We start from the raw sequence: 50,672 nt of genomic DNA on the forward strand, positions 1-50,672 counted from the left end.
CTGGCCAAGGGCGAGGCAATCACGCAGGACACCTCGACGCTGGAGAACCCGGCGATCCTCACGCAACTCGGCCAGTCCAGTTAGCGGTGCGCATTGCCCGCCACGCAGCTAAGATAGGAGCCTGCCCCAACCACAGCCCCCCGACCCATGAGAATCCGCATCGGCGAAGAGATCACCTTCCGCAAACTCGAAGCCCTGCTGGCGTTCATGGAATCGGGCAACCTGGCCAAGGCGGCCGAGATCCTGGATACCAGCACGGTCAGCGTGCACCGCGCGCTGCACTCGCTGGAAGAGGGCACCAGCTGCGCGCTGTTCCGCCACGAGGGCCGCAACCTGATCCCGACCGACGCCGCCCATGTGCTGGCGGATACGGCAAGGGAAGTGCTCAAGGCCATGGCCGACGGCATCCGCGCCACGCGCGAGGCCGCCGGCTTTTCGGCCGACCACCTCAAGATCGGCTCGCTCTATTCGCTCACGGTCCAGACCGTGCCCAGGATCGTGATCGGCCTGAAGCTGCGGCGCCCGGAGCTGCAGACCGAGCTGATGCTGGGATCGAACGCGGACCTGCTGCAGAAGCTCAAGCAGGGCTCGATCGACGCCGCGCTGATGGCCGTGCCCGAGCCCGATCCGGAGATCGAGTCGATCCCGCTGTTCGAGGACGATATCTTCTTTGCCGCGCCGGCCGGTTCGCCCTATGCCTCGATGCCCGCGGTGGACCTGCGTGCCTGCCGCGACGAGCCCTTCGTCAGCCTGAGCGAGGGCTTCGTCACCTACAGCGGCTTTGTCGAGGCGTTCCGTATTGCCGAATTCACGCCTAATGTGGTGATGAAGGTCGGCGACATCTTTTCGCTGATGAACCTGGTGGGCGGCGGCATCGGATACACGCTGCTGCCGGGCCGGGTGAAGGGCGTGTATTCGCGCAATGTGGCGTTCGTGCCGCTGGCCGGCGAGTACGACATCAAGCAGACCATCGCGCTGAACTTCCTGCGCCGCCGCGAGCGCGATCCCAACCTGCTGGCGCTGGCAGCGGCGTGCCGGATGGCGATGCGCGAAGCCGACCAGTAGGGGGCGCGGGCGGCTTTTCGCCCACTCCCTGGTCTCGCTTCCGGCCAGCGTAACGGTTCATTTGCTGGCGTGATTGTTTGCCGGACGCCGCCTGTTTAAGGTGGAGCCATCAGACAGACACCAGCCGGAGACGCGATGACCAACACCAGCACGGGCCGCCAGTGGAATACCCGCAGGCAAGCCAAGGCGCGCCGCAAGCAGAATGGCGCAGCCATTGCCGACGGCAAGGTGGTGCCGACCAGCGACATCGTCGCGTTCCTGGAAGCCGTGCTGGCGTCCGGCGACCGCGTGGTGCTGGAGGGCAACAACCAGAAGCAGGCCGACTTCCTGTCGCGCTCGCTGGCGCAGGTCGATCCGGCGCGCGTGAATGCGCTCCACATGATCATTCCCAGCGTCAGCCGGGTCGAGCACCTTGACCTGTTCGAACGCGGCATCGCGCGCAAGCTGGATTTTTCGTACGCGGGGGCGCAAAGCATCCGCATCTCGCAGTTCCTGGAGGACGGTCAGCTCGAAGTCGGCGCGATCCATACCTATATCGAGCTGTATTCGCGGCTGTACGTGGACCTGGTGCCCAATGTGGTGCTGATCGCCGGCTACAAGGCCGATCGCCAGGGCAACCTCTACACCGGTCCGAGCACTGAGGACACGCCGGCGCTGGTCGAGGCCGCGGCCTTTCGCGACGGGCTCGTGATCGCGCAGGTCAACGAGATCGTCGACGATCCCGCGGGCCTGCCGCGCGTCGACGTGCCGGGCTCCTGGATCGACTACGTGGTGCAGGCGGACAAGCCATTCTTCTGCGAACCGCTGTTCACGCGCGACCCGCGGCTGATCAAGCCGGTCCACGTGCTGATGGCGATGATGGCGATCCGCGGCATCTACGAGCGCCACCAGGTGCAGTCGCTCAACCACGGCATCGGCTTCAACACCGCGGCGATCGAGCTGATCCTGCCGACGTACGGCGAGTCGCTCGGGCTGAAGGGCAAGATCTGCAAGTACTGGACGCTCAACCCGCACCCGACGCTGATTCCGGCGATCGAGACCGGCTGGGTCGAGAGCGTGCACAGCTTCGGCAGCGAGCTGGGCATGGAAGCCTACGTCGCCGCGCGGCCGGACGTCTTCTTTACCGGCGCGGACGGCTCGATGCGCTCGAACCGGGCCTTCTGCCAGCTTGCCGGCCAGTATGCGGTGGACCTGTTCATCGGCTCGACGCTGCAGATCGACGGCGACGGCCATTCGTCCACGGTGACGCGCGGGCGGCTGTCCGGCTTTGGCGGCGCGCCCAACATGGGCCACCAGCCGGGCGGGCGCCGCCACCCGACGCCGGCGTGGCTCGACCTGATCGAAACCGACGACCCGCTCGCGCGCGGCCGCAAGCTGGTGGTGCAGATGGTCGAGACCTTCCAGGCCGGCGGTAAGCCGACCTTTGTCGAATCGATGGATGCGGTCGAGGTCGCGCGCGAAAGCGGCATGCCGCTGGCGCCGGTGATGATCTACGGCGACGACGTCACGCACGTGCTGACCGAAGAGGGCATCGCCTACCTCTACAAGGCGCAATCGCTGGAGGAGCGGCGCCGGATGATTGCCGCCGTGGCCGGCGTCACGCCCATCGGCCTGAAGCACGATCCCGCCACCACGCGCCGGATGCGCAGCGACGGCCTGATCGCGCTGCCGGAAGACCTGGGCGTGCAGCGCAGCCAGGCCACGCGCAGCCTGCTGGCGGCCAAGAGCATGGCCGACCTGGTCGACTGGTCCGGCGGGCTGTACGAGCCGCCGGCACGCTTCCGGAGCTGGTGATGGCAGCCGCCACCGCAAGGATCCTGCAAGCGCAGGCCGCGTACGCGCCCGCGCAGCGCCCGGCGGCCTCGGCCCATGCCGAGGCGCTGGCGGGACTCGCCGTCGGCGCCATTGCCGAAGAAGCGCGGCTCTCGCCCAAGCCCGGCCTGGTCGACAGCCGCGGCAGCGGGGCCCATGCCGACCTGACCTTGCCGCTGATGCTGCGCTCGGCGCACGCGCTGGGGCCGTCGTTCGCGGCCATGGCCGATGCCGGGCTGCGGGCGCCGCGTGTGGGCTATGGCCTGCGCGAACAACTGGGCGCGCTCGGCCGCGAGGCCGAGGCCGTGATGCTGGCCGCCACCGGCGGTGTCAACACGCACCGTGGAGCGATCTGGTGCATCGGCCTGCTGGTCGGCGCCGCGGCGCACGCGAGCGCGGCAGGGCTGGCCGCCAGTGCCGGGACGATCAGCGCCACGGCCGGCGCCATCGCCGCGCTGGCGGACCGGCACCGGCCAAGGCTCACCGGCAACAAGGGCGAACTCGCCTGTCTGGCCTACGGTGTCGGCGGCGCGCGCGCCCAGGCGCGCGCGGGCTTCCCGCACGTGACGCGGCTGGCGCTGCCGGCGCTGCAGCGCAGCCGCGCGCGCGGCGATACCGAGTCGACGGCCCGCCTGAACGCGCTGCTCGCGCTGATGAGCGAACTGGACGATACCTGCGTGCTGGCCCGGTCAGGACGGCAAGGGCTGGATTACATGCAGGCCGGCGCGAAGGCGGTGTTGTCGGCAGGCGGCGCGGGCACGGTCGCCGGGCGGCGCCATCTGCGCAGCCTCGATGCCGGCATGCTGGCCCGCAGGGCCTCGCCGGGCGGCGCGGCGGACCTGCTGGCCGCGACGATCTTCCTCGACCGGCTGTCACTGGACGGGACGGCCAACGTGACGGCAGCGAAAAACGACTTCAGGGGACTGTGATGGAACAACTGCGATTTGAATTCCCGGCGGGGCAACCCGCTACCGGACGCGTCCTGGTCGGCGTGGTGGGGTCGGGCGACCTCGAGGTAGTGGTCGAGCCGGGCCAGGGCGGCAGGACCACGGTGGAGGTCACCACCTCGGTCAATGGCTACGGCCGCGTCTGGGATGCGCAGCTCTCGCGCGTCTTCGCCGCCGAGCCGCGCGCATCGATGCAGATCCGCATCCACGACTTTGGCGCGACGCCCGGCGTGGTCGGCATGCGCCTGGCGGAAGCGTTCGAGGCGCTGGGCGGCCCGCAGCAAGGAGACAGCGCATGAACACCGCGGAACTGCTGGCGCGCAACAGTTTTATCGAACTCGGCGCACGCGAGCGCGCGCGTGCATTGCTCGACCCGGGCACCTTCCGCGAACTGGCGGGGCCGTTCGACGGCCTGCAGTCGCCGTGGCTGCCGCCGCAAGGCGTGGTGCCGCAGAGCGATGACGGCGTGGTGGTGGCCAAGGGGCGCATCGACGGGATGCCGGTGGTGGTGCTGGCCATCGAGGGGGCCTTCCAGGGCGGCAGCATGGGCGAGGTCGGTGGCGCCAAGATCGCCGGGGCGCTGGAACTGGCGGCCGAAGACAACCGCCGCGGCGAACCGACGCGCGCGGTGCTGCTGCTGGAAACCGGTGGCGTGCGCCTGCAGGAGGCCAATCTTGGCCTGGCGGCGATTGCCGAGATCCACGCGGCGATCGTCGACCTGCGCCGCTACCAGCCGGTGGTCGGCGTGATCGCGGGGCAGGTGGGCTGCTTTGGCGGCATGTCGATCGCAGCCGGCCTGTGCAGCGCGCTGGTGATGACGCAGGAGGGCCGGCTGGGGCTGAACGGCCCGGCCGTGATCGAGCAGGAGGCGGGCATCGCCGAGTACGACTCGCGCGACCGGCCTTTTATCTGGAGCTTCACCGGCGGCGCGCAGCGCGTCGCCACCGGTTTCGCCGATGCGTATGTCGACGACGACTGCGACGCAATGCGCGCGCAGGTTGCCGCGCTGCTGCGCGGGCCGGTCGCCGCCAGCCATCGCAGCGAGCAAGTCGCGCGATACCTGGCCGCGCTGCAGGCGTACGACGCCAGCGCCCAACCCACGCCCGCCCAGGTGCAGGCACTGTTTCAACGGGGGACCGACGCATGAACGCACCACTTCATCCCGCTGCCGCGCGCGAAGCCAGCCGCGGCGAACGCTGGCTGCAGGCGCTGGCGCCGGCGGCGTCGCGCCAGCCGGGCTATCCGGATTCCGTGCAGGTGGCCGACGGCGAACTGGCCGGCGCCGCGGTGCGCTGGATTGCGCTGGTGCCCGATGCCGCCAGCCGCTTCCCGCGCGCGCGCAACGGCGAAGCCGGACTGCTCGAGGGCTGGTCGCTGGCGCGCGCGGTGCGCGAGGCGATCGAGGCGGACCGCGCCGCGCCGGTCAAGCGCGCCATCGTGGCGATCGTCGATACGCCCAGCCAGGCCTACGGCCGGCGCGAGGAGGCACTGGGCATCCACCAGTCGCTGGCCGGCGCGGTGGCCGCGTATGCCGAGGCACGCCTGGCCGGGCATCCGGTGGTGGCGCTGATTGTCGGGCGCGCCATGTCGGGCGCCTTCCTCGCGCACGGCTACCAGGCCAACCGGATCATCGCGCTCAATGACCCGGGCGTGCTGGTGCATGCGATGGGCAAGGAAGCCGCGGCCCGCATCACCATGCGCACGGTCGAGGACCTGGAGGCGCTGGCGTCGACAGTACCGCCGATGGCCTACGACATCGAGAACTTCGCCACGCTGGGCATCGTGTGGCGGCTGATCGAGGTCGAGTCGGCCAGTGCGCCGGTGGCGGCCGATGCGCTCCTCGCGCGCGACACCATCCTGTCCGCGCTGGCCGACATCCGCCGCGACCCGACGCCGGGCCTGCAAGGCCGCCTCGGCGGGGCCAACCGGAAGGCGTCGGCAGAGGTACGCGCGTGCCTGTCCCGGCAATGGCAAGCGTGAATTTCGCGCCGCCCGCGCCGCACGACCTGGTCTGGCTGGACGACCCGGCCAGCGCGCTGGAGGGCGCGGCGCTGCCGGCGTGGGTCTCGCTGCCGGCGCTGCACGACACGCCGGTGGTCGTGCGTCGCGACGGCCGCCGGCCGGGGGAGATCCCCGTTGGCTTGCGCGGCCGCTCGCGTGCAGAGCGCTTCGGCACGTGGATTGCGCCGTCGGCGATGCGCAAGCTCGTCACGCCGATGGAGCTGGCCGCCCAGCGCGCCTGGCGCCTGCGCCCGGACCTGGCGGCATTGCCGGCAATCCGCGCGCTCGAGGCCATCGCCGGCCGGCTCGACGCCGCCGGCATCCGCTGGGGCGTGACCGGCAGCGCCGGCTTCTCGCTGGCCTGCGCGCAGAACGTGCTGCATGCCGACAGCGACCTGGATCTGGTCGTGACGGCAGACCAGCCGCTGGCGGCGGGCCATCTCGAGTTGCTTGGCGAACTGCAGCGCAACGCGCCGGTCCGCGTCGACATCCAGATCGCGACACCGTACGGCGGCTTTTCGCTGCTGGAACGCCTGCGCAGCGGGGGCAGGGTGCTGCTGAAGACGGACCACGGACCGTGCCTGTGCGACGATCCGTGGCAGCCATCGCCATGCAAGTCCTGATCACGTTCCCCGGGCAGGGGACACAGCGCCCCGGCATGCTGAAGGACCTGCCAGCCGACCCGGCAGTGGCGGCGGTGCTGGCCGAAGCGGAGGAGGTCCTGCAAGTACCGGCGGCAGGGATGGATACGCCCGAGCGCCTGCAATCGACGGTCTGGACGCAGCTGTGCCTGCTGACGTCGGGCGTGGCGATGGCACGATGCCTGGCCGCTTACGACGCCCGCGCCGACGCCGTGGCCGGACTTTCAATCGGCGCGTATGCCGCCGCGGTGACTGCCGGCGTGCTCTCCTTTGCCGATGCCTTGCGCCTGGTGCGCCTGCGCGGGGAACTGATGGCGCAGGCCTATCCCGCCGGCTACGGCATGACCGCCATCCTGGGGCTCGACCGCAACCGGCTCGCACCGTTGGTGGCGCAGGTGTGCTCGCCGCAACGGCCGGTATACCCGGCTAACTTCAACGCCCCGACGCAGATCGTGATCGCCGGCAGCGAGGCGGCGATGGCCGAGGTATCAGCGCTGGCGCTTGCCGCCGGCGCGCAGGCCGCAAAGCCGGTCGCCATCCATGTGCCATCGCATTGCCCGCTGCTCGATGCCGCGGCGCAGGCGCTGCAACAGGCCATGCAGGGCGTGGCGCTGTGCGCGCCCTCGCTGCGTTATTTCAGCGCCAGCAAGGCGCGCGAGCTGCGCGACCCGCGCAGGATCGCCGACGACCTGGCGCTGAACATGGCCACGCCGGTGCGCTGGCATGAAACCATGCTGCTGGCACATGCCAATGGCGCACGGCTGGTGGTGGAAGCGCCGCCGGGCGACGTGCTGACGCGCCTGGCCCAGCCAATGTTCGCCGACGGCATGCCGCTGGCGTGCGACCGGACGCGGCTGGATTCGATCGTGGCGCTGATGCGGCGCACGCGGGCGAGTCCCTGAAGCAGGTCCAAACCAGAGCGGACAGAGGCGTTCGCACCGGCTCCCGCTAGCCTCTCCCGCCTCTCCCGCCTCTCCCGCCTCTCCCGCCGCCAGATCCGCCGGCCCCATTCATGGATTGCGATCGGTCCATTGAACGTAGCGCCAAGTAGGCCAGGAGCGCGCCAAGGCATTGGATCGACAGCATGCCAAGTGCCATTCGCGTAAGGGAGACAGCAAGGAGCGGCATGACCAGCGCGGACAACAACGCATTCCCGACCTGTTGAAACGTCAGGTAGCAACTGGCCGCCAGGCCTCGGCGCGCCGGGGCGCAATCCAGAGCCAGCAATTGCAGGCTCGGCTGGGTCAGCATCATGCCGAAGGCAAAGCAGGGAAGAGCCGTCACGATCCACGGCAGCGCGGATGCATGGAACACGCCGAGGGAAAGATTGACCAATGCCGCGGCGAACATGACGATGTGCCCCCCCGCGATGGTCTTCCATGGGCTCACCCTGCCAGCAAGACGAAATAGCGCGAGCGAGCCTAGCAGCAATCCCGCAACAATCGGCACGAACAGCCATGCGAAGGATTGCGCATTCAATCCGAGGTGCTGCGTAACGAAACTGGGAGCACCGAGTACATAGACGTAGATGGCCATGTTGACGCTAGCATTGGCCAGCGCCAACAACACAAAGCTGCGATGCGAAAGAACGTTGCCATACGCCTGAGCAAGCCGGATGGGATGCAGCACATGCCGTTCAGGTGGCGGCAGGGTTTCAGGCAGCCAAAGCCAGCAGGCCCCGAGCAAGCCTGCGGACAGCAGAGCAAGGAAGAGAAAGATGCTGCGCCAGCCCGCCCAGGCCAGCAGCCAGCCACCGCAGACTGGTGCCAGCGCAGGGGCCAGCGCGAACAGCATGCCGACCAGTGCCAGTTGCCTTTGAGCGGTTGCCCCGCTGGCAACGTCCCGGACCATGGCCCGGCCAACGACGGCCCCAACTCCCGCACTCAGCCCCTGCATGATGCGGCCGGCGTACAGGGTCCCTATTTGCGAAGCCGCTGCACAGACCAGCGACCCCAGGGCGAACAGCGCGAGTCCGGCGAGGACGGATCTGCGACGCCCGATTGCGTCGGAGATTGCTCCATGCCACAGCATCATCAGCCCGAAAGGAAGCATGTATGCCGTCAGAGACTGCTGTACTTGTGCCGGACTGGCCGACAAAGACGTGCTGAGCGAGCCGAAGGCTGGTAGATAGGTCCCGATGGCGAATTGGCCCAGCATCACAAGGCCGCCCACGAGTATCGTAAAGCGAGGGCCGGTGCTGGTTGTGGCCGACACCTGCGCGCGTGTCTCCGGATACTGCAGGCTCATGGAATCTTCGCGTGACATCGTGCTATCCATACATGAATACCCGGCTGGATATAACGAGGCGACTGTCTTCCCCAGCAGGTGGAGCGCGCCGGGTGCGGGCGCTTCACATGCTAGACGCGATCAGGGCAGGTACAGGGACGGAGGATCTCTGTACCTCCACGCGGCCTGATCCTTTCAGATCAACGGCGTGCGTGCTGGGTGAACCCGACCTGGCCAGGCTTGCGGTTCGGCGCGAAACCATTCTGCGCCAGCGTCTCGTCGGCGCCGTCGTAGAACGTGCCGATCTTGTAGATCTCACGCGCTTCCTTCGCACTGGCAACGTCCCGGCCGAACTCCCGCGAGATGCGCACGAGTTGCTCGATCTGTTCGACCGTGCCCGTCTTGCGGTCCCGCCGCTGCGTCCAGATGTTGTCCTCGATACCACAACGCACGTGCAGCCCCATGGCGATAGCCATCATGTTGAGCGGAAGCACGTTGAGCATCGAGGTTTCCAGGGTCAGCACCGAGCCGTTGGGGCAGGCCCTCACGAAGTTCGCCAGGTTGTAGAGGTTGGGCGCTTCGAAGCCGCCGCCGATTGCCACCCAGGTCAGGATCAGTGGCACGTTGCAGGTGCCCCGGCGCATCATCCGCTCTACCGTTTCCAGTTGCGCGATGTTGGCAAGCTGGAAGTGGGTCTGGATGCCGTTGCTGCTGAGCCGGCGGATATGCTCTTCCACCCATTCCGGTCCGGCGGGGATGGTCATCTCGCGATAGGCGCGATAATTAGCCGGCTCGGCCAGGGACGTTCCGGCCACATCTGCCGCGCACATCTGCTCGACCACATTCATCTGGTTGGTGTTGATCGCGATCGTCACCTGGTCCGGCGTCGGCTTCAGTTCCGCAAGCATATGGCGGGTATCGTCCGACAGCCACCTGGCCACATCCCCCTCGCTCTCCGGCGCAAACGAGATCGATCCGCCCACTTGCAGGATCATGTCCGGCACGCGTGCCCGGATGCCGGCAAGCAACTCATTGAACTTGGACAGGCGCTTCGAGCCTTTCCCATCGGCTTCGCGTACGTGAACGTGCAGCACGGTAGCGCCGGCGTTGTAGCAGTCCACTGCCTTCTGGATCTGTTCCTCCATCGTCACCGGAATATCTTGCGGAAAATCCGAAGGCATCCATTCCGGGCCATAAGGGGCTGCGGTGATGACCAGCTTCTGCTGGTTCTCCGGGAACAGCGAACCGTCGATGAAATCCATGTCTCTCTCCTTGGGATAAATAGTTCAGGCCTGGGCCGGCTGTGCGGCGTGTCGCTTGACGTCGCCCTCGCCGATTCCGAATGGCTTCTCGCCAATGCCGAACGGCTTGTCGCCGACAATGCCGGCGCGCTCCATCTTGCGATGGCAGGGCGCGTAGTCCATTACCGCGTAGTGCTGGGTGCTGCGGTTATCCCAGATCGCCATGCTGTTGGCCTTCCAGCGCCAGCGCACCTGGTATTCGGGAATGAAGGCCTGGCTCACCAGGTAACGCAGCAGGTCGGCCGCACCGGGGTTGTAATCCTGGCCATAGCGCACGTACGCAGGCGTATGGAAGTTGGTGAGATGCGTGGTAAAGGCATTGACGAAGAGGATCCGCTCGCCGGTTTCCGGGTGCATTCGTACCACCGGATGCTCGGGATCCGGGTACTGCGCCTTCAGCGCCAGGCGCTTCTCGATTTGCATGGCCGCGCCGAAACTCGCCTCGATGCTGTGACGTGCTCTCAGGCCGGCAATTTGCGCCTTGACGTGACCGGGCAGGTTCTCGTACGCGAGAACCATGTTCGTCCACATCGTGTCGCCGCCGACCGGAGGGGTTTCTACACAGCGAAGGACACAGCCCATCGGAGGTGCCTCGCGCCACGTGGCATCGGTATGCCAGGCGTTTTCGTAGCGGTCCATCGGCTGGTCCGGCCGCTTGTAGATCTGGACGAGACCCGGATGCTCCGGATGGCTGCCGGCAACGGGATGGTCTTCGAGCTTGCCAAAGCGCTCGGCAAACGCGACATGCTCGGCGCGAGCAATATCCTGGTCTCGCAGGAACAGAACCTTGTGCCGCAGCAACGCGGCGCGGATCTCATTGAACAAGCCATCGTCATGAATGGCATCGGAGAGTTTCACGCCAACGAGTTCGGCGCCGATGCTGGCGGTCAGTTGTTCTACGCGCATCATTCGGCCTCCGAACGCACCATGACTGAATCGGAATGTGCTAATTCAGCAAGGCAGACTTCGGCAACAAGATGCGCAATGCAATAACCGGGTGTAGCCATTCTGTGTCTCCTCTTGATATGGGTCCAACGCATATTGCGTTGTCATCAAGGTAAGCGTGGGGGCTACGTCCGGACTTTGCTTTCCATGCCAGAAGCTTTGCGTTCGGCGCCAGGAAACGGCGCCGGATGACTCGGACTTGATCGTGGTCAAATCAGGGCGGCTAGCCGGCAAGAATAAGGAGCTCTCGGCTGACGCGACTGGCGCCGGCGTCATTCCAGCGCGCGAAGGAGGGGGCGCGAGGATGGATATTCTGCGTCTTTGTGCCGATGGATTTCCCTTGCGCTTCGGGAATCCGGTCATGTCGGGAGCCAGGTGCCAGTGCACCACTCCAAACGGGCATTGGTTCCCTAACGTCGTCCACCGCCACCACGCCCGCCGCCAAAGCCTCCGCCGCGTCCGCCGCCAAATCCGCCGGCCCGGCCGCCGCCCGAGTGCAGGCTCTGGTTTCCGCGGCTGACATCACGCTGCACGGCACTGCCGCCGCGGCCCACGCCCTGGAAGCCGTTGTCCCGGCCGCCGGTGGCGTCGCGCCCGCGGAAGCCGGCGCGGCCCGACGCATCGGCGGTGCTCCTGCCAAATCTTTCGCGCGTGGCGCTGTCGCGGTAGGCCACCCCCTGGCGGTGCCGCGCGTCGTGCTGCCAGCGGCCTTTATCCAGCTTGCTGGCGTCGAAGTTGCGGTCGATGTTGCGCGCCTTGTGGTGCTCCACATGGACGCCGCCGTTGTTCCAGTCGCAGTCGCCGAAGATGGCGACGGCCGCGGCCAGGCCGACGCCCCATGCGATGCCGCCAAGGAAGGCGTCGCCAGGATAGTAGGGTCCGTAGGGCGGCCAATAGTAGTACGGGTATCCTGCATAGCCCCAGCCGCCATAGACAATGGCGGGGTCATACACCGGCACGTAGATCAAGTCGGGCTGCGCGGGTTCGATGCGCACGATGGTCTGCTGCGTGGATTCGGCCGCGGTCGCGGGTTCCACGATCACAGTTTGCTGCGGCCCCGACTTGAGGTGGCCGGCCTGCTGGGCGCGCACGCGCAGGCGTTGCACCGCAGCCATCACGTCCTTCTGCTGGGCCAGGAAGGCATCGCCCAGCTTCTGGGTCCAGTCCAGCTTGTCGCCCATGGGTCCAAGGATCTGCGGAAACGCCACCAGCGATTTCACGCTGACGTCCCAGGTTTCGTTCTGCACCGCCTTGACCGCGGCATCGCCCTTCAGGTCAGGGCGCTCCTTGAGCCAGCGCGCGGCGAGGGCGACCTCCAGCGGATAGGTGGACGCCATCAGCACCTGCGACAGCAGCGGATCGGGGTAGAGCGCGATCGGGGCGACCAGGGCCTCGATTTCTTCTGCCTTGTACGGGGCGGGTTCGCGCTGGGCCTGGGTCGGGCCGCCGCCAGGCAGCGCGGACGCCGGCGTTGCGGCCGGCGGCCCGGCGCCCTGGCATCCGGCCAGTGCCAGTACGCCGCAGCAGGCCATGGTGAGGATGCGATGGCTCATGGCGACACCTTCCTCCAGCCCGGGGCTGGGTCAAAGGTTTTCGTTGCAGCGGCCTTGGCCACGCTGTTGGGCCCCAGGTCGCGTTCGTACACTTGCCCCTTGTGGCTGACGATGAAGCTCATCACGCCGGTGTCGCCGTAGCGCACCGGCCAGGCCATGACCGCGAAGCCGCCGAACAGCTTGCCGTCGACGACATAATTGAGCGCACCGCCGTCGCCATGCGGCCCTTGCGCGGTCAGTAGCTTGTAGTGGTAGCCGTGGTAACCGTCCTTGCTTGCATTGCGCGTGCCGGCGTCGCGGAAAGCCGGGCCGAGCGGGCTCGGTGACTCGCTCGAGGTGGTCGGCCAATAGAGCCCGTCATGCTTGTCCGGGGTGCTGGACAGCCTGCTGGCGTAGACCAGCCGCTTCTCGCCATCGTGCATCGTCTGGGCGTATTCCGCTTGCGCATCGCAGATCGCCTGCATGGTCTGGATCACCGCAAGCTCGTTGCGGCCGATGCGGCGCACGCGCATTTCCTCGACACCCGCCCGCGTGTCGAATTGCCAGCCGCCTGGCGCCTTGACCAGCGGCACCGGCAGGGTCCAGCCATCGTCGCCGACCGCGATGAGGGCATGTTTGTCCGCCTGCTGCAAGCGATGCGATTGCGCCCAGGCGGTGTTGAACCGTTTCCGTACTTCGGCGCCGGCCGGCGGAATGATGTCGCGGAATTTCGGCCCCAGCATGCGGCGCATGGCGGCCTCGTCGTCGGCGCGCACCGCCTGGCCGAAAGCCGCCATTGCCGCATCGGGCGAAGCGAAGACCTGGCGCGCCTGGGCATGCGCCGGAGTTGGTGCGAGCAGGTAAAGGCAGGCCACGGCGGCGGCTGCACCAGGCGAAAAACCCCGGGATCGCGCAATCGCCGGCTTATGCGGGGGACTCGGTTCGTAGGGCATGGCAGGAGGGCTCCGTTTCAAAGCAGCAGCGGCACGCCGAGCGCCAGGAACGCGGCGATGTAGATCACGCCGAAGATGGCGCCAAGCCGCCAGTAGTCTCCGGCGGGCAGGTAGCCGCTGCCGAAGTAGACCGGGCTCGGACCGGTGCCATAAGGTGTCAGGATGCCCATGATGCCCAGCGTCAGGGCCAGCATCAGCGCAAAGGACTCCATTGGCAGGCCGGGAATGGTCGAGCCGACGCTGAGCATGACCGGAAGCATTGCCGTCGTATGGGCGGTGACGCTGGCGAACATGTAGTGCGTGAAATAGAAGACCAGCACCAGCGTTACCGCAGCCGTCATCGGCGACAGGCCGCTCATGTGGCTTGCCATGGTGTCGGCAAACCATTTGACGAAGCCGGTCCGGCTCAGGCCGTCGGCCAGCGCGATCAGCGTTGCAAACCAGGCCAGGGTATTCCACGCCTGCTTGTTGGACAGCATGTCATCCCAGGTCACGACACCGGTCACCAGCATCAGGGCAATCACCATCAGCGCCGCGGTGGTCGCGTTGACGTGCTTGTCCCCGAAGATCCACAGCGCCAGCGCGATCAGCACCAGCAGGGCAAGCAGCAGCTCGCGCCGGTTTGGCGGGCCCATCTTCTGCAGTTCCTGCGCCGCCCAGGCCGGCACCTCGGTGCCTTGCTTCACTTCCGGCGGATACAGCAGGTATGCGAGCAGCGGCACGGCCAGCAACAACACGATGCCTGCCGGCGCGAAGGCCATGAACCACCGCATCCAGCTCAGGTCGACCTGGACCATCTTGCGGATCAGTTCGGCGGCGAGCAGGTTGGGCGCCAGCGCGGTGAGGAACATCGAACTGGTCACGCACGTGGTGGCGATCGCGGTCCACATGATGTACGAGCCGATCCGCCGCGCCGACGGATCGTTCGGCTTCGAGTCATAGAGCGGCGGCAGGTTGCGGATGACGGGAAAGATCGTGCCGCCGCTGCGCGCGGTATTGGAAGGGGTGAACGGCGCCAGCAGTGCGTCGGCCATCATCACCGCATAGCCCAGCGTCAGCGTCCTGCGCCCCATGGCCCGCACCAGCAAGAGCGCGATGCGCCGGCCCAGCCCGGTCTTTTCGTATCCGAGCGCGAACATGAAGGCGCCGAAGATCAGCCACACCGTGCTGTTGGCGAATCCGGAAAGTGCCCACGCCAGGGCCGCGTTCGCAGGATTGAAGCCTGGCATTGCGAGTTGCTCGGGGCTGTAGAACACCCATTCGCACAGCACCGTCACCAGCGTCACCGCCAGCAAGCCGATGGCGGCACCGGGCAGCGGCTCGAGCATCAGCCCGACGATGACGCCCACGAAGATCGCGAAGTATAGCCACGTGTGCAGCGCAAGTCCCTCTGGGGCCGGGATCACGGCGACTACGATCGCTGCAATGACGGGCGCAAGCGCCTTCAGCCAGGTTTCCATTACGGCTCCCTTAGGCAAAGACCTTCGGTGTGCTATGGTTTTATATGACCTTTTCGACCCTGGCGCCAGTGTGAAGTGGGCGCCGCCGATTCCACGGGGCATGCGATGGTACGTCTGAGCATCGAAGGGCGGCAGATCGAAGCACCGGCGAACTGCTCCATCCTGCAGGCCTTCCTGCACGCGGGGGAAACGCTGGTCGAAGGCGTGGGATGCATGGGCCAGGGCGTGTGCGGCTCGTGCCGGGTCATGGTGCGGCGCAGCGGCGAGCAGGACGTGCGCACGGCGCTGGCGTGCGAGACGCTCGTCGAAGACGGCATGCAGGTCGCGTTCCTGGACTACTTTACGGCGACGGAGCGGCACGTCTACCGCATGGAAGAGATCGGCGAGAGCTGGGATGCACTGCGGACGATCGCCACCACCTTCCCCGAGGCCGCGCATTGCCGCCACTGCAGCGGCTGCGACCGCGCCTGCCCGAAGCAACTCGAGGTCCAGCAGGGCGTGCAGCTCGCCGTCGAAGGCAAGCTCACCGCTGCCAGCCAGGTCTTCGACGAATGCGTCATGTGCAACCTCTGCACGCTGGCCTGTCCGGAACACATCCGCCCCAATCATCTCGGCCTGTTCGTGCGGCGCATGATCGCGGCGCAGACACTGCGGCCCGCCAACCTGATGCTGCGCCTGCAGCAGATCGAAAGCGGGGCGATGACGATCGACTTCGACGCGCCCGGCGCACAGCCGCCGCGCTGACGGAGGCACACGACCATGCCGACCGGCATCCCCTACGACGAAGCGCGCCGGCGCTACCGGCCCGGTGTGGCCGCGCCGATGCGCAGCGACGAGACCAACGTTGACGCCCTGCTCAAGGCCTATCACCCCGACCACGGGCCCAATGCGCGCGTCGCGTTGGCCGTCGGCGTGAACCGCGGCGAACCCTGCCAGCCGGATCTCGCGCGCTGCCTGCAGGCTAACGCGCTGATCGACGATGTCGACATCGCCGGTGCGCAGCTGGTCTCCACCGATGTGCTGATCATCGGCGGCGGCGGGGGCGGCTGCGCGGCGGCACTGACCGCCGCCGGGCAGGGCGCGCAGGTGATCCTTGCCACCAAGCTGCGTCTTGGCGACAGCAATACCGTGATGGCCGAGGGCGGCATCCAGGCGGCCATCGGCGAGGATGACAGTCCCCAGCTTCACTTCGAGGACACCCTGCGCGCGGGGCATTTCCGCGGCGAGCCCGAGCTTGTTGCGCAGATGGTGATGGACGGGCCCGACGTGATCCGCTGGCTGATCCGGCTGGGCATGATGTTCGACCAGGAAGAAGACCGGCCCTTTGGCGGCAACCTGCTGCGCAAGAAGCCGGGCGGGGCGTCGGCCGCGCGCATCCTGTCCTATCGGGACTACACCGGGCTGGAGATGATGCGCGTGCTGCGCGAGGCGGTGGACCTGGAGCCCGGGGTTGCAGTGTGGAACCGCTGCCCCGCGGTCGAGCTGCTGTCCGACGAGCGCGGCCGCTGCGCCGGCGCCGTGATCTACAACCTCGAATGGCGCACCTTCATGCTGGTGCGCGCCCGTGCCGTGATTCTCGCCACCGGCGGGGCGGGGCGGCTGCACCTGAACAGCTTCCCCACGTCCAATCACTACGGCGCGACCGCGGACGGTCTGGTGCTTGCCTATCGGCTCGGCGCGCGGCTGCGCGAGCTCGATTCGTTCCAGTACCACCCCACCGGCATCGCCTACCCGCCGCACTTGGCGGGCGGCCTGATCTCCGAGGCCGCGCGCTCGGCCGGCGCACGGCTGATCAACGGCGAGGGCGAGCGCTTCGTCGATGAGCTCAAGCCGCGCGACATTGTGGCCTCCGCGATCCTGCGCGAATGCGCGCAGGGCCGCGGCATCGAGCGGGGCGGGCAGGTCGGGGTCTTCCTCGACACGCCGACGCTGGAAATGGAAAACCCCGGCATCCTGGCCAAGCGCCTGGTCACGCTGCGCCATCTCGCGCACAAGTGCGGGCAGGACGCGGCGCAGGAGCCTTTCCTGGTCTATCCGACCCTGCATTACCAGAATGGTGGCGTTGCCATCGACAAGGACGGCGCGACCAGCGTGCCGGGACTTTACTGCGTGGGCGAGGTCACGGGCGGCATCCACGGGCGCAACCGGCTGATGGGCAACGCGCTGCTCGACATCCTGAGCATGGGCCGGCGTGCCGGAGTTAGCGCGGCACAGGCAGGGCGCGGCGCGATGGCCGTGCGCGCCGGCATCGGCCACGTGCATGCGTGGCAGCGGGAACTGACGCTCGCCGGGCTGCCGCTGCATGTCAAGGCACCGCAGCTGTTCCCCGGCTACGCGCATTTCGACCTGCGTGTCGATGCCGGATTGGGCGCCGGCGTACGGGGCCGCACGGTCGGCGGCACGCGGTGAGCGATCGACGGAGCGCGCGATGGAACCCCTGAATCAGGTACTCCTCAACAAGGAAATCCGCGTCGGTGCGGACCTGGAGCGCTGGCTTGCGCGGGGCGGCGGAGAGGGGCTGGCCAGGGCGCTGCGCGATCCGGCCACGATCATCGCCGAAATCGAACAGGCGGACCTGCGCGGCATGGGCGGCGCCGGCTTCGCCACGCATCGCAAATGGGCACCGGTGGCAGCGACCCCGGATGGCGACAAATACATCATCTGCAATGGCAATGAAGACGAGCCGGGGACGTTCAAGGACCGGTTCCTGCTGGAGCATACGCCGCACCAGGTGATCGAGGGCGCATTGATCGCCGCGGCCGCCACCCGTGCCAACCATGTCGTGCTGTACGTCAATCCGCACCAGCCGCTTGCGCTGGACATGACGCGCCAGGCCGTGCGGCAGTGGCAGGCGCACGCGCAGTTCGCCGAGCTGGCGCAACTGGTAGGCGGGCCGGTATCGCTCGGCGTCGTGCCGAGCTCCGGCTTGTACATCGGCGGCGAGGAAACCGCGGTGATCGCAAGCGTCGAGGGCGGGTTCCCGTTCCCGCGCCGCAAGCCGCCTTTCCCGGCCCAGCACGGCGTGCATGGCGCGCCCACCGTCGTCAACAACACCGAGACGCTGGCCCACGTGCCCGGCATCATGCGCCACGGGGCGCAGTGGTATCGCAGTCTCGGCATCGGCAACGCCGCCGGCACCAAGCTGTATTCATTGTCGGGCGACGTGTTGCGGCCCGGGCTGTATGAGCTGCCGATGGGCACGAGCCTGGAGACGCTGGTGTTCGGGCATGGCGGCGGCATGCTCCAGGGCAAGGAATTCAAGGCGGTCTTCACGGGCGGGCCTTCCAATACCCTGCTGACGAAGCGCGACCTCGACGTGGCACTGGACTTCGATTCCGTGCGGCAGCGGCGCTCGCGGCTGGGGACCGGCGCGATGATCGTGGTGTCGGAAGGCACCAGCATCGTCCGCAAGGTGGCCGAGTACGTGAGCTTCTTCGCCCAGGGTTCGTGCGGCCAGTGCCCGCCATGCAAGGGCGGCACCTTCCAGCTGATGCGCCTGCTCAACCGGATCGATACCGGCCGCGGCGTGCGCGCCGACGTGGAAGCGCTGGAAAACCTGTGCCGCATCCTTCCCGGCAGCGGGCGCTGCGGCCTGATCGACGGCGCCGTGACGGTGGTAGACAGCTCCCTCGACCAGTTCCGGGAAGAATATGAGGCGCTTCTGATGGCATAGCCGCACGAAGCAGGCACGAAGCAGACGTCCGGTGCTTCGCGAGGCCCTGGGCGCGCCGGCCCCCTGGCCACGGCCACCACTGGAAGAGGAGCGTACCACCATGAAGCCCACGCGCATTGCCCTGATTGCCGCTGCCATGCTGTCGCTGGCGGGCTGCACGTACTATGGCTATCCACCCACGGCGGGCGCGCCGGCCAGCTACGATCGTTCGTTCTATGCGGCCGCGGATGCCATGCGCGACCAGGGCCTGGTGATCGCCAATCAGGACGCGATGGCCGGCACGGTCGTCGGCAGCAAAGATGGCGATACCGTCACGGCCACTGTCCGCCAGCAAGGCGACGGCAGCGTGCGGGTGGAGTTCAATGCCGCAAGCACGCGCGATCCAGGCCTGATCGAGCGCGTTTCCCGCAGCTATGACCGCCGCATGGGGCGCTGAAAGGCGCCGCGGCAGGCGTCCGCCATGTGCTGGTGATCCCGGCAGCAATCGCCGCCGGAGGCCGGACGCCACGGGTTTCTCCCGCTTGACAGTGGATGACAGGCTTTTATCATTCCCTGTCACGTTTCACTCGGCCCTGCAATGTCGTCTCTTGTCCGCGCTGCGGCCCTCACCAACTACAGCGAGGTCGCCCTGGCTGCCGGGCTGGATCCGGTGCGGATGCTCCTTGACGCGGGCCTGAGCCCGAGCGTCCTGCGCGAGCCGGACCTGATGATCCCGGGCGAGCGCGTCGGGCGGCTGCTGCAGGCGTCCGCGACCCTGTCGGGCAATGAAAGTTTCGGCCTGTGCATGGCCGAGTCGCGCCTGCTGTCCAACCTCGGGCCGGTAGGATTGCTGATCCGCGACCAGGCGACCCTGCGCGACTCGCTGCGCGTCCTGATGCGCTATCAGACCCTGCTCAACAGTGCGCTCTCGCTGGCGGTCGAGGAATGCGACGGGCTGGTGATCATCCGCGAGGCGGTCATCGCCGGCAACGCCCATCAGCCCACGCGCCAAAGGGCGGAGCTCGCACTCGGGGTCATCGTGCGATTGATCCGGCAGCTGCTGGGACCGGACTGGGAACCGCGGCGCGTCTGCTTCGAACATCCCGCGCCACGCGACCTTGCTACGCACCAGCGGTTTTTCGGACCTCGCATCGAATTCGACCATGAATTCAACTGCATTATCTGCACGAAGGCCGATCTCGACGCCCGCAATCCCTCCGCCGATCCCGCCATGGCGCGCTACGCGCAACAACTGGTGGATGCCTTTGCCATTTCCCGGCAAGTGACCATGCTCGATGACGTGCGGCGCATCATCCCGTTGCTGCTGCCCGGCGGGCGCTGCACCATCGAGCAGGTGGCGGACCACCTGGGCGTGGTGTGCCGCACGGTCCAGCGCCGGCTGGCGGAAGAAGGGCAGAGCTTTTCGTCGATCGTCAATGACATCCGCACGGAACTCGCCACGCGCCATGTCCTGGAGAGCGATCGCCCGTTGACCGAGGTGGCGACCCTGCTCGGTTTCTCCGCGCCAAGCGGATTTTCGCGCTGGTATCACGCGCAATTTGGCTGCAGTCCCAAGGAGAGCAGGGCGGCGCGGGGCGCAATGCGCCGGCCGGCCGGGTCCCTGCAGGCCAACACCTAGCACCGCGGCAAGCCATGCCAGATGCGACGTTCCGGTTGCCGGCGGCGACCTGGCCGCCGCCGGCACGAGTTCCGTGTGCGCGAGCTTGTCTACTTGCCTCGCCGGCTTTTGCGGCCAGGGAAGAGGAGGGCTGCGAGCAATAGAGTGCCGACGGTCAGGATGAGAATGTCTTGCATGCCTATGCCTCCCATGAAGATGCCCGATCGAGCGGCCCAATTTAACCGCTCCCCTGTCGCGGCGCTATCCGGCTTTGTCCGACAGCCAGTCTTCGTGGGAAACGCCGGTAACTCTGTCCAAATGAAACAGATGTAATCGAATGTTAGTGCCGCGACTTACGCGGGCATTTGGCAACAGACGGGTTCCGGTGCTTTGGTAGGATCCCGCTCTTTCCGCCAAGCGTCCCGCCGTCGTGAATCGCCGCCCTGTATCGTTGTTTCGAGAGTTCTGCGCACGGTGGTTCATCCGCATCCGACCCTTGGCCGCTGCCAGCATCCTGACAGCCAAGCGCGCCTTCAGCGGCGCACTGCGCCGCCTTCGCCGCCCGACGCGACGAGGCATCTTGCTGACCCTTGCTGCAGTGCCCGCGCTGTTCCTGCTGTACGTGCTCGCGCTCGTACCGTCCACACCGGCTCTCGGCGACATTCGGAAAGCTCGCATCGACCGCCCGGCGATCATCGTGTCCGCCGATGGCAGGGTGCTCGACGAGTTCAAGCCGGTCAATCGCGAGTGGGTGTCGCTCAGGCAGATCTCGCCGTACGTGCTGGACGCATTGATCGCAACCGAGGATCACCGGTTCTACGAGCATCACGGCATTGACTGGCTGCGCATGGCGGCGGCTGCGCTGCATACGTTGTCCGGCGAACGCCAGGGCGGTTCGACGATCACGCAGCAGCTCGCGCGCAACCTGTACCCCGACCAGGTTGGCCGCGCGCCGACCCTCGCGCGCAAAGTCAGGGAGGCGATAACGGCGCTCAAGATCGAAGCCGTGTACAGCAAGGACCAGGTCCTCGAGACGTACCTGAACAATGTACCGTTCCTGTACAACGCCTACGGCGTGGAAATGGCGGCGCGCACCTACTTCGGCAAATCGGCCCAACAGCTCGATATCCTCGAAGGCGCGACACTTGTCGGCATGCTGAAGGCCAACAGCACTTACAACCCCGTGTTGAATCCGTCGCGCGCCGTGCAGCGGCGAAACACTGTGCTTGGGCAGATGAGCAAGCACGGGAAGCTCAGACCCAATGCCCATATCTGGCTGAGCCGGCAACCGCTCAGGGTCAATTTCGCGGTGCAGCCCGCGCCGAGAAGCGCAGCACCGCACTTTTCCGTGCAGTTGCGCAAATGGCTGATCGCATGGGCCGAGCGCAATGGCTACAACATCTACGCCGACGGACTGGTCGTGCGCACGACCATAGATTTCCGGCTGCAGGCCATGGCGTTGCAGGCGGTGGACTGGCAGGCCAGCCAGCTGCAATGGATTGCGAATGAGGCCTGGAGCGAACGCCGGGGCTGTGGGCCGGACAACGACCTGTTCCGGACGTTCATGCGGCAAACGCCGGAATACCGCACCGCACGCGATGCGGGTCGGTCGGATGAGACGGCGCTCAGGAGGCTAGGCAGGAACCCGGCGTTTGTCCGTGACCTCTGCCGAAGCAAGACCCAGGTCCAGGCGGGATTCATCGCGATCGATCCGCGCAACGGCGATATCAAGGCATGGGTCGGTAGTCGTGATTTCACTGACGCGCCGTTCGATCACGTGCAGCAGGCCCGGCGCCAGCCCGGGTCTACGTTCAAGCCCTTCGTCTACGGGGCGGCGTTCGCGGACGGCGCCCGCCCGGACGATACGCTCGTAGACCGCAGCGTTGCCATTCCACTGCGCGGGCAGGCGATGTGGCGGCCTTCCGATGCGGAGCCGCCAACTGGCCGGCCGGTCACGCTGCGCGACGCGCTGGTGTACTCGCGTAATCGCGTCACGGCGCAACTCATGCAGGAGACGCGGCCCGAGAAGGTCGCGCGCCTTGCGCACGCGATGGGTGTGCGAGAAAGCGCGCTCGAACGGGTACCGTCGCTCGCGCTGGGCACGAGCCCGGTCACGCTCAAGGAAATGGTCTCGGCTTACAGCACGATTGCCAACCGCGGCGCCTATGTCGAGCCGCGCATGGTCACCCGCATCGAGGATCACGAGGGCAAGGTGCTCGCCGAATTTAAGAGCGCATCGCCGGAGCAGGCACTACCCGCAGGCGCAGCGCAAACACTCGTCGACGTGATGCGCGATGTCGTGGTCCGGGGCACCGGAGCGCAGATCCGGACGCGCTTCGGCATTCGCGCCGACGTGGCGGGCAAGACGGGCACGACGCAGGACAATGCCGACGGCTGGTTCATCCTGATGCATCCCCAACTGGTCGCGGGCGCCTGGGTGGGCTTCGATGATGGACGTGTGACGCTCGGCGACTACTGGGGGCAGGGCGCGCGCAGCGCCCTGCCGATGGTGGGCGCGTTCTACGACATGGCGCTGCGCGCACGAGCGGTCGACCCGGAGGCGCGCTTCAGTCCCGAGACCCGGGCGTCTCGTAAGGTCCATACGCCGCGGCATCGGCGCTTCCTGTTCTGGGGCGACTGAAAAGGCTTGGCGCCCATCGCTTTCCGGCATGGCTAGCTGCGAATGACGGCAGCCTCGTCCGCACGCCGCCTGCGCCGCGACCGGAACACCTTGTGCGCAGAGGCAGTCAGCCGGTCCCAATGGTGGCGCCAGGATGGGCGCGTCGCGGTACCGGTCGAACGGCCCGGCTGCGCTGGCTCCATGTCTGCCTGCCCTTCTGCCTGAGTTTCCGCCTGCGCTTCTGCCTGCATTTCTGCCTGCATTTCTGCCTGCGTTTCTGCCCGCCCTTCTGCCTGCGATAAAGGCTGTACCAGGATGGCGTACCGGCTGTACTGGGCCAGCAACTCATCCCGACTAACCTCCTGTTCACCGCCGCCCCAACCCGGCAGCGCGACCAGCAGGCGTCCGTGCTCGCGGCGCTCCAGCAGTACGCACGGTCTGCGCTTGTGTAGCAGCAGGATTACCGGTAGTACGCGGTCAGGGATCGTGTCCAACTCCATCTCCGCGAGCCGCGTCGACAAGCCCGCGTGCGCCGCCGCGTCGCCCAGCTGCGGCAACGTGAGGCGGTGTGGCAGCTCTTTCAGGACGCCCGTCGGTATTGGCCGCTGCCATACCCGGTTGAGCAGCAACAGGCAGCCCAGCAGCGGATCATCCGCGCCCGTCAGACGGTCCCCGCCCGCAGGCTCGCGGTGTCCGGCCATGGCGTCGCACTCGAAACTGCCGGGCCACACAATGGGTGTTGTCCAGGGTGGTGCGACACGTGACGCCTTGGGCCGCTTCTGGGTCGACCTTGGCGTCGGTGTTCCAACTGGTTCAGGCGCCTCGCACAATAGAAGCTCGGCAGGCTCGTGCGGCCCGCACGGGTTCCACTCACCCATGATTCCCCCCCGGTTTCAGTGGTGTGGCAGTTTCATGCAAGCGTAGTGGACGAGGGCACCCGTTCCCATCATTCAGACAGGGGACTTCGAGGCTGATTCGGCTTTGAAACATCGCCTGGATCATGCACTCCGGGCCAGTGCCGCCAAACCGCGAGGACAAGTGGGCAGAACAAGCCGTGATCCTTGCCGCAAGCCGGGGCGGCCGGCGTGTTGATGACACCCACGTTTCATTTTCCGAACATCCTTTCGGGGGAGTCTGCCCTTGGCTTGCCGATGCGCGGTCCCGGGCGGAATAAAGCTCCCGCTTTCGCGGGGTAGACAGCGTGTGCACGCAATCTGTGCCCGAACTCGCGATAGTGGCCTCGATGACTAAAAGCCTTGTACGTAAAGGCTTTGTGGGAATCCGCGAGGCCCGTCGACCGGCCCGCATGCAATGGCCATCGTGCGCTCCGGCAACCGCCTCCGACCCGGTCCGATGCACGCTGCGGGCGCTCCTGGCGCGTACCCGGCGCTCGTCCATAGGGGCGATTTTTCTTTCCAATTCCGCCAGCTAGATTGAACGCATCGTTGGCGTCAGCGCAAGCGATCGGATCTCAATGTAGCTAAAAAAAGCCGGGAAAAAGGGGGTATTCATGAAACGCATCCACATGAGGCTCGCAGCGGTACCGTTTGCCTGTCTGATTTTCACGGTGGCCGGTTGCGGAGGAGGCGGGGGCGACTCGGCCCCCGCCAGCACCAATTCCGCCGCGACAACGACGGGCAACACCGGGCCGTCCACGTCCACGAACGCGCCAGCGCCAGCCGACGCGGGCAGCGCCATGCTGTCCGGTACCACTGACCCCGGGCCCGAAATCGGCAAGGACGGGGACTATTACCTGAATACCGCGACCTGGATGCTGTTCGGGCCCAAGGCAAACGGCGCGTGGCCGGCGGGGGTGTCGATCGCAGGGCCGGCGGGCGGGAGCGGCGCCCAGGGCAACACCGGCACCGGCGGCAATACGGGCCTGGCGGGCAATACCATCCTGTCCGGCTCCACCGATCCGACTGACGGCGTCGGCAACAATGGCGACTACTACATCAACACTTCGACCTCGACCCTGTTCGGGCCGAAGGCGGACGGCACCTGGCCGCCGGGCGTTCCGCTGGGTGGCGGGACCGGATCGTCGGGCCCCGGCGGCGGCACCGTGCTGACCGGCGCGGGGGCTCCGGACAACAGCGTCGGCAACAATGGCGATTTCTACCTCGATACCAATACCTGGACGCTGTACGGGCCCAAGGCCAACGACCAGTGGCCGGCGGGGGTGTCGCTGGTGGGGCAGTCAGGCAGCGGCGGGACCGGCGGCACGGGCGGTACCGGTGGCGGCACGGTCGGCAATGGCGGCCACATCCTGTACGGCAGCGGTGCGCCGACCGACAGCATCGGCGTCGATGGCGATTTCTATTTCGATACCTCGACTTCGACGATGTACGGGCCGAAGCAGGACGGCAAGTGGCCGACCACCGGCGTGACGATGACGACGTCGACTGTGTACAACGGCAATTTCAACGTACCGGACACGCTTACCCGCGGCCATTACGTCATGACCGGCGCCGGCGGTGCGGTGCCACGGCCGTCAGACTTCGGTGTCGTGATTCCATATGACTGCACCCGCGTCACGCTCACTGCAAGCACGCTTGGCAAGGTGCAGGGATCGCTGGACATCTCGGTGTACAAGGTGACGGGGGCGGGCGTTACAGCGAGCCTGTCGGAGGTTGGCAGCCTGAGTTGCAAGGTGACCAACGGCCTGCAGAGCTGCACCCGGGAGGTGGCCGCCGGAACCGTTCTCCACAACGACAAGCTGCAGGTCCAGGTGGACACCAACCAGGCCACCGACTGGGGCGGACTGGCCGTCAACCTCGCCTGCGCCAAGTAAGCTGGGCTGGATCAGGCGCGTCCCGTGGCCGGGCATCGAATTGCCCGGCCACGTAGGCGCGGCTTGCCATATTGCGGGCCCAGACCAGGCTCAAAGCGATGGGACAGCGGTCATGACCGCAATCAGCAGGCCGAGTGCGATGCGATACCAGGCAAATACCTGCAGCGAATGTCGCGCGACAAGGCGGATCATCGCATTGACGACAAACAGCGCCGAGATGAACGCCGCGGTAAAACCGGCGGCAATGGCCCAGAGGTCTGCCATGCTGAGCAAATGGTAGTGCCGCATGGCGTCGTAGCTGGCGGCGCCCAGCATGGTGGGGATGGCGAGAAAGAACGAGAACTCGGTGGCGGCTTGCCGCGACACGCCCGACAGCATGCCTCCGATGATGGTGGCGCCCGAGCGGGACGTGCCGGGGATCATGGCCACGCACTGTGCAAAGCCGATGCCGATGGCTTGCTTCCAGCCGAAATCTTCGATGGTGTGAATGCGAGGCACTGCCCTGCGCCGCTCCACCCAGAGAATGACCAGGCCGCCCACGATCAACGCAGCCGCGACGACAGGGGGATGGAAGAGCCGGTGCTTGATGGGCCCGATGAGCAGTGCGCCGATGACCGCTGCAGGCAGGAAGGCGACCAGCACCGCCGTGGCAAAGCGCAGCGCCTCCGGATCCCTTCGGACCACGCCCTCGCACAGGTGCGTGATTTTGGCACGGTACAGCCAGCACACGGCCAGGATGGCGCCGAGCTGGATCACCACGTCGAACACGCGCGCCTCGCTGGACGCAAAGTCGATCCAGTCTCCGACCAGAATCAGGTGCCCGGTGCTCGATACGGGCAGGAATTCCGTCAAGCCCTCGAGAATGCCGAGAAAGAACGCCTTGCCCACGTGGATCCAGTCAATCATGTGGCTGCTGCCTCTCTGGTTGCGTTGCTGAGATTACAAGCGGGCATATGAGCCACCGCCGCCGTAAGCAAACAATGGATCAGGCCGAACCGTCTCGTAGTCCCGGATGCGCATCGCGATGCTGGTGTACGCGTGGACGTATTCTTCGAGCGCTGCCTTCGGGTTCCTGCCGATCACATCGTAGATGGCTTCGGCGAACTCGGAGTCGGTCCAGACCGTTCCCGCGTGGGCAATGACCTCAGCCATCGCGCGGTAGAACCTGCCCTCATCGACAGGGTGTGCGCTGTACCAGGACGGATGAGTGAGCCACTGCCTGAGCGCCTTGGCAATTTCGCTTTGTGCAGACATCCGGGTGTTTCCAGTATGCTCGGGCGGAGCGAGGATCATCGCGTCTGCTTCTAGGCAATCACGCTGTCAGAGTAAAGGCAGCCACGCCGCTCCAGGTAGCTGCGGAACTCTGCGCCGGTTTCATGGTGCTTGAGCGCATAATCGACCGTCGCCTTCAGGTAGCCCAGCTTGCTGCCGCAGTCGTAACGCGTGCCCTGGTAACGGTAGGCCAGCACCTGTTCGTGGCTCAGCAGCGACTGGATCGCATCGGTCAGCTGGAACTCGCCGCCGGCGCCGGGCTTCAGTGCGCGCAGGTGGTCGAAGATGCGCGGCGTCAGGATGTAGCGGCCGACCACGCCCAGATTCGAAGGGGCCTCTTCCGGCGCGGGCTTCTCGACGATGCCCGATACCTTGATCACGCCTTCGCCCCATTCACGGCCTTCGACCACGCCGTAGGAGCGGCTCTGCTCGGGCAAGATCTCTTCGACCCCCAGCACCGAGCAGTTGTAGTGGTTGTAGGCATCCACCATCTGTTTCATCACCGGCGGGTTGCCGTCGATCAGGTCATCGGCCAGCATGATCGCGAACGGCGTGTTGCCAACCAGCTTGGCCGCGCACAGTACCGCATGACCCAGGCCCAGCGCCTCGGACTGGCGCACGTAGTAGCACTCCACGTTGGCCGGCTTGATCGAGCGCACTACGTCCAGCAGTGCCCGCTTGTTCTTGGCCTCGAGTTCCACCTCCAGTTCGAAGGCCTTGTCGAAATGGTCCTCGATGGCGCGCTTGGAGCGGCCGGTGACGAAAATCATCTCGGTAATGCCGGCGGCCATGGCTTCTTCCACGGCGTACTGGATCAGCGGCTTGTCCACCACCGGCAGCATTTCCTTCGGGCTGGCCTTGGTGGCGGGCAGGAAGCGGGTGCCCAGGCCCGCAACCGGGAAGACGGCTTTGCTGACGCGACTCGTCATTTGAGTTGCTCCCTTCTATTTTGATAATGCTGCTAACGGCAAAGAAAGAGGGTGTAGGCGCAACAGGGAATCGATCGCCTACACCCTTAAGTCGGCAACGGGGTGCCACCGGGAATTGTGCTGCGTCGCAGCATCCACGGTACCCCCCACGCGTTGGGACAGGAAGAAGGCAAAAACGTGGTTGGCGCGACGGCAATTGTCAGTCAGCCCGATCATTGGAAACTTTCCACACCTCGGTGTGGGGCCTACCGAAACGGGGTAAGACGGGTTTCGCCGCCCCTCAATAATCAAGGCCGGCAAGCACTGACCCCGTTGCCGCTCCCGTAAGGGTGTAGACGCTTCCCCGCGTCTACGCCCTCTTTTTTGGGCTTTCGCAAGTTGCGCGAAGCAGGGCATTAGGCCCGGGGCGGCCTGCTCGGCGAGGCGCCCGTCGACCCCGACACCGCTTCATTGCCGTCCATTCCATTTTTCGTTTCCACTCTGATGGGGGGATCGGAAACTTACTGAAAACGCCGGTTGCGCCTTGAAGATGTAGTCCCACGGGCCATAAACTTCGCCGGTCATTTGCGAAATGACGCAGTGCAAAAAGAGCGCGCCTCCGCGCCGTGCAACACGAAGCCAACACCGCCAGGTTCAAGTCCGCAGGCAATGCAAACAAGCGGAAAGGCACCCACGTGTGCCATGTCGAACCAGCGGAACCGCCGCTGCTCAACCCGCCAGGGAGACGGCGGGCAATGCGGGTCTTCTTGCAAACAAGGGAATCATCGAGACGTGCTAAAGCTTTCAAGCAGATTGAGGTTTGGCAGGGCCGCCATGTGCGTGGGGATCATTCCATTGCTGGCTTCCTGCGCACTCGCGCCAGGCATGCGCTTCGACCCACAGCGTCCGCTCGACCCGGAAGATCCGGAATCGGTGCCCAGGATCACGCAGATCACGCCGGCGCTGGTGCGTACGCTGAAGGCCACCACGCCATCGGTAAACGTCGGGGTGGAGGAGCTGTACGACGTTCCAAAGCCCTATACCGTGGGCGTCGGTGACATCCTGTCGATCGTTGTTTGGGACCACCCGGAGCTGGTGTTCCCCACGCAGACTTACTCGATCGGTGCGGCCTACGAGATACCGAGCTACAGCGGTGCCGCCAACATACCGGGCTATGTCGTCAGCCCTGCCGGCACCATCCAGTTTCCTTATGCCGGTGTGCTCAAGGTTCTCGGCCAGACCCCGGATCAGATCCGCGGGCAACTGAGCACCCAGCTCAAGCCCGTCGTCAACATGCCGCAGGTCACCGTACGTGTGCTCGCCTTTCGCAGCAAGCGTGTCTACCTCGACGGCGAAGTGAAGACGCCTGGCCCGCAGAATATCGACGACGTGCCGATGACCCTGGTCGAAGCGCTCAACCGCGCTGGCGGTGTCAACGTCCTGACCGGCGATAACAGCCGCATCCGCATCTCGCGCGACGGGAAAAATTACTTCGTCAGCCTGCCTGCGCTGTTGCAGCAAGGCATCGACCCGGCCAGCATCCTGCTGCGCAACGGCGACATCGTGCGCGTGGAGCAACGTGAGGACAGCAAGGTCTTCGTGACCGGCGAAGTCGTGAAGCCGACCCCGGTAATGCCGCGGAACGGCCGGCTCACGCTCAGCGAAGCGATTGGTGAAGCTGGTGGCCTGAACCCCAACTCCGCCAACGCCAAGGAACTTTACGTGATCCGCAAGGGTACGGACGGACAAGCCGAGGTGTTCCACCTTGACGGCAAGTCGCCTGTGGCATTTGCGCTGGCCGAAGCGTTCGAATTGAAGCCGAGGGACGTTGTCTACGTGGATGCCGCGGGCGTGGTCCGCTGGAGCCGTGTGATCAACCAACTGCTGCCGAGCGGAAACTTCTTCACGTCCACGGCGAACGCAGTCAAATGATCAAGACCGTACTCGTGGTGTGCATCGGCAATATTTGCCGGAGTCCGATGGCAGAGGGCCTGCTCAGGCAGGCGCTGCCCGAGGGCGACGTCGGCTCCGCCGGGCTGGGTGCGCTTGCCGGACAGGCTGCCGATCCGAAGGCGGTGGACCTCATGAGTCAGCAGGGCGTGGACATTTCGGGCCATCGGGCCCAGCAACTCAGTTACGCCATGATCCGGCGCGCGGACCTGATACTCGTCATGGACGGCGCCCAGCGCCAGGAGATTCAGCGCTTGCACCCCGCTACCACGGGGCGCGTGTTCCGCCTGGGCGAACTGGGAAAGTTCGATGTGCCGGATCCCTATCGCCAGCCACGTCCGGCCTTCGAAAATGCGCTGCAACTGATCCGGCGCGGCGTGGAATCGTGGGTGCCTCGCATCCGGGCCCTGGGTTAAACATACTGTCCTGCCTCCAATGAACAATTCCACTTACGTTCCTGTCGCGGCGCCCAGTCAGTCAGAAGAGATCGCCCTCGTTCGCTATCTGGACGTGCTGGTGGCAAGCCGCTGGCTCATCGCGGCGATTGCCATTGCCATCCTTGCGCTTGGGGTGAGCTATGCGTTCCTGGCGCGGCCGGTTTACGAGGCGAATATCCTCGTGCAGGTCGAAGACAGCCAGAACAGTCCCAACGGCCTGCTGGGCGACGTCTCCTCGCTGTTCGACGTCAAGACGCAGGCGACCGCGGAAATCGAGATCCTGCGCTCGCGAATGATCGTCGGCAAGGCGGTGGACAATCTGCGGCTCTATATCGATGCCAAGCCAAAGTATTTCCCGTTGATCGGGCCATGGATCGCGAGCCAGTCAAAAGGGCTTTCCGAGCCGGGCCTGTTTGGCACGGGAGGATATGCCTGGGGTTCGGAATCCATCGCGGTTTCCACGTTCGACGTACCCGAGGAACTGCAAGGCGAGAACTTCGTACTGACCAGCCTGGGTGATGGCCGCTACCGGCTCGAGCAGAGCAGTCTCGACAAGCCCATCGACGGCCGTGTCGGGGAAACCGTAGAAGCGGACCATGCCGTCGGGAAGATCCGGCTGCTGGTGAGCGCACTGAAGGCGAAGCCCGGCATTGTCTTCAACCTTGTGCGGAACTCTCGTTTGAAGACAGTGGAGCAGTTGCAGCTCCAGTTGAATATCGCGGAGAAGGGCAAGCAGAGCGGCATGATCGGGGCCTCGCTCGAAGGCAACGATGCCAGGCTGACCGCGGCGATCCTGAACGAGATCGGTGACGAGTACGTGGCGCAGAACATCAATCGCAAGGCCGCGGAAGCAGAAAAGTCCCTGCTGTTCCTGAATAACCTGCTGCCGCAGCTGAAGGGCGAGCTCGAACGCGCCGAGGTCAAGTACAACGCCATGCGCAATGAGCGTGGCACCTTCAACCTCAGCGAAGAGGGCAAGGCATTCCTGCAGGAGAGTGTGACGGCCGAGACCTCGCTGCTCGAACTCAAGCAGAAGCGTGCCGAGTTGCTGACGCGCTTCGCGCCGGGCCATCCTTCCATGCAGGCCCTGGACCAGCAGATCGCCACGCTCGGTACCAAGGTCGGATCGATCGCCAGCCGTGTCAAGGCCTTGCCCAACCTGGAGCAGGACACCTTGCGCCTGATGCGCGACGTCCAGGTCAACAACGACCTCTACGTCGGCATGCTGAACAATATGCAGCAGCTCAAGCTGGTGAAGGCCGGCAAGGTCGGCAGCGTGCGCCTCGTGGATAGCTCGCCGGTCCCCGAGGAGCCGGTCAAGCCAAAGAAGGCCCTGGTGATCGTCCTGGCCGCGGTGCTGGGCCTGCTGGCGGGCGCGGTCGTGGCCTTTGTCCGCAATGCCTTGTTCGGCGGGATCACGGATCCCAAGGACATCGAGGAACATACCGGCCTCAACGTGTATGCCACCGTTCCGCAATCCGAGCACCAGATCAGCCTCAGCAAGGAAATCCATTCGCGCAAGCGGGGCCAGTATCTGCTGGCGGACCGCTACCCGAACGAGCCATCGGTGGAAAGCCTGCGCAGCCTGCGGACATCACTGCAGTTTGCCATGCTGGATGCGAACAACAACCGCGTGCTGCTGACCGGCGCGACGGCCGGCGTGGGCAAGTCCTTCGTCTCGGTCAACCTGGCGGCGTTGATGGCGTCGGGCGGCAAGCGTGTGCTGCTGGTGGATGCCGACATGCGCAAGGGCTACCTGAACCAGTACTTCGGCAAGGACCGGGATCCAGGATTGTCGGACGTGCTCGCCGGGAAGCTTGCGCTGGAAGAGGTCGTTCACCGCGACGTCGTCCCGGGGCTGGATTTCATCGGCACGGGGACCATACCGCCCAATCCTGCCGAGCTCATGCTCAGCGAGCGCATGGTCAGGCTGCTCGAAGGCCTCAGCGATCGCTATGACATGCTCATGATCGACACGCCCCCCGTGCTGGCGGTCGCCGACGCTGCGATCCTGGCCGAACGTTGCGCCACGGTCTTCCTGGTCACGCGCTTCGGCAAGAGCTCGATCGGCGAGATCTCGGAGTGCGCCAAGCAGCTTGGACAGGTAAACGTGAGTGTCAAGGGGGTGATCTTCAACGGACTGGATCCCAATGCCTTCCGCTATGGCTACGGTTCCAAATACGGGCGCTATCGCTATGCCTACTACGGCTACGGCAATGGCGAGAAATCGTAACGCCGAAGCGCATTGGCCATCGTGGAACGCCGCTAGCGGGGGATCGAAATGCATGCCACGAGACTGAATCCGGACTGGGTGCTTGCCGAGCGTGGGCTGGCCGCAGTCGCCAGCATGCTGCTGAGCATCCTCTATCTGGCGATCTATTTCTTCGGCCGCGAATCGCTTCCCGAGAAGTGGGTGACCGATTCGAACAAGATGCTGGAATTCCTGGTGACCGGCTCGTCCAACTTCGACGATTCGTTCGCCGCTACAGCACGCGTGTTCTCCTTCTTCGGCCCCGAGTATGTGAACGTCGTCACCGCCAGCGTCGGCGTTGCCTACCTTGTGGTGGCGTCGAGCCGCATCGCGAGCCTGCGCGAGCTGGCCGTGCGCTGGCTGTTCGTGCTCCCGTGCATGCTGCTGAACCTGCTCGCACCCGGCAAGGAGACCGTCGTGATCGCCATGTCGATCATCCTGGTCGCATGCGGCATGTCCAGGGCCGTGTCATCCCGTGGACTTGTCGTCATTGTCATCGTGATCTACGGGTGCTACGCCTTCTTCATCCGGAACTACTATGCGATGATCCTGGTGCTTGCGCTTGGCATCCGCGCGTCGGCAGGGCTCAAGCCGGGATGGAAAGCCGCGGTGCTGGCCTGCGTGCTGGGCGCGATCCTGGTGGCGCCCTCGGAGATCCTGTACATCCTTCAGTCGCCCAGGGATATCTCAAACAATTACGCGCTGAGCATCGGCAGCGAAAACCGGACGATGATCTGGAACCTGTACCCGCCCACCTCGGGTATCAATTTCATCGTCAACTACCTGTATGCATCCGCCATCTTCGTGTTGCCGGTGATCAGCTTCCGCGCGCCGGTCGATCTTGCCATGATGCTGATGCACTTCGCGATCATCCGGGTTGCGCTGCGCGGCTTGTCCGGGACGTTGCCGGCTGGTGACGACTACCGCAAGCGCCGCTGGTTTGCCACGCTGATTGTCGCGCATATCCTGGTGCAGTTCATATTCGAGCCAGACCTGGGCAGCTATGTCCGCCATCTCACCTCGGTCAGCTTGTTTCTCATTCCCTTGCTAACTTTGCCCTCGGCCAATCAAGATGAAGCACGTCGTCATATGCGCGGTGCCGTACAGTGACAACCTCGGCGATGCCGTGATAGCCGAAACACTGGGCTTCCTGATCCGCCAGGCCTTGCCGGACTGCCGGATCAGCTACCTCGATATCGCGGGGCGCACCCAGCTCGGCGAAAGCTCGCTGAAGAAGGGGCGGCTGATGCGGATCTTCTCCAGCCTGCCTGGCTGGGCACGGGTGCCCGCGCTGACCCTTGCCATCGGGATGAAATACCGCCGGCAATGGCGCGCCAGGTGGAAGCAGCAGCTCGCCGATGCCGATGTGGTGGTGATCGGCGGCGGCCAGCTGCTGTGCGATGTGGACCTCAATTTCCCCCTGAAGCTCTACCTGCTGGCCCAGTGCCTTGGCAAGAAGGCCGAGGTCGCGCTGGTATCGGTAGGCGTGGCGGGCAACTGGTCCGGCGCGGGGAAGTATCTGCTGTCCAGATTCTTCAAGCAGGCGGCGCCACGGTTCATTTCCGTTCGTGATGAAAATTCCCGCCGCAATATCGTCCGCGTCGCCGGGGACACTTGTTCCGACGTGACCATCATTCCGGACCCGGCCATCCTGAGTTCGGCGCTCTATGCCGACAAGGGACTGGAAAAACGCTGGGATGTGGGCATCTGCGTGTCGGACGTCGAAGCGCTGCACTACAACGCGGACCTTGTCAGCGTATCGGAGCAGGGCCGGGGCATCGGCATGTTCGCAGAGCTGGTGACCAAGCTGCGGCAGAGCGGGCAACGCGTCGTTCTGTTCACTAACGGCGCGGCGGAAGACAATATCGCGGCGGCTGCGGTCAGGAGCCGGCTCGGCGTTGATGATGTGGACTTCATTTTGCCAAGGTCCCCGGCGGAACTGGTCTCGGTCATCGCGGGATGCCGGAGCATGGTGGGCCACCGGATGCACGCGAATATCATCGCCTTCAGCTTCGGCGTGCCTTCCGTCGGCATTGTCTGGGACACCAAGGTCGCCTCGTTCTTCAAGCTGAGCGGGCGCGGGGATTTCGCGATGCGGCAGACGGCCAGCGCTGACGACCTGATCGAACGGCTGGCATACGCCCGGTCCCTGGGGGCCGCGCAGTTCAAGCGTTCGGCGCGGCTCGGTCAGGAAATCAGGCAGGGCCTGTCCATGCTTTTTGCCCGGAGCCCGGCGATGCCGGGCCCATCCCCGGCATGCCGGACAGAGATCAAGGCCGCGCCTTCGCTCGGGGGGATGCAGTAATGCGCCGCATGCTGTCGGCGCTTGGCGCGGTGTTCGAGCAGGCCGCCTATACGGCAGTGCAGTTCGGCATCAACGTGGCCCTGGCCCGGTCAATGGATGTGGCCGGCTATGGCGTGGTTGCGGTGGTGCTGTCGCTGGTGGTGTTCATCAATATCTTCTATGTCTCCTTCCTGCATGAGCCGGCGCTGATCGAGGGGCTGAAGCTGCGCGTGGGCTTTTCGATAGAAGTTGCATTGCTGACCGTGCTGCCGGTTGCCGCGGGGTCGATCCTCTACCTGTACGGGCATGGCCTGAGCACGTCGGCATGTGCCGCGGCCGCCGTGCTGTTCGCCAGCTACACCGCATACTGGGTGCTCAGGACCGTAGGCGCGAAGGCGAGGGGCTATACCGGGCTGCTCGCCTGCCACACGCTGATCGGTGGCGGCGTTGCCGTGATCGGCCTGGCTTCCGGCACACAGAAAGAGTCCGCGGTAATGCTGATGCTCGCCGCCGCGATCCTGCTCCCGACGCTGCTGGGGGCCGGTGCCATCCGGCGCGATATGCGCAATGGCCGTATTGAAATCATCCCGGGAAGGCCGGCGTCCCCGCGGCAATGGCTGGGATTCGGTGCAAGCTCGGCCAGCGCGCAGCTGATGAGCTGGCTGGTCGGGCCGGGGCTGGTCGTGCTGCTGGGATCGCTGGGACACTTTGCCGACTCGGCGAAATTCCGGATCCTGCTGACGGTGCTGCTGCCGGCCCAATACATCCTGATGGCGCTCGGCTATCACCTGATGCCAAGGTTCGCGACCTCGTTCCGGCAGGATGACACGCTGACGCTGGCCAGGACGTCCCTACTGTTCGTGCTGGGCGGCGTCGCGCTGGCCGGCGCGCTGAGCGTGCTGCTGCTGCTGGTTGGCGACCGGATCGTCGTCATACTGTTCGGCGCGGCGTACGGCGACCTCGATGTGCGCTTCTTTGCCCTGTTCCCTGTCGTGTTCGCAGTCGTGATGTGCCTGAGGACCTTGCTGAAATCATTCGGCATGGCCCGTGCCATCTTCCTTGCCGCGGGCATCGGCCTGGTGGCCGGGATCGGGCTTGGGGCATGGCGCTATCCCCGGCTCGACTACCTCGTGGCAGCGCAGGTCATGCTGTTGTCGTTCCTCGTCATCGCGCTGATTCAGACTGGTGCGCTCGCAATGGGCGTCCTTCGCAGGCATGGGACGGCATAGGGCTGCCTCCGGGCACGGCCGGGCGCTGGCGGGCGCGCTCGCCACGGCGGCGCACATGGCCCTGTCTGGGTTCTTGCCCTGCCAGCACGCGCACGCCGAACCGCGCCCGGCTCCGGGCCGGATCGCATCGATGCCTGCCTTTGCCGTGCAGATCGATCCCGCCACGGTGTCCTATCACGACCTGGCCACGATCAAGGGCCTGGGATTCTCGCTGGTGCGGTTCGGCGTGCGGCCCGACGTGGTGCGGGGGCATCTGCCGGCGGAACGCTACCTGCAGGTCATCAGCATGGCGCGCCAGGCTGGCCTGCGCATGCTAATCACGCTTTACGGCGGACGGTATATCTGGGGCGATACCGGCCAGGACGGTTCGAGCGATGCGAACGAGGCGAAGTTCGCCGGGTTCGCTGCCCGCTTCATGCTGCGCAACAAGGGGCCGGACCTGTCGTATGAGATCTGGAACGAGCCGGACAACCAAACCTTCCTGCATCCCTCGGTACCGATCTCGCGACTGATCTCGACCGCCGGCAGGCTTTGCGACGAACTGGCGCAGCAGGGCGTCGCGCCGCCGCCGCCCCTGTACCTGTTCGGCCTTGCGCGGCTGCCGAAGCCGGGGAACCCGGCCGCGGAGCTGTCGCTGACCCGGCTGCTGGCGGATCCGCGGCTGGGCTGCTTCCGGGGATTGAGCATTCATCCGTACCGGCCAACGCCGGAGACGCTGCTGCAGGACTACCGGCAACTGAGCGGCCGGATCCGCAATTCAGCACGTCCGTCCGCCGAGCTGATTGTCAGCGAATGGGGCTATGCCTCCTATCTTCCGGTTCGCAGCGAAGCGACGCAGGCCGCGTTGATCGCCAGGCAGGTGCTGTCCGGTGTCATCTCCCAGGTGCCCATGCTGGGCATCTATTCCTGGCGCGACCGGGGCGAGGCGCGCTGGGACCGGGAGGCGAATTTCGGCCTGCTAAGGGTTGATGGGTCGGAAAAGCCGGTCGTCGCCATGCTGCGCGATCTGCTGGGCGTCCTTGCCGGTGCGACCGATGCGTCCTGGCGCGAGCATCACGGCAGCTTTGTGCTGTCGCTGCGCAAGGATGGCGCTGTCCATCGCATCTATTGGGGACCGCAGAGCAGGGCGATGATGCGCGAGGAGCTGGGCAAGGAAAGGGCGGACGGCTGCAAGGTCAGGGCCCTGGGCACTTCCGCCGGGGCGCGGCCTTGCGCGGCGATGCTGCAGGCCGACACGGAATATTCCAACGGGGACATTGTGCTGGTTAGCCTGGCAGCAGGCACTGCGCAGCCCTGACCAGCACGCACGGTGCCTGTGCTAGGCAAGCACTTCGCTTGAATAGAAGGACTCGAACTTCCTGGCCTGGGTCACGATATTGAACTCCGACTTTGCGCGTGTCACCGCGTGCTCCGACATGGCCTGCCAGAGCGCGGCGTCGCCGACGATGGCCTCAATGCAGTCCGCCATGGAGGGCGCATCGTCAACCGGCACGATGAAGCCGTTGCTGCCATCGACGATGATGTCCTTGATCCCGTCGACGTCGGTGCCGACCACCGGTATCGCCAGGGCATTGGCCTCCGCCAGCACGTAGCCGAAGCTCTCATAGTGCGAGGTGAGCACCACCACCGCGGCCGACCCCAGCAACTCCAGCAGTTCGGACCGGCTCATCCACGCGATGGCCGTCACATCCTTGCCCTCGACCAGGCCGCGTTCCTGCAGCAGTGCATCGAGCGTCGCCCGGTCATCCTCGTAGTGGCCGTAGCCAACCAGCATGAACTCGATATCCCGGCGGCCCTGGAACAGCCTGGCCACGTCCAGGAACATGGGGATATTCTTCTGCCGGCTGATCCGCGCCACCATGATCACGCGCTTGACGCCGTCGCCAAGCCGCCTTTCCGCCGGCGGAAAGCGGGGTTCCACGGCGTTCAGTATCGCGTGCGCGCGGTCCTGCGGCAGCCCGACTTCGTGGATGGCACGATGCCGCTCGGACGGCGAGGTGGCCAGCACCGCGTCCGTAAGGCGATGCAGAAACCGCTCCGCCATCAGGAACACGCGGCGCTTTATCCCGCTGAGGCCGAGGTAGTAGTAGGCATGCGGAGTATAGACAACGCGCACGTCCAGTCCGATGCATGCCAGCCGGCCCACCAGTCCCGCCTTCGAACTGTGCAGGTGCACGATCTGCGGCGCGACGCTCTTTACCAGCGCCCGCAACCTGAGCGCAGCCTTCAGGTCGTTCACCGGGTCGAGCTTGCGGGGAATCGGCAGGTAGCTGACGCCAAAGTTTCGCGCATCCGCAACGGCCGAGATCGAGCATTGCTTCGGCAGCGCAAAGTGGAAGCTGATGTTCTCGTCGTTGATATGGGATGCCAGCAGGTGGAGGTAAGTCTCGACACCGCCCAGGCACTCGGTCACATGCAGGACTTTAATCATTGGGTTGCGCAAATTGGTGCGTATTGGGATGCGTATTTGGGATGCGTGTTGCTGCGTAATGGAAGGGGGCGGCCTCAGTAAGCATTGCTTCCCACCCACCCCCGGAACGCGGTCCAGAAGATGATGCGCAGGTCGAGCCAGAACGACCAGTTCCGGATATAGAAGATGTCGTGCTCCACCCGCTTGGCCATCTTGTCAAGCGTGTCGGTCTCGCCGCGATGGCCATTGATCTGCGCCCAGCCCGTGATGCCGGGCTTGACGCGGTGGCGCAGCATGTAAAAGTCCAGCTGCTCCTTGTACATGTTGTTGTGTGCCATGGCGTGCGGCCGCGGGCCGACCACGCTCATTTCGCCCTTCAGCACATTGATGAACTGCGGCAGTTCGTCCAGGCTGGTACGGCGCAGGAAGGCGCCGATCGGCGTCACGCGGCTGTCGCCCCGGGTGGCCTGTGTGACGACGCCATGCTCGCTATGCACCTTCATGCTGCGGAACTTGTAGACGTGGATGACGCGCCCATCCATGCCGAGGCGTTCCTGCTTGAAGAAGACCGGCCCCGGCGAATCGCGCTTGATCAGGATGGCGATCAGCAGGAACAGCGGCGACAGGGCGACCAGCACGAGCGCGGAAAAGGTGCGATCGAAGACGGCCTTGATGGTGCCGCGCACGCCGAGCGAGGGCGGTTTGTTCATCTCCACCGCGGGCATGCCCAGGAAGTTGCCGACGTTGTGGTTGAGCAGGTCGAAGTCGAGCACGCTCGGCATCCACTTGATGTCGATGAAGTCGTTGCGCAGCGAAAAGGCGATCTCCTGCATCAGGCGGTGCTCGCTCATCGGCAGGGTGATCCAGATCTCATGGATCCCGTGCTCGCGGGCGAAATCGGCGATGTGAGCGCTGTCGGCGATGCGCCGGCGTCCCTCCGGCGTGGATTCGCCTTCTGCGGCATAAATGCCGCTGACCTTGAATCCGGTGGTGTGGTGGGCGGTCGCGCGGCGGTACATCTCCTGGCCGGTCCGGCCGAAGCCGACGATGATTACGCGCTTGTTGTTGGCTCCGGCAACGCGCAGCAGGTTTAGCACGGCGCGGGTGACTACGCGCAGGCCCACCAGGGCGCCCAGCGAGAAGGCGTACCAGTACACCATCCACAGGCGGGACAGGGAGTCGGCCTGATGGAGCAGGTAGGTCAGCAGCAAGCTGACCAGCCAGACCAGGCTCCACGCAGACAGCAGCCGCGCGGCGAGCGAGATCAGGCTGCGGCCGCGCCAGGATGTGTAGACGTCGAACCCGGGCAGCACGATAAAGGCGATCGCACAACCAAAGTACTGGATGAACTGGTGGATTGGCGCGTGCGCGGTCGAGAACCGCACTTCACTGGCCAGGATTGCCGCAAGCCAGATGGCCCCGGCGTCGAGCAGGCGGGCCATCAGCGCGAGCTGATCATGGTGCCTGGCAAACATATCGCGATAGATACCCAATTGCTTCCCCCAGAAGCGTTGAGTAATGGGCGTTCAATCGAGTGCCCATGCCGTTGTTGTCTCCTCCGAACCTCCGGTCCGCGCGCAGTGGCGTCCAGGCTCGTTGCATGGCATGCATCGTTGCTGTGCATGCTCAAGGTGTGGACAAAGCAGAGTCGTGCGGGGCTGCATTGCGGCAGCCGGTTCCATGGTGTGGCGGCGGTCAGCTGACGACCGGCCACGGCCGCATCCTTGAGGGCCGTCCACGGAACCGCAACGCTCTTTTTGCTGCCGGCGCGCTGATGGCACCGGCGTGCTTCGTGTTTTCAGGTGCGAATAGTGCGATGCAGCGAAATGCCTCGGTACCCTTCATCAGAAGGGAAAGCCTGGCCTTGGCCGATGAAGCGTTCGGCCGCTATTCGCGATGGGCTTCGTCGATTTTCCGCGCGCGAAAATGCCGTGACGCTGACTCCAGCGTTACCCCGCTCAAGGAGGGAAGCGAGAGGCCAGCACACCCCCCGCACCGGGGGTGAGAATAAAAAGCATTGGCGAGCAGGTTCGGGACCGCCGAGTTTGTGTGATGCCCGTGAAAGGCCGATGCGGCTCGGCAGCCGGGCATCCTTCACTCAACCGCGGCAAGGAAATGAGAAAGAAAACAGAGCCACATACGGTATTCACGCGGGAACAGCTGGATGCGTATTTCGCTTCGTACGTAGGGATGGAAGGTGGAAACCCAGGCGCTGCGGTATGGTTCTGCGATAGCTCTCCGCATCCGAGCGGGGCGTCGCTGTTGGCCCCGTTGGTTCCTCGCCGCCAACCCGGCGCATGGGATGCCGCCTACCGTTGCAAGTATCGTCATCACATGGAGCGCTGGCAGTCGCACCAGAGGATTGCCCGCATCATGTCGGCGGCGCGAGCACAGGTCTTCAACACGGCCATGGGCGAGCAGGACTGGAAGCACTACTTCGATCATCATCTGTACGCGCCGCACGGCGCCGAGTTCAAGCTCAGCCTGTTCCCGCTGCCGGCGCGCTTGATCAATCAGACCCCGTGGTCGAAGGCGTTTCGCGGCCAGCCGGAGCTTTTGCCGAGGCAGCGTTACCTCGACCTGTGCCGCGAAGGCCGGCGCTTTGCCTTCATCGACGGGATCCGCCGGCGCTGGAAGCCGAAGGTGGTGATATGCCTGGGCGAACGGCACGCCGACGACTTCGTGCAGGCGTTCGTGCTCGCGCAGGCGCGCGCCACCGACCACGTCCTGCAGCCTGCCGACCAGCCCAAGACCTTGCGTGTGCTCGAGCGCGACGGCACCACATGGATCATCTGTCCGCCACTGGCTGGCGCAGCGGGAATGATGTCCGATGTCCTGCTCGACGCGATGGGGCAGTACATCACGCGCTGGCTGCGGCCGGACGATTTCCTCGGGTTCTCGACCGGTACAGAGAAGCCGATCGCGAGGGCGTCATGAGTCATGGCGCGCGCGGGTCGCCGATACCGTTCGCCTGGTGGCGCGGTCTGTGCAGCAAATGATTGGCTTTCCCCCGCCATGTAGGGGTGACACGGATTGGTGGATGCGTTTATCTGCGGGCTGCCGCGATCTGCAAGATCGCTGCCACTGCACCCGCTCGCCAGTCTCGTGCGTGGCATCAGCGGCAGCGTAGGGCGCCGGAGACCGTGCGCGGCAGTACTCCGTCGCAGTAGTCCCCACCATGTTTCGTTGTAGCGAAGTATCGATCTCAGGAGAGCAGCGTGCAAACCAAAACCCGGAACATCTTCATCCTTGGCATCATGGCCAGCGCCGCGGCAACGCTCGTGGCTTGCGGCGGCGGCGACGATTCGCCGCCGCCTTCGCAGCCCGCCACCGTGAGCGGCAAGGCGGTGGACTTCTACCTGTCCGGCTCGACTGTCACCTTCCTTGACTGCGACAACAAGACCGCGGTCACGAATGGAAGCGGGGACTTTACCTTCCCGGCGGGTTGCGCGAAGAGTGCGCTGAGAGTGACCGGCGGCACCGATATCGGTACCAACCAGCCGTTCGCCGGTGTACTGCAGGCACCGGCGCTGGATAGCAAGGAGGGCGTAATCCAGGTGGTCTCGCCGCTGACCACGTTGGCGGTCCAGGTCGGCTCGGGTCAGGCGGCCCCCCTGGCGGCCGGCCTAGGCCTGGCAGGCAAGGATCTGAACACGCTCGACCCGATGCAGGACGCGGCGGCGCTGCGGGCGGCGGTCGTTGTGCAGCAACTTGTCGACCATGTCGCCAAGACGCTGACCGGCCTGGGCACGGGTGGCACGCTGACTTCCGCGGATACGGCCGCGGCCGCCTCCAAGGCAGTCGCCAACGCCGTGGCGAGCACTCCGGGCACGGCAGACCTGACCAGCGTTGCGCTGGTCACGAATGTGGTGTCCAGCGCTGTACAGAACGCCCAGGCCGGCCTGCCTGCCGAACTGCGCTCGGACATCGGTGTCGTGGCCGCCAATGTGGCCGCACTGGCCGCGCCGGTAATCACAACCCAGGTGGCAAGCGTGAGCACGGCGCTGGAGGCCGTCGATCTGGGTAGCAGCCCGACCGCGACGTTGTCGGCGCTGACGGAAAGCGGATCGCTCAACATCGTGACCGAAAGCGCGCAGTCGACGACGACCACGGCGCTGGTCCAGGCGGTGACGACCGACGGGCTGAGCGATGCATCGATCACGACCAGGCTGGCTGAACTCGGCGAAGCGGTGTCGACCGGCAACACCGCCGAGATCCAGCAGGTCACTGCTGAACTCGGCAGCACGGTGGATGCCGGCGCGATCAACAACGTGGCAAACGCGGTCGGGCTGAAGAACTACCTGCTGCTGTCAAACCTGACGATCAACGGCGTCAATTACCCGATCACCGACACGATCTCGGCCACGGGCGGCACGCTGGGCGCGATCCAGGTTGCGGTGACGCAGAATGGCAACGCCTTCAACGGCGGCCCGTCGCAACTGCGCGCTGGCCTGAGCTATACCTACGGCGGCAACCAGGTCGATGTCATCATCGAGAACGTGACGCTGACGTTCAACGGGTCGCAACTGGTGGATGCGGTGGTGCCTGCCAATACTGCTTATTCGTTCCGGATCAGTGGCAACGTGTCTGCCGCGGCAAGCCTGACCAACAGCGCCGCCGACAGCCTGTTCTCCACCGCAAACGGCGGCTCGCTGAACCTGCCGTTCACGGTGTTCCTCGGCAAGCTCAGGTCTGCCGGCGCGCTGAGCCAGGCGCAGGTTGACGCTCTCACGCCAACTGCCACCAGCACGTTCCCCGTGACGTTTGCCACAACCACCGGTGCCCAGGGCAGGGATGTGAAGGTGGGCATGCTGGTCAACGGCGACGTGGAATTCGCCAAGACGGCATTGGTGAAGACCGACGCCGAGATGGTGGTCGGTGACGGCCTCAAGACCACGGTGACGCTGAACCCGTGACCGGCGCGTAGCGGTGCCTTCCGCCCGGATGGGGAAGGCCAGGCCGCCCGGTCATCCGAACGCGTGTCTCAAGGCCGCGCCGCGGGTGACCGGGCTTTTTTGTGTCTGTGTCGGGCATCTCGCAGGAGCGCGCGACGCATGAGGCTCGCCCAGTGGCCTCGGAGTCTTCTATGCAGCTGATTCGCAAGCGCCGGCTGGACCACGCCTGCGCCCTGATGCTGGGCCTGTCGTGCGTGGGCACGGCCAGTGCCGCGCCCGACGATGTGTTCATGCAGGCCGAGCCCGCCACCGGGGAGTTCACCTCGGTGCGGGTGGAGGCCAGCTACGACATGGTCGATCGCACTGTCGATGTCTTCAACCTGCGCGGGCGGCAGGGACCGGTGTCGGACAACGCCGGCGATTATCGCGGCGGCAAGCTGATGCTGGGCTACAAGTTCTCGCCGCACTGGTCGGGGTCGGCCACCTACTGGCGCCGTGGCATCGATTATGGGCAAGACCACAACCAGATCGATACCTGGATGCTGGCGATGCACTACGACCCGCTCGCCGAGGCCGGTGCTCGCGATCGCATCATGCTGCGTTTCTCGCTATGGGGAGACCACTCCGGCAGCCTGAACCGCTCCTCGCCGGTGATGGTCCGCAATACGACGTTCAACAGCCTCACCGTGAATAACGCCAATGACGTCCAGGCGCAGGCCGACGTCATCTTCTCCGGCGAGCTGACCGAGCGCAACCAGCTCACCGGCTTCATCGGCCTCGGCATCAGCCGCGTGTCGATCGGCAGCATCAATACCCGCCTGCAGCGAGGCAACTGCAACTTCAATGTCGCTATCGGCTCCGACAATCTCGCCAATGGCCAACTGGCCGCGCCATGCAACGTGGGCAACGTTACCCTGCAGTCGGCGTCGTTCTCGGTCGACGCCAGCCAGTTCGGGCTGAACTTCAACGATGATTTCAACTACACAGCCGGCTATCTGAACCTGGGCGGGTCATGGCGCTGGAAATACGAGCGCTTCGCGGCGCGGCTCGGATACCAGTTCCAATACCTGCTGCGCAGCAATGTCGACAGCCGCACGCAAAGCTACGGTAATTCGCCAATCCGCTCCAACCACACGCTGGGCCTGGAGCTCTCGTATGCGGTGGTGAAGAACGTGGAAGTGTTCCTGCGCGGCCAGGCGTCGCTGTACAACTTCGTCGGCACCATCCCGTTCCTCTATAACGCGACGACCGCGGGCAAGCTGGATCGCTACTACGGCTACGGCTCGATCGGCATTCGTTTCTCCGGGTTCTGAGTTTGTGAAGCAGGTCGCGGTTTTCTATCCCCTCGGGTGAGGGGATAGAAAACGCAATCCCAGGGATATTGCATCGCAGCAAATCACTTATGTCAGACCTTAGAAGATTGAAATTCCTAAATGGGTGAGGCTGGGTTAGAATTAATTCAATCGAAAAAATCTATATAGCTCTATTCAGTTTTGCTAAAGTCGCCGGGCGCGCGTTCAGATAAATATCATTTTTATCTTCGGCGTAAATCATCGCCAAGCGTGCGATGCCAGGGAAGGCGTTTTTCCTCCATGGCAGAAGTTCAAACAAGGATGGGAATAATCCTGTGTTACAGGATGACGTGGGCTCACCGTATTTCCTCGAACCCGCGACTGCGTTCGGCGCCCCGCCTGACCGGATTTTGTGTCAGGTGGGCATCGGAGGCGGGTTCCAGCCCGAACCATCATTAAAACAAGCAGATCCGGGCATTTGAAAAGACCCGGTCGGCGCGAGGATGTCGCATGCGGCGGCACACTGAATTCCTCGCACCGTACCTGCCAATAACGATTTGCGAAAGACCACGGCAGCACGCGCGCCACAGAGGCCGCGGCATGCCGCGGCATTGTCTGTCGGGGGTCCCACCAAGCAGCAAGGGATAGTATGCAGCATTCAAAGGTGTTCGCGCGTCCGGACCTGGATCGTTATTTTGCCTCCTACGTTGGGATGGAAGGCGGAAATCCGAAGGCTCCGGTCTGGATATGCGACAGAAGCCCAGCCTGCTCCGAGCCACTCGTCGCACCGCTACAGCCGCGTATGGCACCGCCGGCCTGGGACGCCGTGTTCCGCCACCAGTACCGGGAAGACATGGGCAAGTGGTTCGGCCATCAGTGCATGGCGCGCATCATGGCGGCCGCGCGGGCCGAGGCGCTGCGCGTCCGGCTCGGGGACAACGACTGGGAGCAATACTACCGGCGCCATCTCTACTCGCCGAGGGGTGCAGAGTTCCGGCTCAGCCTGTTTCCGCTGCCTGCCCATGTCGACGGACGAACGACGTGGTCCAAGGCGTTCCGGGGCCAGCCTGAACTGATCCCGCAGTCGCGCTACCTGGATCTGTGCCGGCATGGCGAACGTTTCCGGTTTCTCGCAAAGACACGCGCCCGCTGGCGCCCGAAGGTCGTCATTTGCCTGAGCCATCGCCATGCCGACGAATACATCGAAGCCTTCTCGCTAGGCGGGCTCGCCAGCGAGGAGCATGCACTCCAGCCGGCAGACCAGGTCAGGCGCCTGCGCCTCTTCACCAAGGACGGGACGACGTGGATCATCTGCCCGGCAATCGGCGGTAGCGCCGGGATGACGTCGCAGGTTCAACTCGATGCGTTCGGAAAGTTTCTGGGCATGCGGCTGGCGGAGAGCGACTTCAAGCACTGCGCCGAGCTCGATGCCGTCGACGATGGAGCGCCGGCCAGGGCGGAGCGCCTGCCGGAGCGCTGCGAGACGAGGAGGCTGCCTGCCGAAGCGGGTGGTAGTCGTCCGGTGGAACGTGTCCGGCCAATGTTTCCGGCTAATGAACCCGCGCGAGCGGGAAATTGCGAATCCCTCGTCTAGTGCCACCCAAAAAACTGATGTAAAAAACTTTCAATTTTCCCGAGTCAAAATACTTGAGACAATTCGCAATCTTCATTCATTGAATTTCCCATTGAAGGCACCGTTAGCGCGGTGTCTTTTTTTTTGCGTGGAGGGTGGAACGCAGTCGGGCGACGCGGCGCTGGCGGCAGGCCGGCATGCGCCGGCCTGCACGGCCTCAATCAGCCGTGATGTTGTTGGCCTTCACCACCTCGCCCCACATCTTGTAGTGGGTGCGGGTCAGCGTTGCGAGCTGCTCGGGCGTGCCGCCGCCGGGCTCGTCGCCGCGGTCGACGATGCTCTTGACGACGGCAGGGTCCTTCAGCGCCGTATTCAACGCGCCGTTGGCCTTCTTGACGATGTCGGGGCTCAGGCCCGGCGGCCCGTACAGGCCGATGAACGAGATGATGGTGAAGTCCTTGATGCCGCTCTCGGTGGCCGTCGGTACATCCGGGATCATGGCCACGCGCTTGGGTCCGGTGACCATCAGCGGCCGCAGCTGGCCCGACTTGATGAAGGGCGCGACGACCGAGGTTGCATCGAACATCGCATCCAGGCGCCCGGCCATCAGGTCGACCATCGCCGGGCTGCTGCCCTTGTAAGGCACGTGGTTCATTTTGGGGCCGCCCATGCGCTCGCGCAGCAGCTCCATCGTGACATGCGGCAATGCGCCGGTGCCGCCCGAGCCATAGTCGATGGTCTTGCCGGACTTGTCCCGCGCCTTTACCTCCTCGACAAACTGCGCGTACGTCCTGATGGGCGAACTGGCGGGCACGACCAGGACCAGCGGCGACTGCAGCATCACGCCGATCGGCGTCAGCTTCTGCGGGTCGACGATGCCGAGCTTGGTGTAGACGTGCGGCATGATCGTCATCGAGCCGTTGCCTACCAGCAGCTTATTCCCGTCCGGCGCCGCGCGCATGACCTCAATGGAGGCGATATTGCCATTCACACCGGCCTTGTTGTCGATGACAAACGGCTGGCCGAGCGAACTCTGCAGGCCGTTAAGCAGCGCACGTCCCGCGAAGTCGGTCTGGCCGCCGGGCGGGAAGCCGACCAGCAGTGTCACCGGCTTGGTCGGCCAGGTGGTCTGTGCCCAGGCGGCCGTTGTCGCCAGCGCGCCAAGGCCGAGCGCAGCGACGCCCAGGATCAACGCGGAACGGCGCGAATTCACGGGCGATTTCTTGGTGATTGTCATGACAGGTCTCCGATTATGTTTTGACAGGGCCGCAGCCCCACGGCGCTTCAGGCCGTCTTTTCCATCGCTTCCCACATCCCGTTGATATAGACCGCGCCGAGTGCCCGGTCATAGAGGCCGTATCCCGGCTTGCCCGTCTCGCCCCAGATCATGCGGCCGTGGTCGGGGCGGAAATAGCCCTGGAAGCCGACGTCGTGGTACGCCTTGACGATCGCGGCGATATCCAGCGAGCCGCAGCTCGACAGGTGGGCGGTTTCCTCGAAGTCGCCTTCCGGCGTGATCTTGACGTTGCGGATATGGGCGAAGTGGATGCGGCCCATGCCGCCGAACTCGCGCACCAGCGCCTCGACGTTGTTCTGCGGGCGGGCGCCAAGCGAGCCCGAGCACAGCGTCAGGCCGTTTGCCGGCGTGTCGACGATCCCGAGGATGCGTGCCAGGTCGTCGCGGTCCTTGACGATGCGCGGCAGCCCGAAAATGGGGCGCGGCGGATCGTCCGGATGAATGGCCATCTTGATCCCGCACTCCTGCGCCACGGGAATGATCGCGTGCAGGAAATGCTCCAGATGCTCCCAGAGCCTGGCTTCGTCGATGCCGCGGTATTCAGCCAGCAGCGACTGCAGCTCACCTGGCTCGTAGCTGGAATCCCAGCCGGGCAGGGCGATGCCCTGGCTGACGTCAACCAGTTCGACCTCCCGCGTGCTGAAGGCGAGGCAGGTCGAGCCGTCATCGAGCTTTTTCGCCAGTTCCGTACGGGTCCAGTCGAATACCGGCATGAAGTTGTAGCAGATGACTTCGATGCCCGCGGCGGCCAGGTTCCTGATGTTCTGCTGGTAGTTCGCGATCAGCCGCTCGCGCGTCGGCTTGCCAAGCTTGATGTCCTCATGGACCGGAACCGATTCCACGACCTTGAACTGCAGCCCCGCCGCCTCGATGGTGGACTTGAGCGCCAGGATCTTGTCCAGTGGCCATACCTCGCCGACGGGTTCGTCGTAGATGGCCGAGACGATGTGGGTCATGCCCGGGATCTGCCGGATGTATTCGAGAGGAATCGGGTCGGACGGGCCAAACCAGCGGAACGACATCTTCATGGGGGGCATCCTTGGGGCGACTCTGTTGCGGCAGAACAGGGCGGAAAAACCCCGACCTGTAGTGCGAACCGGCGCGCGGCATGGCCCGGAGGCCACGCAGCATTGGTGTACCGGATTGGTTTATTTGGTTCACCAATTATGAACAGGTTGCCCAATTTTGCCGTCATGGTTTACCATGGGATGCATCAGGCACTGCCCGGCCATGCCGCGTTTTTGTGGCGATTGGTCAACCGGTGATGACATTGGGCAGCCGCCGCCTTACCTGCAATGCGACATTCCACCAGCGATCCTGCAACCCGTCCGTCAGTCGAGAACCCGCCAGCGGCCAGCGACCGGTCGTACCTGAGCCTGGCCGGCCAGGTGCAGGCACTGATCGCATCCGGAGAGTTCTCCGCCGGCATGCGGCTGCCGTCCGAACGCACCCTGGCCGAGCGGTTCAGCGTCAGCCGTACCCTGGTGCGCGAGGCAATCATCGCGCTGGAGGTCCAGGGGCTGGTCGAAGTGCGCGGCGGCTCCGGAATCTACGTCTGCGCAGGAGCGCCCGCGCCCGGTCCCGAGCCGTTTGAGATGCCGTGGCGGCCGGGGCCTATCGAATCGCTGCGCGCCCGGGCCCTGATCGAGGCGGAAGTCGCCGGCCTGGCGGCCAGCGAGCGCAAGGACAGCGATCTTGACCGCATGTTCTCGGCCCTGAGCCTGATGCGCGAGCACATGGACGACAAGCAGGCCAACGAGGCGGCGGACCGCCAGTTCCACCTGTGCCTTGCCGAATCGACCGGCAACCGGGTCCTGCTGCATATGGTCGCCGCACTGTGGGATAGCGGGCGCAGCGATCCGCTGTGGAGCAAGATCGAGGAACACTTCCATACCACCGGGCTACGGGAGGCATCGCAGGAAGACCATCAGCGGATCTTCGCGGCGGTGATGGCCCGCGACGCGATGGCGGCGCGGGCGGCAATGCGCAACCACCTGGAGAGGGTGATCAGCGAGTTCACCCAGGCGTGGCGTTGACAGATAGCCCGTTGGGCGTAGTTCGGCTTTTCCACGCCGGGCCGCTCCAGGAGCGGAGGGTGTAAAAGCCGCCGGTCGCGCGGAAAGTCACCTCAGGGCAAGGCGAACCAACCGCACTGACCGGCGTCGCGACGCGTCAAACCGCGCGGCGAACCATCAGTTCCTTGATCTTGCCGATGGCCTTGGTCGGGTTCAGACCCTTCGGGCACACGTCGACGCAGTTCATGATGCTGTGGCAGCGGAACAGGCGGTACGGGTCGTTCAGGTTGTCCAGGCGCTCGCTGGTGGCCTGGTCGCGGCTGTCCGCGATAAAGCGGTAAGCCTGCAGCAGGCCGGCGGGGCCGACGAACTTGTCCGGGTTCCACCAGAACGACGGGCACGAGGTCGAGCAGCTCGCGCACAGGATGCACTCGTACAGGCCATCCAGCTCGTCGCGCTCTTCCGGCGACTGCAGGCGCTCTTTCTCGGGCGGCGGCTCGTCGTTGATCAGGAACGGCTTGATCGAGTTGTACTGCTTGAAGAACTGCGTCATGTCGACGATCAGGTCGCGCACCACCGGCAGGCCGGGCAGCGGACGCAGCACGATGCGGTCCGGCAGCTCGCGCATGTTGGTCAGGCACGCCAGGCCGTTCTTGCCGTTGATGTTCATCGCGTCCGAGCCGCACACGCCTTCGCGGCACGAACGGCGGAACGAGATGGTCTCGTCCAGCTTCTTGAGCTTGACCAGCGCGTCCAGCAGCATGCGCTCGTGACCGTCGAGTTCGACCTCGTAGGTCTGCATGCGCGGTGCGGCGTCCTTGTCCGGATCGTAGCGGTAGACTTCGAAAATACGCTTCATTTCTGTGGGTCCTGTTGTCTCTACGATGCGGTGCTCAGAAGGTACGGGCCTTCGGCGGCACGCTTTCCACCGTCAGCGGTTCCATCTTCACCGGCTTGTAGTCGAGGCGGTTGCCTTCGCTGTAGAACAGCGTGTGCTTGAGCCAGTTCTGGTCATCGCGGTTCGGGAAGTCGCTGTGCGCGTGGGCGCCGCGCGATTCCTTGCGGGCGGCCGCCGAGATCATGGTGGCCTTGGCCACTTCCACCAGGTTGGCCACTTCCAGGGCTTCCACCAGCGCGGTGTTGAAGACCTTGGACTTGTCCTTCAGGTGGATGTTGTCGGCACGCTCGGACACTTCCAGGATGCGCTCGACGCCTTCGTCCATCAGCTTCTGCGTACGGAACACGCCGGCATGCGACTGCATGTTCTTGCGGATGTCGTTGGCGACGTCCTGCGT

General features: G+C 65.2%; 43 protein-coding genes and 1 pseudogene. 27 read left to right on the plus strand and 17 right to left on the minus strand.

The window, feature by feature from the left end:
• Positions 1-147: 147 nt before the first annotated feature.
• The 8 genes from IPF36_RS32780 to mdcH all read left to right on the plus strand — a co-directional run bounded on the left by IPF36_RS32780 (position 148) and on the right by mdcH (position 7,368).
• Positions 148-1,065, plus strand: coding sequence for a LysR substrate-binding domain-containing protein (locus IPF36_RS32780; RefSeq protein WP_135705132.1), 918 nt, complete (start codon positions 148-150; stop codon positions 1,063-1,065).
• A gap of 135 nt (positions 1,066-1,200) precedes the next feature.
• The gene (mdcA, locus tag IPF36_RS32785) at positions 1,201-2,859 is read left to right on the plus strand and encodes a malonate decarboxylase subunit alpha (RefSeq protein WP_133098601.1); all 1,659 of its coding nucleotides are present in this window, start codon (positions 1,201-1,203) and stop codon (positions 2,857-2,859) included.
• Positions 2,859-3,806 carry a triphosphoribosyl-dephospho-CoA synthase gene (locus IPF36_RS32790; RefSeq protein WP_195432126.1) on the plus strand — a complete coding sequence of 316 codons (948 nt, stop codon included), beginning with the start codon at positions 2,859-2,861 and terminating at the stop codon, positions 3,804-3,806. Before mdcA ends, IPF36_RS32790 begins: the two co-directional genes overlap by 1 nt.
• Positions 3,806-4,123: a malonate decarboxylase subunit delta gene (locus IPF36_RS32795; protein ID WP_195432127.1), complete on the plus strand. Its 318-nt coding sequence runs from the start codon at positions 3,806-3,808 to the stop codon at positions 4,121-4,123. Before IPF36_RS32790 ends, IPF36_RS32795 begins: the two co-directional genes overlap by 1 nt.
• Positions 4,120-4,971: a biotin-independent malonate decarboxylase subunit beta gene (locus IPF36_RS32800; protein ID WP_195432128.1), complete on the plus strand. Its 852-nt coding sequence runs from the start codon at positions 4,120-4,122 to the stop codon at positions 4,969-4,971. Before IPF36_RS32795 ends, IPF36_RS32800 begins: the two co-directional genes overlap by 4 nt.
• The gene (mdcE, locus tag IPF36_RS32805) at positions 4,968-5,804 is read left to right on the plus strand and encodes a biotin-independent malonate decarboxylase subunit gamma (protein ID WP_195432129.1); all 837 of its coding nucleotides are present in this window, start codon (positions 4,968-4,970) and stop codon (positions 5,802-5,804) included. Before IPF36_RS32800 ends, mdcE begins: the two co-directional genes overlap by 4 nt.
• A complete protein-coding gene (locus IPF36_RS32810; RefSeq protein ID WP_195432130.1) occupies positions 5,792-6,448 on the plus strand; it encodes a malonate decarboxylase holo-ACP synthase in 657 nt (218 codons plus the stop codon). Before mdcE ends, IPF36_RS32810 begins: the two co-directional genes overlap by 13 nt.
• Positions 6,436-7,368 carry a malonate decarboxylase subunit epsilon gene (mdcH, locus tag IPF36_RS32815; protein ID WP_195432131.1) on the plus strand — a complete coding sequence of 311 codons (933 nt, stop codon included), beginning with the start codon at positions 6,436-6,438 and terminating at the stop codon, positions 7,366-7,368. The genes IPF36_RS32810 and mdcH overlap by 13 nt, the downstream gene beginning before the upstream one ends.
• Positions 7,369-7,414: 46 nt before the next feature.
• Here mdcH and IPF36_RS32820 read toward each other — a convergent pair whose 3' ends face one another.
• From IPF36_RS32820 to IPF36_RS32845, 6 genes are all read right to left on the minus strand, one after another.
• Entirely contained in the window at positions 7,415-8,713 is a 1,299-nt protein-coding gene (locus IPF36_RS32820) for a multidrug effflux MFS transporter (RefSeq protein ID WP_195432132.1), read from the minus strand.
• Between the two features lie 179 nt (positions 8,714-8,892).
• Positions 8,893-9,954, minus strand: coding sequence for a 3-keto-5-aminohexanoate cleavage protein (locus IPF36_RS32825; protein WP_133098594.1), 1,062 nt, complete (start codon positions 9,952-9,954; stop codon positions 8,893-8,895).
• A gap of 24 nt (positions 9,955-9,978) precedes the next feature.
• Positions 9,979-10,899 (minus strand): TauD/TfdA family dioxygenase, encoded by a 921-nt coding sequence (locus tag IPF36_RS32830; RefSeq protein WP_195432156.1) that lies wholly within the window; start codon positions 10,897-10,899, stop codon positions 9,979-9,981.
• Between the two features lie 449 nt (positions 10,900-11,348).
• Positions 11,349-12,491 (minus strand): DUF3300 domain-containing protein, encoded by a 1,143-nt coding sequence (locus tag IPF36_RS32835; protein ID WP_195432133.1) that lies wholly within the window; start codon positions 12,489-12,491, stop codon positions 11,349-11,351.
• Positions 12,488-13,345 (minus strand): DUF2950 domain-containing protein, encoded by an 858-nt coding sequence (locus IPF36_RS32840; RefSeq protein ID WP_368671212.1) that lies wholly within the window; start codon positions 13,343-13,345, stop codon positions 12,488-12,490. Before IPF36_RS32840 ends, IPF36_RS32835 begins: the two co-directional genes overlap by 4 nt.
• 95 nt (positions 13,346-13,440) lie before the next feature.
• Positions 13,441-14,883, minus strand: coding sequence for an anion permease (locus tag IPF36_RS32845; protein ID WP_195432136.1), 1,443 nt, complete (start codon positions 14,881-14,883; stop codon positions 13,441-13,443).
• Positions 14,884-14,988: 105 nt separating this feature from the next.
• Between IPF36_RS32845 and IPF36_RS32850 the strand changes: the two genes are divergently transcribed.
• The 6 genes from IPF36_RS32850 to IPF36_RS32875 all read left to right on the plus strand — a co-directional run bounded on the left by IPF36_RS32850 (position 14,989) and on the right by IPF36_RS32875 (position 22,794).
• Positions 14,989-15,627 (plus strand): 2Fe-2S iron-sulfur cluster-binding protein, encoded by a 639-nt coding sequence (locus IPF36_RS32850; protein ID WP_133098590.1) that lies wholly within the window; start codon positions 14,989-14,991, stop codon positions 15,625-15,627.
• A 15-nt stretch (positions 15,628-15,642) separates the two neighbouring features.
• Positions 15,643-17,292 (plus strand): FAD-binding protein, encoded by a 1,650-nt coding sequence (locus IPF36_RS32855; RefSeq protein WP_135705145.1) that lies wholly within the window; start codon positions 15,643-15,645, stop codon positions 17,290-17,292.
• Positions 17,293-17,311: 19 nt separating this feature from the next.
• The gene (locus IPF36_RS32860; RefSeq protein ID WP_195432137.1) at positions 17,312-18,556 is read left to right on the plus strand and encodes an NADH-quinone oxidoreductase subunit F; all 1,245 of its coding nucleotides are present in this window, start codon (positions 17,312-17,314) and stop codon (positions 18,554-18,556) included.
• 100 nt (positions 18,557-18,656) lie between these two features.
• Positions 18,657-18,992: a hypothetical protein gene (locus IPF36_RS32865; protein WP_133098587.1), complete on the plus strand. Its 336-nt coding sequence runs from the start codon at positions 18,657-18,659 to the stop codon at positions 18,990-18,992.
• A 141-nt stretch (positions 18,993-19,133) separates the two neighbouring features.
• Positions 19,134-20,174 (plus strand): AraC family transcriptional regulator, encoded by a 1,041-nt coding sequence (locus IPF36_RS32870; protein WP_195432138.1) that lies wholly within the window; start codon positions 19,134-19,136, stop codon positions 20,172-20,174.
• Positions 20,175-20,583: 409 nt separating this feature from the next.
• Complete coding sequence (locus IPF36_RS32875; protein WP_195432143.1) at positions 20,584-22,794, plus strand: transglycosylase domain-containing protein; 2,211 nt, start codon at positions 20,584-20,586, stop codon at positions 22,792-22,794.
• Positions 22,795-22,826: 32 nt separating this feature from the next.
• On the opposite strand, the gene IPF36_RS32880 is transcribed toward IPF36_RS32875, so the two are convergent.
• A complete protein-coding gene (locus IPF36_RS32880) occupies positions 22,827-23,474 on the minus strand; it encodes a cysteine peptidase family C39 domain-containing protein (RefSeq protein WP_255519980.1) in 648 nt (215 codons plus the stop codon).
• 727 nt (positions 23,475-24,201) lie between these two features.
• Positions 24,202-24,471, minus strand: a complete 270-nt coding sequence (locus tag IPF36_RS34940) for a hypothetical protein (protein WP_240745959.1) — start codon at positions 24,469-24,471, stop codon at positions 24,202-24,204.
• On the opposite strand from IPF36_RS34940, the gene IPF36_RS32885 reads away from it, so the two are divergent.
• Positions 24,470-25,564: a hypothetical protein gene (locus tag IPF36_RS32885; protein WP_255519981.1), complete on the plus strand. Its 1,095-nt coding sequence runs from the start codon at positions 24,470-24,472 to the stop codon at positions 25,562-25,564. The genes IPF36_RS34940 and IPF36_RS32885 overlap by 2 nt on opposite strands.
• A gap of 90 nt (positions 25,565-25,654) precedes the next feature.
• Here IPF36_RS32885 and IPF36_RS32890 read toward each other — a convergent pair whose 3' ends face one another.
• The 3 genes from IPF36_RS32890 to galU are packed head-to-tail and all read right to left on the minus strand — an operon-like array spanning position 25,655 to position 27,765.
• Positions 25,655-26,470 carry an undecaprenyl-diphosphate phosphatase gene (locus IPF36_RS32890; RefSeq protein WP_195432147.1) on the minus strand — a complete coding sequence of 272 codons (816 nt, stop codon included), beginning with the start codon at positions 26,468-26,470 and terminating at the stop codon, positions 25,655-25,657.
• Between the two features lie 33 nt (positions 26,471-26,503).
• Positions 26,504-26,857 (minus strand): hypothetical protein, encoded by a 354-nt coding sequence (locus tag IPF36_RS32895; protein ID WP_195432149.1) that lies wholly within the window; start codon positions 26,855-26,857, stop codon positions 26,504-26,506.
• 11 nt (positions 26,858-26,868) lie between these two features.
• On the minus strand, positions 26,869-27,765 hold the full coding sequence (gene galU / locus IPF36_RS32900) for a UTP--glucose-1-phosphate uridylyltransferase GalU (RefSeq protein WP_135705149.1): 897 nt from the start codon (positions 27,763-27,765) through the stop codon (positions 26,869-26,871).
• A 771-nt stretch (positions 27,766-28,536) separates the two neighbouring features.
• Between galU and IPF36_RS32905 the strand changes: the two genes are divergently transcribed.
• The 7 genes from IPF36_RS32905 (at position 28,537) to IPF36_RS32935 (ending at position 37,192) form a co-directional block, all read left to right on the plus strand.
• The gene (locus tag IPF36_RS32905) at positions 28,537-29,676 is read left to right on the plus strand and encodes a polysaccharide biosynthesis/export family protein (protein ID WP_135705150.1); all 1,140 of its coding nucleotides are present in this window, start codon (positions 28,537-28,539) and stop codon (positions 29,674-29,676) included.
• Positions 29,673-30,110, plus strand: a complete 438-nt coding sequence (locus tag IPF36_RS32910; protein ID WP_135705151.1) for a low molecular weight protein-tyrosine-phosphatase — start codon at positions 29,673-29,675, stop codon at positions 30,108-30,110. Before IPF36_RS32905 ends, IPF36_RS32910 begins: the two co-directional genes overlap by 4 nt.
• Positions 30,111-30,129: 19 nt before the next feature.
• Positions 30,130-32,364 (plus strand): polysaccharide biosynthesis tyrosine autokinase, encoded by a 2,235-nt coding sequence (locus tag IPF36_RS32915; RefSeq protein WP_135705152.1) that lies wholly within the window; start codon positions 30,130-30,132, stop codon positions 32,362-32,364.
• A gap of 48 nt (positions 32,365-32,412) precedes the next feature.
• Entirely contained in the window at positions 32,413-33,492 is a 1,080-nt protein-coding gene (locus IPF36_RS32920) for a hypothetical protein (protein ID WP_195432150.1), read from the plus strand.
• Positions 33,455-34,687 (plus strand): polysaccharide pyruvyl transferase family protein, encoded by a 1,233-nt coding sequence (locus IPF36_RS32925; protein WP_195432152.1) that lies wholly within the window; start codon positions 33,455-33,457, stop codon positions 34,685-34,687. Before IPF36_RS32920 ends, IPF36_RS32925 begins: the two co-directional genes overlap by 38 nt.
• On the plus strand, positions 34,687-35,895 hold the full coding sequence (locus IPF36_RS32930) for a lipopolysaccharide biosynthesis protein (protein ID WP_135705155.1): 1,209 nt from the start codon (positions 34,687-34,689) through the stop codon (positions 35,893-35,895). The genes IPF36_RS32925 and IPF36_RS32930 overlap by 1 nt, the downstream gene beginning before the upstream one ends.
• 130 nt (positions 35,896-36,025) lie before the next feature.
• On the plus strand, positions 36,026-37,192 hold the full coding sequence (locus IPF36_RS32935) for a hypothetical protein (RefSeq protein ID WP_240745961.1): 1,167 nt from the start codon (positions 36,026-36,028) through the stop codon (positions 37,190-37,192).
• 21 nt (positions 37,193-37,213) lie between these two features.
• Here IPF36_RS32935 and IPF36_RS32940 read toward each other — a convergent pair whose 3' ends face one another.
• Both IPF36_RS32940 and IPF36_RS32945 read right to left on the minus strand, forming a co-directional pair.
• Positions 37,214-38,326 (minus strand): glycosyltransferase, encoded by a 1,113-nt coding sequence (locus IPF36_RS32940; protein WP_195432153.1) that lies wholly within the window; start codon positions 38,324-38,326, stop codon positions 37,214-37,216.
• Between the two features lie 74 nt (positions 38,327-38,400).
• Positions 38,401-39,780, minus strand: a complete 1,380-nt coding sequence (locus tag IPF36_RS32945; RefSeq protein ID WP_195432161.1) for an undecaprenyl-phosphate glucose phosphotransferase — start codon at positions 39,778-39,780, stop codon at positions 38,401-38,403.
• 859 nt (positions 39,781-40,639) lie between these two features.
• Between IPF36_RS32945 and IPF36_RS32950 the strand changes: the two genes are divergently transcribed.
• The 4 genes from IPF36_RS32950 (at position 40,640) to IPF36_RS32965 (ending at position 46,086) form a co-directional block, all read left to right on the plus strand.
• Positions 40,640-41,242, plus strand: a complete 603-nt coding sequence (locus IPF36_RS32950) for a transcriptional regulator (RefSeq protein ID WP_255519982.1) — start codon at positions 40,640-40,642, stop codon at positions 41,240-41,242.
• Between the two features lie 281 nt (positions 41,243-41,523).
• Positions 41,524-43,221, plus strand: coding sequence for a hypothetical protein (locus IPF36_RS32955; RefSeq protein ID WP_195432154.1), 1,698 nt, complete (start codon positions 41,524-41,526; stop codon positions 43,219-43,221).
• A gap of 170 nt (positions 43,222-43,391) precedes the next feature.
• The gene (locus tag IPF36_RS32960) at positions 43,392-44,513 is read left to right on the plus strand and encodes a hypothetical protein (RefSeq protein WP_135705158.1); all 1,122 of its coding nucleotides are present in this window, start codon (positions 43,392-43,394) and stop codon (positions 44,511-44,513) included.
• 781 nt (positions 44,514-45,294) lie between these two features.
• Positions 45,295-46,086: a transcriptional regulator gene (locus IPF36_RS32965; protein ID WP_240745962.1), complete on the plus strand. Its 792-nt coding sequence runs from the start codon at positions 45,295-45,297 to the stop codon at positions 46,084-46,086.
• Positions 46,087-46,282: 196 nt separating this feature from the next.
• On the opposite strand, the gene IPF36_RS32970 is transcribed toward IPF36_RS32965, so the two are convergent.
• Both IPF36_RS32970 and uxuA read right to left on the minus strand, forming a co-directional pair.
• A complete protein-coding gene (locus IPF36_RS32970; protein ID WP_135705160.1) occupies positions 46,283-47,302 on the minus strand; it encodes a tripartite tricarboxylate transporter substrate binding protein in 1,020 nt (339 codons plus the stop codon).
• Between the two features lie 47 nt (positions 47,303-47,349).
• Positions 47,350-48,390: a mannonate dehydratase gene (uxuA, locus tag IPF36_RS32975; RefSeq protein WP_135705161.1), complete on the minus strand. Its 1,041-nt coding sequence runs from the start codon at positions 48,388-48,390 to the stop codon at positions 47,350-47,352.
• A gap of 267 nt (positions 48,391-48,657) precedes the next feature.
• On the opposite strand from uxuA, the gene IPF36_RS32980 reads away from it, so the two are divergent.
• Positions 48,658-49,398 carry a FadR/GntR family transcriptional regulator gene (locus tag IPF36_RS32980; RefSeq protein WP_133098579.1) on the plus strand — a complete coding sequence of 247 codons (741 nt, stop codon included), beginning with the start codon at positions 48,658-48,660 and terminating at the stop codon, positions 49,396-49,398.
• A gap of 136 nt (positions 49,399-49,534) precedes the next feature.
• Here IPF36_RS32980 and IPF36_RS32985 read toward each other — a convergent pair whose 3' ends face one another.
• Both IPF36_RS32985 and IPF36_RS32990 read right to left on the minus strand, forming a co-directional pair.
• Entirely contained in the window at positions 49,535-50,236 is a 702-nt protein-coding gene (locus tag IPF36_RS32985) for a succinate dehydrogenase iron-sulfur subunit (protein WP_135705162.1), read from the minus strand.
• A 34-nt stretch (positions 50,237-50,270) separates the two neighbouring features.
• Positions 50,271-50,672, minus strand: a pseudogene (locus IPF36_RS32990) (succinate dehydrogenase/fumarate reductase flavoprotein subunit); the annotation flags it as partial.

The organism is Cupriavidus sp. IK-TO18 (genome assembly GCF_015549295.1).
GTDB classification, from domain to species: Bacteria; Pseudomonadota; Gammaproteobacteria; order Burkholderiales; family Burkholderiaceae; genus Cupriavidus; species Cupriavidus oxalaticus_A.

Bases quoted from the DNA above. Each gene is read 5' to 3' on its own strand.
- IPF36_RS32920 (WP_195432150.1), top strand. From the start codon at position 32,413: ATGCATGCCACGAGACTGAATCCGGACTGGGTGCTTGCCGAGCGTGGG.
- IPF36_RS32830 (WP_195432156.1), bottom strand. From the start codon at position 10,899: ATGCGCGTAGAACAACTGACCGCCAGCATCGGCGCCGAACTCGTTGGC.
- IPF36_RS32825 (WP_133098594.1), bottom strand. From the start codon at position 9,954: ATGGATTTCATCGACGGTTCGCTGTTCCCGGAGAACCAGCAGAAGCTG.
- IPF36_RS32895 (WP_195432149.1), bottom strand. From the start codon at position 26,857: ATGATCCTCGCTCCGCCCGAGCATACTGGAAACACCCGGATGTCTGCA.
- mdcA (WP_133098601.1), top strand. From the start codon at position 1,201: ATGACCAACACCAGCACGGGCCGCCAGTGGAATACCCGCAGGCAAGCC.
- IPF36_RS32880 (WP_255519980.1), bottom strand. From the start codon at position 23,474: ATGGCCGGACACCGCGAGCCTGCGGGCGGGGACCGTCTGACGGGCGCG.
- IPF36_RS32850 (WP_133098590.1), top strand. From the start codon at position 14,989: ATGGTACGTCTGAGCATCGAAGGGCGGCAGATCGAAGCACCGGCGAAC.
- IPF36_RS32890 (WP_195432147.1), bottom strand. From the start codon at position 26,470: ATGATTGACTGGATCCACGTGGGCAAGGCGTTCTTTCTCGGCATTCTC.
- IPF36_RS32925 (WP_195432152.1), top strand. From the start codon at position 33,455: ATGAAGCACGTCGTCATATGCGCGGTGCCGTACAGTGACAACCTCGGC.
- IPF36_RS32870 (WP_195432138.1), top strand. From the start codon at position 19,134: ATGTCGTCTCTTGTCCGCGCTGCGGCCCTCACCAACTACAGCGAGGTC.
- IPF36_RS34940 (WP_240745959.1), bottom strand. From the start codon at position 24,471: ATGGCGCTGCCCGCGTCGGCTGGCGCTGGCGCGTTCGTGGACGTGGAC.
- IPF36_RS32795 (WP_195432127.1), top strand. From the start codon at position 3,806: ATGGAACAACTGCGATTTGAATTCCCGGCGGGGCAACCCGCTACCGGA.
- mdcE (WP_195432129.1), top strand. From the start codon at position 4,968: ATGAACGCACCACTTCATCCCGCTGCCGCGCGCGAAGCCAGCCGCGGC.
- IPF36_RS32845 (WP_195432136.1), bottom strand. From the start codon at position 14,883: ATGGAAACCTGGCTGAAGGCGCTTGCGCCCGTCATTGCAGCGATCGTA.
- IPF36_RS32780 (WP_135705132.1), top strand. From the start codon at position 148: ATGAGAATCCGCATCGGCGAAGAGATCACCTTCCGCAAACTCGAAGCC.
- IPF36_RS32970 (WP_135705160.1), bottom strand. From the start codon at position 47,302: ATGACAATCACCAAGAAATCGCCCGTGAATTCGCGCCGTTCCGCGTTG.
- IPF36_RS32790 (WP_195432126.1), top strand. From the start codon at position 2,859: ATGGCAGCCGCCACCGCAAGGATCCTGCAAGCGCAGGCCGCGTACGCG.
- uxuA (WP_135705161.1), bottom strand. From the start codon at position 48,390: ATGAAGATGTCGTTCCGCTGGTTTGGCCCGTCCGACCCGATTCCTCTC.
- IPF36_RS32885 (WP_255519981.1), top strand. From the start codon at position 24,470: ATGCTGTCCGGTACCACTGACCCCGGGCCCGAAATCGGCAAGGACGGG.
- IPF36_RS32910 (WP_135705151.1), top strand. From the start codon at position 29,673: ATGATCAAGACCGTACTCGTGGTGTGCATCGGCAATATTTGCCGGAGT.
- IPF36_RS32960 (WP_135705158.1), top strand. From the start codon at position 43,392: ATGCAGCTGATTCGCAAGCGCCGGCTGGACCACGCCTGCGCCCTGATG.
- IPF36_RS32800 (WP_195432128.1), top strand. From the start codon at position 4,120: ATGAACACCGCGGAACTGCTGGCGCGCAACAGTTTTATCGAACTCGGC.
- mdcH (WP_195432131.1), top strand. From the start codon at position 6,436: ATGCAAGTCCTGATCACGTTCCCCGGGCAGGGGACACAGCGCCCCGGC.
- IPF36_RS32945 (WP_195432161.1), bottom strand. From the start codon at position 39,780: ATGTTTGCCAGGCACCATGATCAGCTCGCGCTGATGGCCCGCCTGCTC.
- IPF36_RS32940 (WP_195432153.1), bottom strand. From the start codon at position 38,326: ATGATTAAAGTCCTGCATGTGACCGAGTGCCTGGGCGGTGTCGAGACT.
- IPF36_RS32855 (WP_135705145.1), top strand. From the start codon at position 15,643: ATGCCGACCGGCATCCCCTACGACGAAGCGCGCCGGCGCTACCGGCCC.
- IPF36_RS32950 (WP_255519982.1), top strand. From the start codon at position 40,640: ATGGAGCGCTGGCAGTCGCACCAGAGGATTGCCCGCATCATGTCGGCG.
- IPF36_RS32865 (WP_133098587.1), top strand. From the start codon at position 18,657: ATGAAGCCCACGCGCATTGCCCTGATTGCCGCTGCCATGCTGTCGCTG.
- IPF36_RS32915 (WP_135705152.1), top strand. From the start codon at position 30,130: ATGAACAATTCCACTTACGTTCCTGTCGCGGCGCCCAGTCAGTCAGAA.
- IPF36_RS32930 (WP_135705155.1), top strand. From the start codon at position 34,687: ATGCGCCGCATGCTGTCGGCGCTTGGCGCGGTGTTCGAGCAGGCCGCC.
- IPF36_RS32980 (WP_133098579.1), top strand. From the start codon at position 48,658: ATGCGACATTCCACCAGCGATCCTGCAACCCGTCCGTCAGTCGAGAAC.
- IPF36_RS32835 (WP_195432133.1), bottom strand. From the start codon at position 12,491: ATGAGCCATCGCATCCTCACCATGGCCTGCTGCGGCGTACTGGCACTG.
- galU (WP_135705149.1), bottom strand. From the start codon at position 27,765: ATGACGAGTCGCGTCAGCAAAGCCGTCTTCCCGGTTGCGGGCCTGGGC.
- IPF36_RS32935 (WP_240745961.1), top strand. From the start codon at position 36,026: ATGCCTGCCTTTGCCGTGCAGATCGATCCCGCCACGGTGTCCTATCAC.
- IPF36_RS32965 (WP_240745962.1), top strand. From the start codon at position 45,295: ATGGCACCGCCGGCCTGGGACGCCGTGTTCCGCCACCAGTACCGGGAA.
- IPF36_RS32860 (WP_195432137.1), top strand. From the start codon at position 17,312: ATGGAACCCCTGAATCAGGTACTCCTCAACAAGGAAATCCGCGTCGGT.
- IPF36_RS32985 (WP_135705162.1), bottom strand. From the start codon at position 50,236: ATGAAGCGTATTTTCGAAGTCTACCGCTACGATCCGGACAAGGACGCC.
- IPF36_RS32820 (WP_195432132.1), bottom strand. From the start codon at position 8,713: ATGAGCCTGCAGTATCCGGAGACACGCGCGCAGGTGTCGGCCACAACC.
- IPF36_RS32810 (WP_195432130.1), top strand. From the start codon at position 5,792: ATGGCAAGCGTGAATTTCGCGCCGCCCGCGCCGCACGACCTGGTCTGG.